We start from the raw sequence: 55,208 nt of genomic DNA, 5'->3' as shown, positions 1-55,208 counted from the left end.
CGGAGGCGGGAGCCCTGGCGACGGTACCGATGCAGGCCCGCAAGGGCAGGGCGAGCTATCTGGGTGAGCGCAGTATCGGACACCAGGATCCGGGGGCGACGTCCTCCGCCCTGCTGATCGCCACGCTGGCCGAGACCGGCGGTACGCGTGGGGGTGAGGCATGAGCGGCGGGAAGCAGGTCGGGATCGTGCTGGTCTCGCACAGCGGCCCGGTGGCCGAGTCCGTCGCCGAGCTGGCCAGGGGCCTCGCCGCCGGTGGATCGACGGCCCCGGTCGCCGCGGCCGGTGGTACGCCGGCGGGTGGGCTCGGGACCAGTGCGGAGCTGATCGCCGAGGCCGCCAGATCGGTGGACAGCGGCGCGGGGGTGGCGTTACTGGTCGATCTGGGCAGCGCGGTGCTCACGGTCAAGACGATGCTGGCCGAGGGCGACGAACTGCCGGACGGCTCGCGGCTGGTGGACGCGCCGTTCCTGGAGGGTGCGGTGGCCGCCGTGGTCACCGCGTCGGCGGGTGGCGACATCGCGGCGGTGGAGGCCGCGGCGTCGGAGGCGTACGGGTACCGCAAGGTGTAGGCAGGCGGAATTCCCGCTGCCCGTGCGGCGGCCCCGCACCCGGTGTCCGGCGGGTGCGGGGCCGTCTCTTGCCTGTCCGGCCGCGATTCCTCCGAGCGGCCCCGGGCCGGTCGCGCCGCGAGCCGCCGGACGGGCTTCGGCCAGTCCGGCAGTACACCTGCCCGGCCCTCATCCCTCCCAGCGGCCCCCGGCCGATCGCGCCGCGAACCGTCGGACACGCCTTCGGCACGCCGTACCGCGAACCGCCGGACCGGCCTCGGCCCGTCAAGCCGCGAACCGCCCGACCGGCTCTCGACCCGTCAGGCCGCCGACGCGGTCCCGGCCGCCTCGATCCTGATCCGGGCCCTCTGCGTCGTGCCGTTGACCGTCACTGCGAGGGTGATCGTGCCCGGCCGAAGCGCGGTGAGGGTGCCGGTCGACGGATCGAGGACCGCCGTGTGGCGGTGGCGGGCGCCGTCCCGGTCGCCGATGTGGACGTTCGGTGATCCGGTCCAGTCGGCGGCCAGCGGGAAGCCGACCGGAACGCTGCGGGCGCCCTGGGTGACCGTCGCGGTGACCCGCGTACGACTGCCGGTGCCCAGTACCGGGGGCGCCTCGATCTCCAGGGCGTCGACATGCGCACGGGTCTGCACGGAGACCCAGTCGGGCCCGCCCCGCCACGGCCGCTGCCGCGCGGCGGCCTGTTCACCGGAGGTGATGTGGTCGGCGCCGACCAGCGACCAGCCGGTGAAGCCGCCCTCGTCCGCCGGTCCGGCCGGCGCCTTGCCGGAGTTGCCGTTGATCAGGTAGGGAACCCCGTCGACGTGCGAGGCGTGGAAGACCCCGACATGGCTGCCGATGAACGCCGCGCCCTTGCCCGTCGTACGGCGGAAGTCGGCGAGCCACTGTTCGACGAGGGCCGCCTCCTTGCGGTCGCCGAGCTGGCTGCCCTTCTGAACGGTCGGGTCGCGCGGCGGCACGTGCTCGATCAGCATGACCGATTCGACGGTCCGGTCCTTCGCCGCCGCGTCCAGCTGGGCGCGGAGCTGCGCGATCTGGGCGAAGCCCCCGCCACGCAGGCTGAGGCTGGAGGTGTCGAGCGTGACGAAGCGGGTGCCCTTGTGGTCGAACGTCCGCTGGGCGGGCCCGAACTCGGTGACGAAGTTGTCGATCTTTCCGCCCATCACCTCGTGGTTGCCCGGTACGTAGTACCAGGGCAGCGAGTCGCCGAGCTCCTCGGTGAGGATCCGGTGGGCGAAGGCCAGGTCGGCGGGCGAGCCCTCGTCGACGAGATCGCCGTTGATCACGAGGAAGTCCGGGTGGGCCGCCTTGATCTCGCGCAGGGTGCGCCGTGCCTGGGTGACGATGTCGCTGTCCGGGTCCCGGGCGACGAACTGGGCATCGGACATCACCGCGAACTGCCAGTCCCTGCGCCCGGTCACGGCGGCCGGATCGATCAACGGGTCGGCGGGGGACGCCTGTTCGGGAAGGTCGACGGTGGGCGGCACCTGGGCGGTGAGTTCGTCGATGACGATCTCACCGGTGTACTGCTTGGCGGCCGCGGTCTCCGCGAGGTAGAAGCGGGACACGGAGAGCGGCATGGCGGCTCCCGGCGGGACGGCGAAGGTGATCTGCCGCCAGCCGGTCCAGGTGACGTACGGTCCGCGCAGCAGTTGGTCGGAGCCCGCGGCGTCCTTGAGGTGCAGGGTCGGCCAGGCGCCCCTGCCGTCGCCCTTGATCCACAGCTTGAACGACTGGGGCTGGCCGGACACGGTGACCGGCTGGGGCGGGGCCGCGTAGGCGGCGCGGGTCGCGGTGGACTGGGTGAAGTCGTAGGTGAGCCGCAGACCGGTGCCGGTGCGGCCGTCGGGCGTGGCGGCGAGCGACCCGCTCGCCCGGGCCTGGCTGAACTTCCAGGATCCTGCGTCGTCGAAGGAGGAGACGGCCTGCTCGGTCAGGCCGACGCTGACGGCGAGGACGGTGGTGGTGCCCGCGACGGTCGCCCTGATCTGTCCGGCGCCGCCGCCGGTGCGTGAGGAGACGGTGAAGGAGCCCTGGCCGTCGTCGCGGATGTCGAAGAGGGCGCGGTCGTAGTCGAGGGCGACGTCGCGCGGTTCGACGGGGGCGCTGGTGCCGTGGGCGTCGAGTCCCACGATGCCGAACGTGCCGGTGGCCCCGGCGTCGGCGAGGCCCACGCGCCGGGTCGTCGGCTCGATCCGGGCCAGCTTGTCGAGGACGGTCAGGGAGGTGCTGCCGCGGGCCGGGCCGTGTGCGGCGCGTACCTCGGTGGTGCCACTGCTGCGCGCGGTGAAGAGACCGCTGCTGTCGACGGCGCCGATGGAGCCCCGCGCCGTCTGCCAGCGCGGGTTGCCGTCGGCGGGGCCGTACGTCTCGTCGTATCCGGTCGCGGTGAGGCGCCGGGTGAGTCCGGGGAAGACGCGGTCGGGGTGGCCGCCCTTGACGGGGTCGACGCCCGGTGCGGAACCGGCGGGGGTACGGGTCTGGACCCAGAAGCCCTTGAGCCGGCCGCTGCCGTCCGGGGCGGTGAGGGCGAGGCCGTTGGGTACGGTGCGTTCGCTGCCGTCGGAAGGGCTGTTCTCCACTCGGAGCGCGTCACTGCCGGGCTCGCGCGCGACGAGGGTCGACGAGCCGCCGCCGTCCAGGTTGAGTGCGCTGTACGAGCCGGCGCGGCGCATCATCAGCCCGAGTTCGGTGAGGGTGACGCCGCCGCTGTCTGCCTGCCGCCCGTCGACGGTGAGGATCTGCATGGTCCGGCCGTCTCTGGAGAAGCCGACGGCGGTACGGGGCGCGGCGGTGTTGTTGCCCTCCCCGTCGTGGTTCTGTGCGACTCCGTCGACGACGAGGAGTTCGCGGCCACCGACCGCGGTGCGCGGCACGGCTCCGCTGTCGGTGCGTGCCCGGTAGGTCAGGGACACCGGGTCGCCGGGCTTCAGGGCGTCGAGTGCGGCGGCTCCGGTCTCGCGGCCGACCAGGACGGTGGTGTCGTCGGGGACGGCTCCGGTTCCGGGGGCGTGCGAGACGGAGACGACCTTGCCATCCCGTACGACCGCTTCGGCGACGGGGGTCGCGTCGTCCACGGTCAGGGCGCGGTCGGCGGTTCCCCACGCGGAGGTGTACGCGCCGACTCCCCCGGCCGGCACGTTGGCGGCGTTGTACGCGTCGAGCGGCCGCTGCCCGGCGGGCAGGGTGAGCGTCCCCTCGAAGTAGAGGTCGAGTATGCGGCCCGCGCTGCCGGGGCCGATGCCGACAGCCCGGTTGATTCCCGGGGCGGGCGACTGGACGGTGGCTCCGTCCTTGATGCCGATCCCCTCCGGCGCACCGGTCTGGTTGATGTCGAAGAAGTCGGCGTTGATCGCGGCGACGGTGCGGCGGCCGCGGCCCGCGTCATGTCCGGCGGCCAGTTCGGAAACCGTGTGCCGTTCGGAGACCTTGCCGGAGGAGAGGTAGTCGGCGTGTACGCCGCTGCCGGCGAGGTCGACGGAGAGGGAGTCGACCCGCAGCCATGCGGCGGATTCGAGCCGGTCGTACGAGTCGAGGCGGATGCCCGGGGCGATCGGTCGGGAGGTGCGTGCGGTCTCGATGCCGTCGCCGTCCGCGATGGACCGGGGCTCCCCTGCCGGGTTGCTCGCGGGTGGCGGGGCGACCGGTCTCAGGACTTCGGCGGAGGTACGGGGACGGGGGTCGGGGGTCGAATCGGCGAGCGCGGGCGAGATCGCGCCGACCGTCATCGCGGACACCGTCGCGAGCAGTACGAGCGGTCGCGCCACCGCTGCGTACCCTCGCGCCGCCCTCGCGGGCGTTCCGGCCGTCCTGCCGACTGTGCCAAGGGCCACGAATCCTCCTGGAGTACCGATGGTTGCCCGGCCCGGCCCGCGGGCTGAGAGCGCTGTCGGCGGACAGCATGGCCGCGCGCACAGCCACGCACCAGGGGGCATCGGGAACCTCACGGGAAACAGCGCGAGTCGGCTCGATGACGGAAATGATCAACGGGGCAGAGGTGTCGTCCGTGACGGCGTGCGGTACCGGCCCGCAGAATTGAGGGCATGTCATCCCAGAAGCGCGCCACGCGCAGTGCGGGTCTCCTCCTGTTCCGCAGGCTCGCCCGGGGCGCGGACGGCGGCGCCTGCTTCGAAGTGCTCATCGGACACATGGGCGGCCCGTTCTGGGCGGGCCGCGAGAGCGCGGCGTGGTCGATCCCCAAGGGTGAGTACGGTCCCGACGAGGAGCCCGCGGCCGCGGCCCGCCGTGAGTTCGGGGAGGAGTTCGGCCGTCCGGTGCCGGACGGTGAGTGGGTGGCGCTGGGTGAGGCCCGTCAGTCCGGCGGGAAGACCGTGACGGTGTGGGCGATGGAGGCGGATCTCGATGCCGCGACGGCCGTTCCGGGGACGTTCACCATGGAGTGGCCGAGGGGATCCGGGGTGCTGCGGGAGTTTCCCGAGGTCGACCGGTTCGCCTGGTGCACGCCCCTGGAAGCGGCGGAGCGGCTCGTCGCGGGGCAGCGGGTCTTCCTCGACCGGCTGCGGGATCACGTACGGGACGGACGGGTGACGCCCGCTCAGGACGGGCCCTGAGCGGGCTGTTCGCCCTCGCTTCCCCGGCCGCCGGCGGTTGCGGACGGACCGGGGGTCACCCCGCACCGCCGACGGTTGTGGAACGCGCGGTGCCACCCTGCGGCGAAGGCCGCCGGCAGGGTGCTTTCCCCGAGGTGACATGCCTCGGCGGCGCATGGCGGTGCGCTGCGGGGCGGGGCTGCCGGACGGGCGGAAGGACGCGGCGCGCAGGGGTGGCCCTCGGGTCACCCGGTGACGCTCGGCGTCGCGCGGCGGCGTCCATGCCGGGAATCAGCGAAGTAGCAGTACGAACCCATGGGTTCGAGTGCAGCCGCTGTCGCGCGGCGGCTCGTGGGTTTTCCGGCCGTCTCCGCGGCCGGATCAGACGAGGCGCACCGGGAAGGCGCCGAAGCCGCACGCGATGAAGGAATCCAGGGGATCGGCCGGTTCCGACGCGTCGTCCGGGCGCAGACCGGGGAAGCGGGCGAACAGGGCGGGCAGGGCGATCGATGCCTCCAGCCGGGCCAGCGGCGCGCCGATGCAGAAGTGGACGCCGTGGCCGAAGGAGAGGTGCTCCTTGTCGGCACGGAAGAGGTCGAAGACGTCCGCGTCCGCGCCGTGCCGCCGGGGGTCCCGGCCGGCCGCGGCGTAGGTGGCGAGGATGGCGTCGCCGCGTGCGAGGGTGACGCCGTCGGGGAGTTCGATGTCCTCGACGGCGTAGCGCAGCGGCAGGTTGGCGATCGGTGGGGCCCAGCGGAGGGTCTCCTCGACGACCTCGCTCCAGGGGACCGCGCCGTCGCGCACCAGGGCGAGCTGTCCGGGGTGGGTGAGCAGGGCATGGACGGCGTTGCCGATCAGGTTGACGGTGGTCTCGTGGCCCGCGCTGAGGACCAGGAGGAGGGTGCCGACGAGTTCGGTCTCGGTGAGGCTGGAGCCTTCCTCGTCGCGGGCGGCGATCAGCACGCTGGTGAGGTCGTCGGCGGGCTGCTCACGCTTGGCGGCGACCAGACCGGCGAGGAGTTCGTGGGCCTCCTTCAGCGTGGCGAGGGCCTGTACCGCCGTCGCGGTGGTGTCGAAGAACGCGCTGACGATCCGAGCGCTGTCGGTCCGCCGGTCCTCGGGGACGCCGAAGAGTTCGCAGATGACTGCCATCGGCAGCGGGTGGGCGAAGGCGGCTCGCAGGTCGGCCCGGCCGTCGGGAGAGGCGGCCATCCGGTCGAGCAGCGTCGCGGTGATCTCTTCGATCCGGGGCCGGAGTGCGTCCGTCCGCCGTTTCGTGAAGGCGGGCGAGACGAGCTTGCGCAACCGGCGGTGGTCCGTGCCGTACGCGGTGAACATGTTGGTCGCACCCACCCAGGTGTTGATCCAGCTCTCCCTGAACCGGCCGTCCCTCCAGGCCGGCCAGTGCTGGTTCGGGTCCTTGGACACCCGGTCGTCGGCGAGGAGTCGCTTGAGCACCTCGTGCCCGGTGGGCGCCCATGCCCTGATTCCGCCGGGGAGTTCGACCGGGGCGACCGAGCCGTGGGGACGGAGCGATTCCGCCTCGCCGTGGATGTCGCGCCCCGCGGGGTCGATGACGATCGGCTGCTGCTCCATGGAGATCTCCTGTCTGCGCCACGGCACACCCCGAACGGGCCTCGGCAGTACAGGAGTTCATGTTCGGGGTAGCGCGGCGGAGCGCGAAAGGACGCGCAACGGTTCGAAGGAGCTCGAAGGAGTCGGAACGGTCAGTGCTGCGCGCCCTCGCCCTGAGCTGCCTCGATGCTGCTGTGCAGATCGCTCGTCGCGTCGAGCGCGGCGGCCCCGGAGACGACCAGGCAGGCCAGCAGCGCCGCGGCGGCCGCCCTGCCGACGCGGGGCCGTGGCGAGCTCCGGCCCAGCAGTGCGGCGACGCGACGCGGTACGGGGCCGGCCGCCGCGGCGAGCGCCGTCCGGGGGCGGGGCTGCGGGGTGCCTTCCGCGGCGCGCGCGGCGAGGGCGGCGCGGCCGATGGCGCGGGCGGCGATCCGCCGGTCGCCGACGGCGGAGGCGGCCGCCTCGTCGGCGCAGCGCTCCAGGGCGTAGCCCATCGGGGCGCGCAGGGAACGCAGTGCGGGGTGACAGAGTGCCGCCATTTCGGCGGCGGCGATGAAGAGGTGGTGCCGGCCGCTGAGATGGGCGCGTTCGTGTGCCAGCAGGGCGTCGCGTTCGGCGGCGTCGAGGGCGCGCAGCATTCCCGTGGTGACGACGATCCGACCGGGTGTGCCGGGGCGGCCGGGCAGCGCGTACGCGTCGGGGCGGCTGTCGCGCAGGACGGTCAGCTCGTCTGCTGCGTACGCGGGCGGTCGCGCGGACCGGTGCAGCTCCGCCCAGTGGCGGTGGGCGGCGCGGGCCACTGCGGCGGCGCAGCCGGCGAGGAGGGCCAGGGCGGCGGCCGCGAGGGGTACGGCGACGGCGGGAACGGCGTCGGAGAGCGGTCTGACGAGTTCACCGAGTGCGGAGACGGCGGGGAACCGCGTCGCGCCGGGCACCACCAGCAGGGCCAGGGCGAGGAGGCTGCACAGGGCGAGGCCGAGGCCAGTCGAGGCGAGCAGCCGAGCGGCACGCACCGGCGACAGGGCATCCGCCAGGCGGCGGGCCGCGGGTACCGCGACGAAGGGCATCAGCAGCGGAACCCACACGGCGTAGATCATCGGGCTTCTCCGTCGAGCAGGTCCCGGAGCAGTTGCTCGTCCTCGTCCGTGAGCTGTGACACGAAGCGTGCCAGCACTGTGCCGCGGTCCTCTTCCTTCCGCAGTTCGCTGTGCATCCGGCGGGCGGTCAGCCCGGGGGCGTCCTCGGTGGGGGTGTACGCGAATCCGCGGCCGGCCCGGGTGCGGGTGACCGTACCCTTGTCGTGGAGCCGCGACAGGATCGTCGTGACGGTGGTCCGGGCGAGTGCCGTCCCGATCGCCTGCTGCACCTGGCCGGGCGTGAGGGGCCCTTCGGCCGCCCACAGGGCCGCCAGGACGATGGACTCCAGCTCGCCGGACGGGCGCCGGTCCGATGCGGGGCGGAGCGGCGACGGCCGCTCCGGAACGGCTTCGGGTGCCGGCCGGGAGGCCGGTTCGCCGTACGTGCGGGGGTCGGGTTCTCCGCTCGATATCCCCTTCACCTGGGACATGGGAACTCTCCTCCCCCTTCGGGCGTCTACAGTGATGTAGACCGTCTACATCACTGTAGTCAGTCCGGGCGTTCCACGAGGCCGCCCGCTCACCATTATGGGAGACCCTCCACTGTGTCCGTATTCTCACTGGCGGCCGCGCCCCAGGCGGTGAACCTGCTGGACGCCGGTTCGCTGCTGGGGGCGTTCGGTGCGCTCGGCATCGCCGTCGTGCTCTTCGCCGAGACGGGACTGCTCGTCGGCTTCTTCCTGCCCGGCGACTCCCTGCTGTTCACGGCGGGGCTTCTCTGCGTGCCGGGCGCCCACGGGCCGGTCGAGCTGTCGTTGCCCCAGGTGCTGATCGCGGCGGTGGCCGGTGCGCTGCTCGGTGCGCAGGCGGGCTACTGGATCGGCCGCCGCGGCGGCCGGGCCCTGCTCGCCCGCCGCCGCGCCGGACGGCTGCGCGAGGGCGCCGCCCGCGCCGAGGAGCTGCTCGCCCGATACGGTCATGCGCGGGCGATCGTGCTGGCCCGCTTCGTACCCGTCGTACGCACGGTGCTCAACCCGCTGGCCGGAGCGCTCGACGTCCCCGCCGGGCTGTTCACGCTGTGGCAGGTCGTCGGCGGGGCGGTCTGGACCGTGGGGCTGGTCCTCGCCGGTTACACGCTGGGTTCCTCGGTGCCGAACGTCGACCGCTACCTGCTGCCGATCGTCGCCGTGGTGGTCGCGGTCTCCCTCGTCCCGCTCGCCGCCGAGCTGCTCCGCGCCCGCGGCCGACGCACCGCCGAAGGAGACAACAGCTGATGCCTCTCGCCTCCACCGCCACCTCGATCGACGGCGGCCTGTACACCTGGATCACCGAGCTGGCCCAGCGCTCCCCCGCCGCTCTGGACTCCGCCGTCCGCCTCTGGTCCGACTACGGCCTGGCCCTGTTCGCACTGCTGATGCTCGTGTCCTGGTGGCGCTCCCGCTCCGCGGGTCCCGCCCGTACCGCCATGGCGCTCTGCACCCCGCTCGTCGTGGTGGCCGCGTACATCGTCAACGACATGGTGAAATCCGCCTTCCATGAACAGCGGCCGTGCCAGACCCTGCATGTCGTGACGGTGGAGGCGTGTCCCGCGCTCGGCGACTGGTCCTTCCCCAGCAACCATGCCGCCATCGCGGCGGCCGCGGCGATGGCGGTCTGGCTGACCGACCGCAGGCTCGGGGCGATCGCCGTACCCGCCGCTCTGCTGATGGCGGCCTCGCGGGTGTGGATCGGTGTGCACTACCCGCACGATGTGCTGATCGGGCTGGTCGTGGGCGCATTCGTCGCCTGGCCGTTGACGATCGCGGCGCGACGCTGCGTCCCGGTGGTGGTCCGGCTGCGCGAAAGCCCGCTGCGTCCCCTGGTGGCGACACGGTGACCGGCGCCGCTCGGCCGGTGACACGCGCCGGGTCCACGCGCCGCCGTGTCCACCGCCCCGGACACCCCACCGGATGGCCGCAGCGAAGTGTCCCCGGACACGGGGCGGCGATCACCGGCTGAGCGGGGGCACCCGCCCACTGCGGACTCGGCGCCGCAACCGCGGCCGCTCCGCGTCAGGCCCTGCGCCTGTGTGTCAGGCCTTGTGCCCGGGCACGCGGATGACGGCGAGGCCGCCGTCGAGGTCGACGGTGGACCGGTGGGGCGGGGCGCCGTCCTCCTCGTCGTCGCGCAGCAGCAGGGCGCTCCGGCGCTCCTTGAGTTCGCTCTGCTTGCCGGGCGAGAAGGTCGCGTGCAATTGCTCGAACCCCGTCGCCGAGACCTGGCCCTGGCGGGCGCTGTTGCGCCACGGCAGCAGTCCCGCCCGTCCTGCGCGCAGCATCAGTTGATCGAGAAAGGCCACGGCGGTCAGCCCGATCACCAGTCCGGGCAGCGTCATCAGAGCGACGAATTCCATCTGCGCAGTCTTACCGGTGTGCGGTGCGCCGCGCATCGGTCGTGAGGATGACCGTGCGGGCCGTCGCACTGCGCGACGGCCCGCACGTTCCCGACGGGTCAGGTCCCGGACGGTCAGCCGTTGGGAAGGATGACCGCGCGGCCGTTGATCTTGCCGTGGTGCAGCCGCTCGTACGCCAGCGGCGCCTCGTCCAGCGTGTAGGTCTCGACGTGGACCTCGACCGATCCGGCGCGGGCCAGGTCGAGCACCTCGGCGAGCTCGGAGCGCGAACCCCAGTACGGTGAGCTCACCGTCGTGTTGTACGGCAGGGAGCCGAAGCCCACCGGCAGCGCACCGCCGCCGAGGCCGACGATCGTGACATCCGAGTCGACGGCGGCCGCGGCCCCGGCCGTGACGACCGTCGGAGGTGCTCCGACGAAGTCGAGGACGACCTGCGCGCCGACACCGCCGGTCAGCTCCCGGACCTTCGCCGCGGCGTGCTCGTCGGAGAGCACGGTCTCATGGGCGCCGACGGCACGGGCCAGGGCGAGCTTGTCCTCGGCGACGTCCAGGGCGACGACCCGGACGGCCGTCATGGTGCGCAGCAGCTGGATCGCGACATGACCGAGGCCGCCGGCGCCGATGACGACGGCGGTGGCACCGGGCACCAGCTTGGGCAGGGACCGCTTGATCGCGTGGTACGGAGTCAGGCCCGCGTCGGTGAGCGGTACGGCCTGGACCGGGTCGAGGCCGCCGAGCGGTACCAGGTGGCGGGGGTCGTCGACGATCATGTACTCGGCCATGGCGCCGGGCGAGCCCAGTCCGGGCGGGGCGATGCCGAGCTCCTTGGCGCGCAGGCAGTAGTTCTCCTTGCCCTCGGCGCACTTGACGCACGTACCGCAGCCCCAGGGTCCGTAGACAGCGACGGGCTCGCCGATCGGGAGACCGCTCACCCCGTCGCCGAGCGCGGCGACGGTGCCGACGCCCTCGTGGCCGAGGGTGAGCGGAAGCGGGAAGGGTATCTGCTCCGCGGGCCGGCTCATCACGGCGATGTCGGAGTGGCAGACACCGGCGGCGGTGACCTTCAGCAGCACCTGGCCGGGGCCGGGCTCCGGGTCGGGCACGGTGACGACCTCGGGTGCCGCGCCGGCGGTGCGGTACTGAACGGCCTTCATGGGGTTCTCCTCACTCTTTGTTCTTTCACTTCGCCCCCGTTCCCCCCGTCCGCCGCTCAGGAGGCGGAGTAGCCGCCGTCCACCAGGTGGTAGCTGCCGTGGATGAAGGAGGCGCGGTCGGAGAGCAGGAAGGCGGCGAGTTCGGCGACTTCCTCCGCCGTGCCGAGGCGTCCGGCCGGGTGCAGCGAGATCAGGTGGTCGCGGGCCGAGGCGTCCGTGTTGCGCAGCAGCGGCGTGTCGATGAAGCCGGGGCCGACGGCGTTGACCCGGACGTTCTGTGCCGCGTATTCGAGGGCGGCCGTCTTGGTGAGGCCGACGACACCGTGCTTGGCGGCCACGTAGGCGGGCGATCCGGCGAAACCGTTGGTGCCGAGGATCGACGACATGTTGACGACGGCGCCACCGCCCGCCGCGACGATCGCGGGGAGTTCGTAGCGCATCGAGTAGAAGACACCGCTGAGGTTGGTGGCGACGACCCGGTTCCAGTCCTCGACCGCGTACTCACCGGTGGGGCTGCTCGGACCGCCGATGCCCGCGTTGTTGACGGCGAGGTGCAGGGCGCCGAAGGTCTCGACGGTGAAGCGCACGCCCGCTTCGACGGATGCGGGGTCGGTCACGTCCATGGCGACCGCGGCGGCCTTGGCGCCGGCGCTCTCCAGTGCGGCGGCCGCCTTGCGGGCGCCGGCCCCGTCGTAGTCGGCGACGACGACGGACGCGCCGCCTGCGGCCAGCCGGTGGGCCAGGGCCAGTCCGATGCCGGACGCGCCGCCGGTGACGAGGGCGGTCCTGTCGGCGAACTCCTGGTCGGCGGGGATGAGGGGGCTGCTCATGATGGTTCGTTTCCTTCCGTGGTGCTGTGCGGCGCCGGCCCGGCGGGAAGCTGCGCGAGCAGTTCTCCGGAGAGGGCGTCGAAGGCCTGCCCGACCAGTTGGGGCAGGTCGGCCGGTTGTCCGCCGCGTACCCAGGCGGCCTGGGCGGCGAGGAGGGCCCCGGCGCCCGCTGCGACCGTGACGGCGGGGCGGATGTCCAGCCGCGGGTCGACTCCGAGCCGGTCCGCGACGATGACGATCGAGTCCTCCTGCGCGTCCACCCGGATGTGGTGGAAGGCGGCGTAGAGGGTCGGTTCCTGCTCGGCGAGGACCAGCAGGTCGAAGATCCGGGCGCGGCGGTGCCAGGCTTGCGCGCCGGGATCGCCGAGCCAGTCGAGGACGGCGTGCCGGTAGGCGGTGAGCGGGGGCTCGTCGGCGGGGCGTGCGCGCAGGGCGTCGTTGATCCGGCCGCCGTCGCCCCGGATCGAGTCCAGGACGGCGTCTTCCTTGCTGGTGAAGTACCGGCTGAAGGTCCGCCGGTCGACGTCCGCGCGTTCCGCGATCTCCTCGACCGTCACATTCTTCAGGCCCCGGTCGAGTACGAGCTCGAACGCGGCCTGCGCCAGTGTGTCCCGGGTCCTGCGGGCCTTGCGGCTCCGCCGCTCCGGGCTCTTCCGTTCCGGATTCATAACTGCACCGTACACCCAAAAATGTCCCATCGCGACAGAAGTCTCGACGGGACATTGGATCAGCATGGCGAGCGCCCTCCCCTGGCTCTCTACCGGTGGCTGAAGGCCGCTGCGGACCGACGGGCGCCGTGGTCGGCCGGAAGGGGCCGGGAGCGGCTCCCGGCCGGTGCCCGGCGCAGGGCGAGCGCAGCGATGTCATCGCGTCGCACGCCTCCGGAGAATGACTCCAGATCGGCGTGGAGTGCGTCCAGCACCTCGCGCGGCCCCCGCTGCGCCCATCGGCCCAGCCGGGCGTCGAGCGGGTAGAAGGCGCCCGATGCGTCGCGGGCCTCGGTGACTCCGTCGGTGCAGAGCAGGAGCGTGGCACCCGGGGGGAAGTCCAGCCGTTCCGCGACCCGCGCCTCCCCGCTGAGCTCCGCCATGCCCAGCGGAACGGAGGTGCGGTGCAGCGGAACCGCGTGCGCCACGCCGTCGTGCAGCAGCCGGGGCGGCAGATGACCGCAGTTGACGGCTTCCACCCGGTCCTCCCCGTCGAAGCCGAGCACCAGGGCGGTGACGAAGCGTTCGATCTCCCCGGTCTGGGCGGAGAAGATGTTGTGCCGGGCGACCGCGTCCTCCAGCGCGTCGACCACACCGGTCAGGGTGGGCTCGCGAATGGCCGCTTCCCGGAACGCGCCGAGCACGGCGAAGCCCGCCCCGATCGCGGCGAGCCCCTTGCCCTGGACGTCCCCGATGATCACCCGGGTTCCGTAGGGCGACTGGACGACCTCGTAGATGTCACCGCCGACCAGGCGGTCCTCCTCGATCGGCGTATAGATGCCGTGGGTGAGGAGCTGGTCGGTCAGGATCGGCAGCGGACGCAGGATCTGCCGCTGGAGCGCGACCGCGGCGGAGCGCAGCCTGGCTATCTCGGCGGCGTGACGGAGCCGCAGGGCGCAGGAACCGACCCCCAGGAAGCAGGCCAGCACGGTGAAGGCGACGCTGCTGGTGACGTCCCAGAAGGTTCCCCCGGACATCAGCCGTGAGCAGACGACGACGGTCATGACCCAGGAGGCCACGCCCACGGTCTGCCGGATCGTTCCGAAGACCGAGACGAGCGCGGGCACGACCACCATCAGGGGTACGAGGTGCATCTCGTCGCCGGTCCGGATGTCGAGGGCGCCGACCAGGGCGGTCAGCAGCGCCAGCCCGCCGAACAGTGCGCCGTTCCCGACCCGGGGCGCGAAGACGGCCGCCTCCCCCGCGTCCGTGGCCGGGAGTGTCGCTCCTCGCGTCGCCGTCCTGTGCCGGCGCCCGATCGTCACGGCCCGTTCCTCCCGGTGTCTGCCGGCCTCGCGCCGGCGCTCGTTCCCAGTCCATCGGGATCACGGGGGTCGGCGCACGAGGCTTACGGCCTCTTGGAGTTCGCCGAAGGTCCCGCGACGGGAGGCGGCCGGCGACCTTCGGCCCGCAGGTCACGGGCCGAAAGTCCTGTGCCGCGGGTCAGCGCGCGGCTGCCGTACGGACGCCGCCGGGCCCCGGCAGGTGGGTCGGCGGGCGTTCCGGCACGAGGGCCGAGAGGAAGGACGTCCGGCGGCGGAGCACGAATCCCAGCGATTCGTAGAGCCGGACGGCGTTGGTGTTGGCGGCGGCAGCATGCAGGAACGGCGTTTCGCCGCGCTCCCTGATCTCGTGGGCGACGGCGAGGACGAGTCCGGTGCCGAGCCCCTGACCGCGCACGGACTCGTCCGTGCAGACGCCGCTGATCTCGCTCCAGCCGGGCGGGTGCAGACGCTCGCCCGCCATCGCGACGAGCACCCCTTCACGCCGGACGCCGAGGTAGGTGCCGAGCTCGACCGTACGGGGCAGGAACGGACCCGGCCGGGTGCGGGCGACCAGATCGAGCATCTCGGGCACATCGGCGGGTCCGAGCCGTACGGCCTGCGGAAACGGAGCCGCCGCGATCCCGGCGTCGACGAGCTGGACACCTTCGGCGTGGAAGGTGATCTCCCAGCCGTCCGGCGGCGGCTCGCGGAACGCGGTGATGGTGACGGCGCCACCGGGTCCGGCGAGGGCCGCCGCGTCGGCCCAGTCCGCGGCCTCGGGCGCGTCCGGGACCGCGACCCAGGGGGTCACGTCCGCCGGGTAGCGCAGGACGCGACCGAGGCGCTCGGCGAAGTGGGCGTGCGGGCCGGTCAGCGCGGCGCGGACCGGGTTGTCCAGCGGATGCGCGTCACCGGCAGCGCCATGTGGCACGCTCACGCGGTCACCTCGATCACGGTCTTCCCGCGCGCGTGTCCGCTCTCCACGGAGCGCAGTGCCTCTCCCGCCCCGGAGAGCGGGAAGGCGGCGGTCACATGCGTCCGCAGGGCTCCGGCGACGACGAGGTCCGCCACCTCGTCGAGCACCGCCGCGGTGCGGGCGCGGGCGACGGCCGCCCCGCCGAGCTCCACCGCCAGTGGCTTGCCCCCGGCGCTGATCAGCGCCGCCCGGTCCGAGAGCAGCGGGGCCACGCTCCTGAGGGTGTCGCCACCGACCAGGTCGAAGATCGCGTCTATGCCGTCGGGTGCCGCCGCCCGCACCCGGTCGGCCAGGCCGGATCCGGATGCGACGTGCACCGCGCCGAGCGATTCGACGAGGTCCTTCTTGGCCGCGCTCGCGACGCCGACGACTTGGACTCCGGCGTGGCGGGCGAGCTGGACCGCGGCCGTTCCGACACCACCGCCGGCCCCGGTGATCAGCAGGGTCGAGCCGGGCGCGAGACCGAGCTGGTGCACGCCGTCGTACGCGGTCGCCACCGCGACCGGCAGCACGGCCGCGTCGGTGAACGACAGACCGGCCGGCTTGTGTGCGGTCACGGCGACGGGAAGCAGCGTGTACTCGGCGTACCCGCCGGTCACCGGATTGCCGAAGACCTCGTCCCCGACCGCGAAACCCTCGACGCCCGGACCCACGCCCTCGACGACTCCGGCGGCCTCGCTGCCGAAGACGGTGGGGAACGGCTGCGGCTCACTGCCGGGCCTGATGTACCCCGTCCGCAGCTTCCAGTCGACCGGGTTGACCCCTGCCGCCCGGACGGCGACGAGCAGCTCGCCGGGGCCGGGCGCCGGCACGTCCTGTTCGACGAGGGCCTCCACCTCCGGCCCGCCGTTGCGGGTGAACACGTACGCCTTGGGCATGAGCTCCCTCTCTCCTGTTCCATGGCGGCGACCGTTCACGGCACCCGGGTCCGGCCCGGTCACCGCTCGCCACAACAGCGGGAAGGCCCCTCCCCGCGCGCGTATTCCCGGACCGGCGCGGTGTTCATCGGGCCGCAATGATCGACGCGACGACCGACGCCATGTTTCCCGCGGCCTCTGCGCGGTGGTTCAGCGGACTCCGCCCGTGACCGGGTCCACGACCTCGTTCACCAGGAGTTCGAGAAGCCGCCGGTCGTCGCCCGCGGTGCCGCGCTCGGCCGGCGTGTCCGGGTTCACGTCGAGCAGCACATGGGTGGCGCCCAGCTCGCCGAGTTCCGCCAGATCGGCCCGGATCCGGTCGACCGTGCCGTGTCCGGCCGGGCGTTCACTGCCGAGGAGGGCGTCGGTGACACGGATCTGCAGCCGCGGCACGAGCGCGGGGACGGGGCGGTGGACCCGTTCGGCCTCCTCGGTGATCACCGGCAGCCCGGCCCTGATCGCCTCCAGCGGCAGCCGGTACGGGTGCCAGCCCTCGCCGAGCCGGGCGGCGCGGCGCTGAGCGGCGGCCGAGTTGCCACCGACCCAGACCGGCAGACAGGGAGTGGACGCCGGCGCGGGCGCGGTCCGTACGCCTTCGTAGGAGACGTAGTCGCCCCGGAACGTCGCGGGATCCTCGGCCCAGGCGGCCCGGATCGCGGCCAGGTACTCGTCGGTGATGCGCCCGCGCTCGGCGAAGGGCACGCCCAGCGCGTCGTACTCGGCCCCGGACCAGCCGATCCCCGCGCCGAGGATGAACCCGTCGGCGTTCAGGTTGTCGACATTGGCGGCGAGCCGGGCCGTCTGCAGCGGATGGCGGTACGGGATCACGGTGACGGTCGTGCCCAGCGTCAGGCCGGATACCCGCCCCGCGATGTGCGCGGCGAGCACGAACTGGTCGTAGAACGGGGCCGGATACGTCTCGTGCACATCGGGGGTGACCGCGATGTGGTCGGAGATCATCGCGAAGGAGAACCCCAACTCACGTGCGTCTATGGCCTGTTGGAGAAGACCTGCCGGGGTGGTACCGACACCGAAATTGAGTATGTTCACGCCGAATCTCACCAGCGGAGCCTAACAACCCGGACATGCGTGGATCTCGCGGCGGGGAGGCCGGGGAAGTGGCAAGGGCGGGAGACGGGGGCAGTGCGGCAGCTGCCGGCTCCCCTCCGCGCCGGGTCGGCCCGACGGCGACCCGGCGATCAGTCGGCCACGTCGTGGCGGTGGCGGGCGACTTCGATGTCCTGGAGGTACTGGCGGGTCCAGTCGCACAGACCGTTCACCCTGGAGCGCAGCGCCCGCCCGGCCGCCGTGAGCGCGTACTCGACGCGGGGCGGCACAGTGGCGTGGACCGTCCGCTCCACCAGGCCGTCCCGCTCCAGCCCACGCAGGGTCTGGGTCAGCATCTTCTGGCTGATGTCCGGCACTTCGCCGCGGATTTCGGTGAAGCGCAGGGTCCGCTCCGCCAGCACGTCGATCAGTGGAAGCGCCCCTTTGGAAGCGACCCCGGAGAAGATCTCGCGCGCCAGCGCCTGTGCCCTCGCCACCTGCGCGGCGTCCGGCCCGTCGCCGGTCCGCTCTCCGCCCGCCGGGACCGCGGGCACCCGCCGCCTCCGATTCAGTCGTACGCGCCGCCTCCGGTTCCGTCGTACGCGCCGCTTCGGAGTCCGTCGTACGCGCCGCCTCGGGCGGTACGCGGTCGGCCTGCTCGGTCACTTCCAGGTGCCTCTCTCTCCGAAAAGTGCCTTCTTCCGGTCCACCGGCCGCTCTCCTACGGTCCTGGGTAACCGAAAGGGAGCAGTCGCCATTCCGGGCCCCGCTCCCTTCCGCCACAGCTCCCTCCTGCCCGGAGCCCGAGAGAGGCCGACCTCCATGACCATCCTCAAGACGTACGCACGCCTGTGGGCCGACGATCTGGACGCCGCCCTGCCGCTCCTGCGCCATCTCGTGGGCGCAGAACCCGAACTCCGTTTCGCGTTCGAGGACATCGAGCTCGCCGCGATCGGCGACTTCCTCGTCGTGGCCGGCCCCGCGGCGCGGCGGGCGCGGTACGCCCATGCCTCCGCCACGGTCGTGGTGTCCGATCTCGACGCACTCGTCGACAGCCTCGCGGCTCACGGGGCCACGATCACGACCCCGGAGGCGACGAGTGGGACGGGCCGCTTCCTGTACGCGCGGCACGCGGGCGGGGCCGAGGTCGAGTACGTCGAGTGGGCCCCCGAGCTGGTCCGGCGGATCGTCACCGGGTGAGGCCCGTACGGTGATTGGGGAGCGACGTCCCGTACCCGAGGGGGCGGACAGGCATCGGTCCGTGGTCGGTTCACCGTCGATTTCGACTCAACTACCGCTGGATATACGCCGGTCGTCCCCGATACGCCGTCGGCTGTGGCAGTCTGGAAGCGACCGCCCCACCGGGCTCCCCCGTACCGGTGGGGCGGTTCTGCCGTCCGGCCGCACCGGCAGGACGGGGAATCACAGCGATTCCCGGCCATTGATGCCGTGTGATCTGATCAACTTCCGCCTTTCCGCATGGGTTCCGCCTGCGGGGGCAGACGCCTACACCTCACCTACGACCAGGGGAGCGTGACGAGATGACGGCGCACACTGCGCGGACCGCCGGTACGGAGCGAGCGGAGAGTGCAGGGGCGACACCGACGGGTGTGCCGGTCGACACCGGCGACCTGCCATGGATCGAGGACGCGGGGAAGGTCGCTCCGGCGGACGCGCGGGATCTGTCCCGGCTGTTCTTCGACCGGCTCCAGGTCCTGGAGGAGGGAACTCCTGCCCATCAGTACGCGCGCAACACCCTCATTGAGATGAACCTCTCCCTCGTCCGGTTCGCCGCGGGACGGTTCCGGAACCGGGGCGGCGGTGACACGGAGGACATCGTCCAGGTCGGCACCATCGGGCTGATCAAGGCCATCGACCGGTTCGACCTCTCCCGCGAGGTCGAGTTCACCTCCTTCGCGGTCCCTTACATCACCGGTGAGATCAAACGGTTCTTCCGCGACACCAGCTGGGCGGTGCACGTCCCGCGCCGGCTCCAGGAGTTGCGGGTCGACATCGCCCGGACCAAGGAGTCCCTGGCCACGGCGCTCGACCGCGACCCCACCGTGCCGGAGCTCGCCGAACAGCTGGGGATCAGCGAGGGCGAGGTCACGGAGGGCATCGTGGCGGCCAACGGGTACACGGCTGGCTCACTGGACATGCCGGCCGATCCGGCGGGCGCGGGACGGCGCAACTCCCCGGGCCGCACTTTCGCCGACATCCTGGGCGAACCGGACCCCGCCATGGAGGCGGTCGAGAATCTGCACGCGCTCGCGCCGCTGCTGGGCGATCTCGACGACCGGGAGCGTCGCATCATCGACATGCGTTTCGGCCAGGAGATGACCCAGTCGCAGATCGGCGCGGAGCTCGGCATCTCGCAGATGCATGTGTCGCGGCTGATCAGCAGGATCCTGCGGAAGCTCCGCAGCGGGATGTTCGTCGAGGAGTGACCAGCCCTGACGACATCTCCGCCTGAGACCCGGTCTCCGGCCGAAGCTCCGTCCGAGACCGGGTCTCCGGCCGAGATTCCGCCCCGGACCGGGTCTCCGGCCGAGTCGCGGTCTACCCGGCGCCCGTGCGCGTACATTGCGGTCGAATGAAATCGGGGGCCCTCACCGGGCCGCTCGGCGGCCCGTCCCCGCAGCTCCTCGCACGGCTGCTCGGGAGACGCGTCCGCGCAGGTCGGAAGCGGAAGGGAGGGGCCACGGCCGCTCTCGTGACCGGTGGCTGAACCGGTCACGAAACGCCGTGCGGCCGTCCGGAAGAGCGGTTGACGGCCGCCGGGGCCGCTGACACGCTCACGCCATGCCCGCGACTCCGGTTCTCGTCTCGCGGCGCCATGTCGATCTGGGGCGCCTCTCGTCCGCGGCGTGTCGCCGGGACCTTCACCGCGGTCCGCTCCGCTGAGCAGCTGAGCAGCTGAGCCGCACCGACGCCACCGCTCCGACGATCCGCCTCTCCCCGCCGGGGCGGCTCCGGGACGCCCCGGCCCCGGAGCGCGAGGCCGTCCTCCTTCTCCGGTTCTCCGGCCACGAGCACCTGGACCGGAAGAGCCACGAGGCGTTCGGCCGGCCGCTCGGGACCCGGCCCGCCCCCGCCCCCCTTCCGCCGCACCGCACAGAGGTGCGGCGGCCCGGACTCCCCACCCGGAAGCGGCAAACCGCGCTTCCGCCGACGTACCACCGTGCGAGGAAACATCATGAGCCAGCCCGTCGACTCCGTCACCGCAGGCCACACCCCCGAGGACCGCGACCTGCGGGACGCCGGGGCCGCCTGGTCCTTCGAGACCAAGCAGATCCACTCCGGAGCCGTCCCCGACCCGACGACCGGGGCCCGTGCGGTGCCGATCTATCAGACGTCTTCCTACGTCTTCCGTGACACCCGGCACGCCGCCGATGTGTTCTCGCTGGCCGAGCCCGGAAACATCTACACCCGGATCCACAACCCCACCCAGGACGTCCTGGAGCAGCGGATCGCCGCCCTGGAGGGCGGAGTCGCCGCGGTGGCGCTCGCCTCCGGGCAGGCCGCGGAGACTCTCGCGCTCCTGACCCTGGCCGGAGCGGGGGACCACATCGTGTCCGCCGCCTCGCTGTACGGCGGCACGTACAACCTGCTGCGGCACACCCTCCCCCGGTTCGGGGTCGAGGTGTCGTTCGTCGACGACCCCGACGACATCGACGCGTGGACGGCAGCGATCCGTCCGAACACCAAAGCACTGTTCGCGGAGACACTGGGCAATCCGCGCGGCAACGTCCTCGACATCCGGGCGGTCGCCGATGCCGCGCACGCGGCCGGTGTGCCGTTGATCGTCGACAACACCGTGCCCACCCCGTATCTGCTGCGTCCGATCGAGCACGGCGCGGACGTCGTCGTCCACTCGGCGACGAAGTTCCTCGGCGGGCACGGCACCACCATCGGCGGTGTGGTGGTGGACGGCGGTACGTTCGACTTCGGTGCCCACGCCGGGCGGTTCCCGGACTTCAGCTCCCCCGACCCGAGCTACCACGGACTGCGCTACTGGCCGGATCTGGGTCCCGGCGCCTTCGCGGTGAAGCTCCGGGTCCAGCTGCTGCGCGACCTGGGGCCCGCGCTCTCCCCGCACTCCGCGTTCCTGCTGCTGCAGGGAGTGGAGACGCTGAGTCTCCGGGTGGAGCGGCACACGTCCAACGCCCTGGTCCTGGCCGAGTGGCTGGAGCAGCGCGACGAGGTGTCGGCCGTGCACTACGCGGGACTTGAGTCGAGCCGGTGGTACGAGGCGGGGCGCCGCTATCTGCCGCTCGGTACCGGGGCCGTGCTCGCCTTCGAGCTGCGGGACGGGGTGGAGGCGGGGAAGCGGTTCGTGGACGCGGTCGAGCTGTTCAGCCACCTCGCCAACATCGGAGACGTACGGAGCCTGATCATCCATCCGGCGTCCACCACGCACAGCCAGCTGACCGAGGAGCAGCTGACCGCCACCGGAGCCACCGCGGGGCTGGTGCGGCTCTCGGTGGGGCTGGAGAACGTGGACGACCTCAAGGCCGACCTGGAGGCCGGGTTCCGGGCCGCGAAGGCGGCGTCCTGAACCGGACGGCCCCCTCCCCCGCACTCCCCCTCCCGCCGGCCACCGGAGGCCGGCGGGAGGGGGATCCGCCGGGCCGCCTCGCCTGGGCGGCGCTGGACCGGCCGCTGCCGCTGGAGTCCGGCGGCGTGCTGCCGGAGGTGCGGCTGGCGTACGAGACATGGGGGCGGCGGGCACCCGACGGTTCCAACGCGGTTCTGGTGCTGCACGCCCTGACCGGTGACAGCCATGTCGCCGGGCCCGCGGAGCCCGGCCATCCCACGGTCGGCTGGTGGGACGCGCTGGTCGGTCCCGGCCGGGCGCTGGACACCGACCGCTGGTTCGTCGTCGCGCCGAATGTGCTCGGTGGCTGCCGGGGCAGCACCGGCCCGTCGTCGCACCGTCCTGAAGGGCCGCGCTGGGGCGGCGATTTCCCGTACCTGACGGTCCGTGACCAGGTGGCGGCCGAGGCGGTGCTGGCCGACGCGCTGTCCATCGGCCGGTGGGCGGCGGTGATCGGCGGATCGATGGGCGGCATGCGGGCGCTGGAATGGGCGGTGAGCCGGCCGGAGCGCACCGGGTCGCTGCTGGTGCTCGCGGCATCCGCGGCGGCGTCGGCGGAGCAGATCGCCTGGGGCGCCTTGCAGGTATCGGCGATCCGTTCCGATCCGGGGTGGCGGGGCGGCCACTACCACGACGCGCCACCCGGCGGTGGTCCGCACCGGGGCCTCGGGCTGGCCCGCCGGATCGCCCATGTGACGTACCGGAGCGAGCCCGAACTCGCCTCCCGGTTCGGCGGCAGGGAGCAGGCGGGCGAACACCCTTGGCGCGGCGGGCGGTACCAGGTGGAGTCGTATCTCGACCATCACGCGGCCAAGTTGGTGCACCGCTTCGACGCGGGCAGCTACGTGACGCTCACCGAGGCGATGAACAGGCACGATGTCGGGCGCGGGCGCGGTGGCGCGGCGCGGGCCTTGCGCCGCGCGCGGATGCCCGCGCTGATCGCGGGTGTCGACTCCGACCGGCTCTACCCGCCTTCGCAGCAGGCCGAATTGGCTTCGCTGCTGCCGGGCGCGGACCGGCTCAGGACCGTGGAGTCGCCCCATGGGCACGACGGTTTCCTGATCGAGACGGATCAGGTCGGGGAGCTGGTACGGGAATTGCTGGCCGGCGGGCCGGGCGGGGGCCCGGCCCGCTGATCCACCATCGCCGTCCTCCGTCCTCCGTTCCCCGCTCTCCGTCCTCCGTTCCCCGTCCTCCGCCGTGGTAGGGCACGAGGTGCGGCTCGTCCGACGGCCCTGCCGGGCACGGCGGTGCCGGAACGGATCGCCCCGGCATCCGGGCCGGCCGATGGACTCAGTCGCCGTCCTTTTCCGGGGCACGGCCCGCGTAGTAGGTGGCGATCATGTCCTCGCCGCCGTGCCCCGCCGCTTCGGCGCGCGCGAATCGGTCGGCCGAGGCGGCGACCAGGTCCAGCCGCACCCCCGACTTCTCCGCCGCGTCCAGGATGAGACGGGTGTCCTTGAGCGCCGTGGACAGGGCGAAGCTGGGGGTGAGGTCACCCGAGAGGACGGCGGCGGACTTGCCCTGGAGATACGGGGAGTCCAGTGGGCCGCCCTTCATGGCATCGAGGAACGTCTGCGGGTCGATCTCCAGGCCCTCGGCGAGATTGAGACACTCCGCGATGTTGTTGACCATGGTGATCACCCAGGTGTTGACCACGAGCTTCAGCCGCGAGGCCGCTCCGGGGACCTCGGCGACCCAGACCGTGCGCTGCCCGATCGCGTCCAGCACGGGGTCCACCGTCGCCCGGACGGCGGAGGGTCCGGAGACGAAGACCGTCAACGCGCCCTGTTCCGCGGGCTGTCTGGTACCGGAGACCGGAGCGTCGAGATAGACCAGGCCCAGGTCCGCCGCGCGCCGGGCGAGATCGGCGGTGGCCTCGAACCCGACGGTCGAGCTCTGGAGGAGCACCTGGTCGGTGTGCAGCCCCGGCGACGCGGCGGTGAGGGCGGCGGCGACGGAGGGGCCGTCGTTGAGCATGGTGAGGACGACATCGGCACCGCGTACCGCTTCCTCCGCCGTCTCCAGGACCGTGGCGCCGTCGGCGGCCAGCGGGGCCGCCTTGGACCGCGTACGGTTCCAGGCACGGACGTCGAGCCCGGCCCGCAGCAGACTCCGGGCCATTCCGGATCCCATGATCCCGGTTCCGAGGACGGCGACGGTCGGCCGCTTCGAGGTGGCGTCGGCAGCGCTTGAGGACATGAGGAACTCCCTTGGTCGGCCGCGCCCCGGTCGGCTCGCGGCGCGGTGAGTTCTCAGGATTGCCGCAGCGCACCTTCGAGGACGGCAGCGTGCACGGCTCTGGCGAGTCGCGCCCCCCAGCGGGAGCGCGGTCCCGCGAAGGGTTCGCCGGCGCCGGGTTCCGGCGAGGGGGCGGCGATGCAGACGGCGTCGGTGGGGGTTCCCGAGCAGTCGAGACCCGCCTCCAGGAGCGCCTGGACCTTGGCCTCGGTGGCCGTGGCGACCGCGTTGACGAGTGCGGCGTCGGAGAGGGCCGTCGGCAGGACGACGACGATGTTGACGGTGCCGGGCCGCGGCGGTTCCCCGGTGTCCTCCGCCGGAGCGGCGGCCCAGCCGCGTACGCCGAGACCGCAGGTGGCGGTCGCCGTCACTCCCCCGTCGGCGGCGACCGTGTACGCGGTGACATCGGCGGCCGTCATCAGCCCGGCGCCGGGCCCGGTGAGGCGTTCCGCGGCGGCGATCTCCGCGAGGTGGCGGTCGGGATCCAGCCGGGGATAGCCGCCGGGCACCTGGGCGTTCAGGATCCAGGCGCGCGGGCCGATGCCTCCGCCGAGCACGGCGCTGCTGCACACCCGCCATCCCGGTCCGAGCCGCCATACCAGGTGGTGGAGGTCCAGACCGTCCTCGTGCCGGGCCAGGAGTTCACCGCGCTGTTCGGGCAGCCGGACGCGTACGGAACGGATGAGGCACCCCCCGGTGGCGGCAGGACGTCGGAACGGTGATCGGCGGTCGGTCCGGCGATCATATGCGCCGCGGTTCTTCAGCCCGCGGCCGGTGCGGTGCCGGGCCGGAGCCGTACCGGGAGTGTCCCGGTGCTGTTGCCGACGAAGCCCGCGTGCCGGGGCAGCCCGGCCCGCGGGACGGCGAGGTCCAGTTCCGGGAAGCGGGTGAAGAGCTGCTCCAGGGCGATCGTGGCTTCCATCCGGGCGAGCGGCGCACCCAGGCAGTAGTGCGGTCCGTGGCCGAGCGAGAGATGGCGGGCGGCGGTGTCCCGGCCCGGTCGGGTCACGTCGAACCGGTCGGCGTCGGGCCCGTGCGCGGTCTTGTCGCGGCCGGCGGCCGAGTATCCGGCGAGCACGGGCGTGCCCCGCGGTATGACGGTGCCGTCGAGGGTGAGGTCGCGGGTCGGATAGCGGAACGGGAAGTAGCTGACCGGACTGTCCCAGCGCAGCGTCTCCTCCACCGCGTCCGCCCAGCCCGCCCGGCCGGATCTGACCAGGCCGAGCTGGTCGCGGTGGGCGCACAGGGCCCGTACGGCGTTGGTGATGAGGTTCAGTGTGGTCTCGTGCCCCGCGATGATCAGGAGGAGCAGGGTGCCGATGAGTTCCTGCCGGCCGAGCCGGCCGCCGCCCTCGTCGCGGGCGGCGATCAGGGCGCTGGTCAGATCGTCGCCCGGTTGCTCCGCGCGGGCCGCGGCGACCGTTTCGAGCAGGGACACCAGCTCCCGGTTGGCGGCCACGGCCTCCTCGGGGCCGGTATCGGTCGCGACCACCCGGCTGGAGAGGCGGTGCAGCCGGTCCTGGTGCCGGTCCTCGACCCCGAGGAGTTCGCAGATGACGCCCATCGGCAGCGGCAGGGCGAACCGGGCGCGCAGGTCGACGGTGCCGTCGCCCTCGGTGGCGGCCCGTTCGACGCCGTCGAGCAGTCCGGCCGTGACGGTCTCGATCCGCGGCCGCAGCGCTGCCACCCGCCGTGCGGTGAAGGCCGAGGCGACCAGTGAGCGCAGCCGCCGGTGGTCGTCGCCGTCGGCCGTGGTCATGCCCCGCACGGTGGCGAAGGTCCTCAGCGGCCAGCCGTCGGGGATGCGTCCCTCGGCCAGCTCGGTGAAGTGGCGCGCGTCCTTGGCCACGTCGGGGTGGGCGAGGAACTCCTTGAGCGCGTCGTGTCCGAGCACCGCCATCCCGGCGACGCCGCCCGGGAGCACGACGGATGCCACGGCGCCCTGGGCGAGCAGCCCGGCGTTGTCCGCGTGCGGGCAGCCGCCGGCCGGGTCCATGTGGTGCGGGATGCTGGTCAACGGGGCTCTCCTGACGGTCGTCGGGCACCGGTGCCCGACGGGCCTCGGGGCGGCAGCCTGTTCGAGCATGCCGATCCTACGGTCGACGGCGTCGGCGAGAAGGCGTGTTGCCGGAGTTCACAGGGCCTTCCGCACGGTCAGGAGTTCATGCAGATACCGCTTGGTGATGCTTCCTCCGTACTGCTCGTCGATCAGGGTCCGGATGGAGGCGAGCAGACCGTGCCGCGCGGCCGGGGCGAGAGCCCGGTGGCCGGAGTAGGTCATCAGCAGGTCCAGGTACTCCGCCGACGTGTACGTGATCTCGCGCGGGTGGCGGCGCACCTGGACCGGCCCGTCCCACGGGGGGTGTGCGAGTTCCTCGAAGACCGTTTCCGTCGACGTTTCGTTCGGCAGCACGGTGTCCGGAGGGGTGGCGGGGTCCCAGTGCTCGTAGCACCGTTGCACCCGTGCGAAGAACTCGACACTGCCGCCCGCCACATGATGGGTGGTGACGAGCGCCAGTGTCCCGCCGGGACGCAGCGCCTGCGCTGCTCTCGTGAAGCGCTGTGCGGGGTCGATCCAGTGGATGGCGGTCGCGCACACCATCAGGTCGAAGGGGTCCGGCGGAGGCGCCCACTCCTCGAACGGCGACACCTCGACGTGGGCGCGGGGGAAGCCGCGCAGATTGCGTCGCGCCACGGCCGCCAGCGAGGGGCCCAGCTCGACGGCCGTCACCTCACTCCCCAGCGCCGCGAGCGGAACCGTCAACTGCCCGGTCCCCGGTCCCACTTCCAGCACTCTGCTCCGAGCGGTGAGGCCTGCCAGGGCCGCCAGCTCCGTGACCAGGTCCGCCGGATAGCTCGGGCGCATCCGGTCGTAGAGCTCCGCGTCCTCGTCGAATCTGCCGCGCAACGTGTTCATGCCGGATACAACGCCGGGCGGTTCCCGCCGGTTTCCCGGTGCGGCGGGAAACCCGGGAACCGCCCGGCGTTGTATCCGGCCAATGGCACGTCGACATGCTCGCGGCAGAGCCCTCGGTCCGCTGTTCGAGGAGGTGCAGCAGGTCCGTACGCGGCGGAGCCGCCGGTACGGTGCGCGGTCACTGTCCGGAGTCCGCCGGCACGGCCTGTCCGACCGCGGCGGACTCCACCGGGGGCGGCGTCTCCCGTCTCGTGCTCCTCAATGCCATTGAAGAGGCAATTTGTCGATTCTGCGGCGCTGGGCCCTTCGGCCGCCCCGCGCCGGTCCCGGGTCCGGATTCCGGGCCCACCCCTCTCACACCTCACTCGATTGGCCTAACGAAATGGTGGCCTGCCCACCGCCGTGACAGGCGGCCAACGCCGAAGCGCCGCGCATGTGACGGCCGCCCCGCGCGGGTGGGGAGGTTGCAGCGTCCATCCGGGTGAGGCGCGATGGATATCGGACGCGCCTCCCCTGATGGATCCAGCCACAGGACGCGCCCGGGCGAGGAGGAATCGGTCATGGGAGCCGCTGACGGATTCACGGATTCCGGAGAGCTCGACGGCCTGACGGTGTACGACACCGCAGGCGAGAAGATCGGCAGTGTGGGCCGGGTGTATGTCGACGACAACACCGGCCGCCCGGACTGGATCACGGTGAAGACCGGCCTGTTCGGCATGAAGGAGAGTTTCGTTCCACTCGCCGGAGCCCGTCGCGTGGGCTCCGACCTGCACATCACCCACCCGAAGGACCGCGTCAAGGAAGCCCCCAGGGTGGACGCGGACGCGCATCTGTCCGTAGCGGAGGAGGAGGAGCTCTACCGCCACTACGGCCTTGCCAGGAACACCACCGCCCGGCTCGGCGGGCAGTCGGGCACCGGCACCACGGGCGCGGCGGGAGCCGGCCGAACCGGAGCCATGGGTGCGGCCGGCACCGGACGCACCACCGGCACCGGCAGGCCGTCCGCGGCCGGCACCTCCGCCTCCGGTGCGGACACCTCCCGCACCACCACGTCACGCACGACCGGCACAGCCGCCTCCGGTACAGGTCCGGGCAGGCACCGCGACACCGAGGCGACCGGCACGGCCCGGCCCCTCGTCGGCGCGGGGGCGGGTTCCGAGCGTTCCGCCGCGGACCTGGGCGGCAAGGAGGAGTTGATCCGCTCCGAGGAGCAACTGCACATCGGCACCGAGGAGTACGAGAGCGGCAGGGCCCGCCTGCACAAGTACGTCGTCACCGAGAACGTGACCAGGACGGTGCCGGTGACGCACGAAGAGGTACGGGTGATCCGTGAACCGCTGCGGCCCGGCGACAGGGCGGCGGGGCCCGCGGACATCCGTGAGCAGGACGTCGAGATCACCCTGCACGCCGAGCGCGCCACCACGCGCAAGGAGACGGTGCCGGTCGAGCGGGTGCGCATGGAGACCAAGAGGGTGACCGAGCAGAAGGAGGTCTCCGCCGAACTCCGCAAGGAGCAGATCGACTACGCGGACGGCAAGAGCGTCGAAGGCGGCGACCGCGGAGGCAGGGACATCCGGGGCGGAGACACCGGAGGCAAGGGCATGGGCGGAGAGTTCGGCCGGGGCCGCCGTCGCTGACCCCCGCACACAGCGGCAGCCGAGGCGGCCGGCCGCACCGAGAGCACGAATGAGAGGCGGGCCCGTGTCGTGCCAGGGCCCGCTCTCAGGGTCGGCGAGCGGATTGCGGACTCGGTTCCTTCGGACGGGACGCCTTTTCCCAGGACGCTCGAAAGGGGTCCCAGTGGCCGTGGCCCCGCCCGTCCCCCTCACCGCAGCGCGTCGGTTCCGGACTCTCACCGGATTCCGTGACCCCGACATGGAGTTTGACCGGCCCCGGCGAGCCATCACGAGCCTCTGCGCAGCTCACGGGCGGTGTGGCCGGTGGTACGCCGGGCTTGTGCTCCCGTCGCACCACCTGCCAGCTGCCTACGGACGCTGAAGAGCGATCACGGCGTTGTGTCCGCCGAAGCCGAAGGAGTGGCTGACGGCGCGCCGGATAGGCAGCCGCAGCGGTTCTTTGGTGACGCAGTTGATGTCGAACTCGGGCGCCGGGGCGTCCAGGTTCGCGATCGGCGGTACGACTCCGCGCTGGAGCGTCAGGACGGTCAGTCCGGCCTCGATCGCCCCGGCCGCCCCCATGCAGTGCCCCAGCACGCCTTTCGGGGCGGTGACGGGCGGCCGGTGGGGGTAGACCCTGCCGATGAGGGCGGCTTCGGTGGCATCGTTGATCGGTGTCGCCGTGCCGTGCGCGTTGATGTGCTCGACGTCCTCGGCCGCCCAGCCCGCGTCGCGCAGCGCGGCCTCGACCGCTGCCTGCGCGACCGCGCCGGACGGGTGCGGACTGGTGGGGTGGTGGGCGTCGGTGGTGGCGCCGGTGCCCGCGAGCAGCGCCCGCGCTCCGGCGCCCCGGGCGGCGGCGTCGTCCGCCCTTTCCAGCACCATGACGGCGGCGCCCTCGCCCATGACCAGCCCTGCGCGATCTGCCGCGAAGGGCCGGCACCGCCTGGCCGGGTCGCCGTCCGCCCGCGCCGCGGCCCCGGACCGGGCGAAACCGGCCATGGCGGCCGGGTAGACGATCGACTCGGTGGCCCCGGCGATCGCGATGTCGCACTGCCCGGTGACCAGGAGGTCCCGGGCGACGGACAGGGCTGTGGCACCGGACGAGCACGCGGTGCACGGTGCCATGCTGGGACCGGTGGCCCGCAACTGGATCGCGATCTCGGCCGCCGGCATGTTCGGGATGGTGAGCAGGATGCCGGACGGCGAGATGGCATCCGGTCCGAGCCGGTCGAGCAAGACGGCCTGCTCGGTCAGCGAGGCGGAGCCTCCACTGCTGGTGCCGACGACCACCGCGACCCTGCTGCCCTCCCACCGCGCCGGGTCGAGTCCGGCGTCGGCGACCGCCTCCCGGGCGGCGAGGACGGCGAACTTGACGTACCTCCCCATCCGGAAGGAGGTGCGGCCGCCGATCGCGGCGTCCAGATCGATCCCGTCGACCGTGCAGGCGAAATCGATCGCGCACCCTTCGAGTGCCGCGACGGTACGCACCGGCGAGACTCCGGCGCACACGCCTTTCCAGGTGGATTCGGTGTCGTTGCCGACCGGGGTGATCATTCCCAGGCCGGTGACGGCGACGGCGGGCTTGTTCATCGGGCGTTGCTCATCGGTGCCTCGCCGCCCGCCTGCGCCCCGCCGTCGACAGTCGCGTCGATGAACCGCGTGATGTCGGCCAGGGTGGCTCCCTTGGGAAGCCTGTCGAAGTCCCCGTCGCCGCCCACCGCCTCCCTGATGAGGACGGCGAACTCCGCGACAGCGAGGGAGTCCATCTCCAGGCTGTCCATCGTGGAATCCGGCCGGATCTCGGCGGCGGGCACTTTGAAGGTGTGTGTCAGCACCTCGGTGATCTTTGGATGAATCGTACTCATGGGCTTCCTCTCCCTCATTCGGTACGGCTGCCGGGGACGTTGGGCGCATCGTCCCGACGCCGAATCAACTGGGTGACGTGCCTCCAGTTACGCCTTGTGGCGAACCGATTCGGCACCGTTCTTCCGCGGCTGTGCACACCATCGGGCCAGGACGGCCCCGGTACCCCAGAAGGCGAGCAGCACGGCGCGGACGCCGAGGGTCCCGGCCGCCTCCCGTACCCGGCGGGTCCGCGGGGCCGTTCCTGCCCTGGTCACGGCCCTCACCGCTGCCCCGGAGCCATTGCCCCCACGGCGTGCGATTGCCAGGAGGCCGCCGGGTCGTCGTACGCGTCGACGTAATCGGCCCCCGCGATGGGCCAGTCGGCGAGCAGTTCCCGGGGAAGCGCAAAGGAATCGGCGAGGGTGGGCAGTCGAGGGGCCACGACGGCGATGAGCCGATCCACGGCGTCCGGCAGACCGTTGACCTGTTCGACCGTCAGATGTCCTGCCGCCAGCAGGTCACCGCTGTTCCTGGCGATCCAGTCGAGGGCGAACAGCCTGTGCAGTGCGGTCAGTTGTTCACGGGCGGGTCCGTCCGGCAGGCCGGCCACCGCGTCCGTGTACGCCTCGGCCGCCTGCCGGTGGGCGTGGGCCTCGACGCCGCGCAGGGCGGGCCCGGACGCGGTGTTCCACCGTCCCAGCGGATCGCCGTGAGGGGCGCGGCCCATCCGCTCCCTGGCCCGGCCGAACCAGATCGCCTCCAGGGCCGCCAGGAGCCTGCCGAGGAACCGCGTGTCCGTGAGATCACCGGATTCGCCGCCGGAGGGGATTGCGTTCCCGGCCGGTTCGGTGGCGAAGAGCATTTCGGCGGCCGCCTTGGCGTGGATGGCCAGGTTGTCGCCCTCGGCGGTGATGGCGCCCTCGACTCCGGTGATGAGTTCGCTCATGCCGTTGTTCTCCAGGAGTGCCTGGGCACCGCATCGTTCGCGGCATTCGACGATCACGGACCTGGCCTGCCAGGTGATCCACCCCTTGGCCACGGCGACCAGCCGTTCCGCCTCCTCCGGCCCCGCGCCCGAGCCGTCCTCCCGCCGCTCCCAGCGGTCCAGCGCCCTGCGGTGCAGCAGGCTCATCGCGAAGACGGTGGCCATGGCCAGGGCGAGCGGGCCGTGGTGGCTGCGGTGGGCGATCACCGGTACCTGCCGTGAGCCGCGCGGCCCGGAGATGTACCGGTGGCCGCCGTAGCGGACGGCGACGGCGAGCGTCGCGCGCGCACAGCCGACCGCACACGCGCTCATCGAGATCTTGCCGGACGTGACGCGTCCGATCGACGCAAGGAGGCGACGCCTCCGGTTGCCGACGGCGCTGCTGAACCCGCCGTCGTCGCCGATCCGTCCGTGGTCCCCGCCGAGCAGCGCGTCGCGCCCCACGAAGACCCGGTCGAACGAGGTCAGGCAGTGGTCCACCGGGCTCCCCGTGCGTGCGGGAAGCCTGCGGACCCGTACACCGGGCAGGGCCCTTACGGCGTCGGTGAGGGGGACGAGAAAGAGGAAGACTCCGTGATCGGTGCCGTCGACGAGCAGGCGGGCGGCCACGAGTCCCGTCTTGGGCCCGCCCGCCGGACTGGTGTTGGGCATGAATTTCTGGGCGCCCGCGTGCGGGGTGTGCAGCACGAACCCGTCGCGTGCGCGGTCGTAGGCGGCCACGGTCTCGACGGCCGCCGCGTCGTTGCCGTGCGCCACCTCCGTACAGAGGAAGGTGCCGATGCTCCGCAGCCCGAGGAAGTCCGACAGGTCGCGCCGGGTGCCGTCCTCGTGGTCGAGGAGGCTGCCGAGAAAGAGGTTGTAGTGGATGCCCGCCACCGTGGCGAGTGCCGGGTCGACCGGGCCGAGCCATTCGTGCAGGGCCGCGAGGGCGCGGGGATCGGCGGCGAGCCGGGCGCCGCTGTCGAGGCAGTCGTTGAGGACGCGCAGCCGCTCGTACGTGAGGCTCAGGCGCTCCTCGGGGGTGCGGTGCTCCGGGCGGCGGAACGGTTCCGTGCTGATGAGCCGCTGCCAGAAGCCGTGCTCCCGGCGGTAGTTGTCGCCGAGGAGCACAGCGGTGAGGAGGTCCGTGGACGGTTCGGTGGAGGGGCTGTGGGTCGTTGCGGTCATGCGACAAGAACGATCAGTCAACGGCGAGGACACCGGGGGCCGTCCGCCGCGGACCGTCCGGTTCGACACGTTGGAGGGCGAGTACGACGTTGTGCCCGCCGAAGCCGAAGGAGTGGCTGAGTGCCCGCTCGACGTACTGCATGCGGGGCTCCTTGACTACACAGTCGAGGTCGAACCCGTCCGGCAGCGAATCCAGGTTCGCGATCGGCGGGACGAGCCCCTGCTCCAGGGTCAGTACCGTGGCCACCGCTTCGATCGCCCCGCCTGCGGCGAGGGTGTGACCGAGCACGCCCTTCGGCGCCGTCACCGACGGCCGGTGGGGGAACAGTTCCGAGATGAGCGCGGTCTCCATCGCGTCGTTCAGCGGGGTCGAGGTGCCGTGCGCGTTGATGTGATCGATCTGACGGGCCGCCCAGCCCGCATCGCGCAGTGCCGCCTCCACGGCCCTGCGCGCCCCGGCTCCGTCCGGGGCCGGGGCCGTGGGGTGGTGGGCGTCGGTACCGGAACCCGTACCGGCCAGCAGGGCGCGGGGCCGACCGCCGCGGGCGTACGCGTCGGGCGTCCGCTCCAGCACCAGCACGGCGGCGCCCTCGCCGATCACGAATCCGTCCCGGTCGGCGGCGAACGGCCGCGATGCCCCCACCGGATCGCCGGTCCGCCGGGAGAGCGCTCCCATGCCCGCGAAGGCACTCACCACCAGCGGAGTCACCACGGACTCCGCGCCGCCCGCCACCACCACATCGCACTGACCGCTCATCAGCAGGTCGCGGGCGACGGCGATCGCGGTGGCACCGGACGCGCACGCCGTGGCCGGTGCCAGGCTCGGGCCGTGCGCCCGCAGCGCGATGGCCACCTCCCCGGCGGCCGCGTTGGGCATCATCATCGGGACCAGGAGCGGCGACACCGCCTCCGGTCCCCCGTCGTCCAGCCTGCGCAGATTGTCGACGAGCACGGACACCCCGCCCACGCCGACCCCCAGCACCACGCCCACCCGGTCGCCGTTCCACCGCTCCGGTGACAGCCCGGCGTCCGCCACCGCCTGCCGGGCGGCGACCAGCGCCATCTTCACGAACCGTGCCATCCGCCACACCGCGCGTCCGCCGACGGCCTCGTCCAGGTCGACACCGTCCACCGGACAGGCGAAGTCGACCGGCAGTCCGGCCAGTTCGTCGCATCGCCGGGCCACGGACACGCCGGCGCACAGTCCCGCCCAGAACGCGTGCTCGTCCGCGCCCGCGGGAGTCACCAGCCCCACTCCCGTCACCGCGACACCCATCTCGGCCCGCCCCATGTTCCGCCCCCTCCTCCGTAATCGATCACGCCTACCGGTTGTCGAACGGCAGTAGCCCCGCCGAGGATGCGCCCACTGGGCTGAACGGGTGACCGATGGGCCGAGTGGACTGATCCGTATGGCACGTCCGGTATGCGCTTTCACCCGTCCGCAGCAGCCCACCGCGCTGTGCGCAGCGGTGGGGCATCCCCTGGGGAAATGGAAGCGGAAGGTAACCGGCCGGAGTCCCCGGAGGCGCGTGCGGAACTGGAGGCGCTGCGCGCCAGGGTGGCGGCACTGGAGGAAGGTGACCCGGACCGCCACCGGCCGCGGGCCCGTTCGCTGCTCGCCGTGCTGCTCGTCCTCGTCGCGGCCGTCCTCACGCCGCTGAGCATCGTGTCCACCTGGGCGAGGAACGAGATCGGCGACACCGACAACTACGTCGCGATGATGGCTCCCCTCGCGTCCGACGCCGATGTGCAGGCCGCGGTGACCGACCGTGTCACCGGCGCCGTCGTGAAGCACCTCGATCTGAAGGCTCTGCTGGCCGATGTCGCCCCCGCGGACCGTCCGGTGGTCGACAAGGCACTCGCGCGACTGAGCGGCCCCCTCACCACGGGAGTCTCGGACTTCGTCCATCAGACGGTGGAGAGGTTCGTCGCCAGCGACGCCTTCGCGACGATCTGGACCGACCTCAACCGGACCGCCCAGTCCGCGGCGCTGAAGGCTCTGACCGGGAGCGGTGGCGGTGCGGTGAAGCTCACCGGCAACGCCGTCACCATCGACCTGGCGCCCGTGATCGACCGGGTGAAACACCGCCTGGTCGACGAGGGGCTGACGATCGCCGCGAAGATCCCCGCGATCCACACCGACTTCACCGTGCTGACCTCCGACTCGGTCGGCCGGGCGAAGAAGGGGTTCCGGGCCCTCCAGATCATCGGCTTCTGGCTGCCACCGGTCACTCTGGTCCTGGCCGCGGGCGGGGTGCTTCTCGCGGTGCGCCGCCGCCGCGCACTGGTGACGACGGCGCTCGCGGTCGCGGCGGGTGCCGCGGTGCTCGGGCTGGCCGTGTGGCTGGGCCGCGCGTTCTATCTCGACAGCCTCCCGCCCGAGGTGTCGCAGCCGGCGGCCGGTTCCGTCTTCGACGCCCTGGCCGGCCCGGTACGCACGCTGGTCCGGCTGGTGATCACGCTCGGCATCGTGGTGGCCCTCGCCACGTGGCTCACGGGTGACGGCCGCGCCGCCACCCGCGTCAAGGCCATGTGGAGCGGTGGCATCGGTGCCGTACGGGACGCGGCCGGTGTCACCGGTGGCCCGGCCGGCAGGTGGGTGCACCGGGCCAGGCCCTGGCTGAACTGGACGGTGGTCGTGGTGGCCGCGGCGGTCCTGGTCGCGTGGGACCGGCCGACGGGCCTGGTCACCGTGTGCGTCGCGCTGTGCGCGCTGTTCGCCCTCGCCGTCGTCGAATTCCTCGACGACGACAGCGGACCGCGTGCGGCAGTGCCCGGATGACGGACGGGCAGGGAGCCTTTCCCTCCGTTCCCCGACGTCGTGGTCCGGCCCCTGCCGATCCCTCGGCGGGAGAACCCGGAGGGTCGGCGCAGGGCCCGCACGGGGTGCGCCGTGGGCCGGCCCCGGCCTGCCGGCACCCGCACCTCTGCGGCCCGCCGCTCACCTCCTGGTGGCGTTCCGCCCGCGCCCACCCCCACGAGCCCTCGACCGAAGCATGGCCGGCCGGTATCGGGAGGACGCGCCGCCGTCCTCGCCGTCCCGGCCGGCCGAATCCGCACCGTCGTGTTCAGGCCCTGAGGGCCGCTTTCAGCTCCGCCTCGTCCGGCGGGTTGGCGCCGGCCCGTGCGACGGTCACGGCGGCGCAGGCCGCGGCGTGGCGCAGGACATCGGTCACGGTGGCCCGGTCCAGCGAGCGCAGCCGTTCGCGGCCGTCCGGCCCGAGCAGTCCGTGGGCGGCGAGGGCGTGCAGCGTGCCCGACATGAAGGCGTCGCCCGCCCCCACCGTGTCGACCACGTGGGTGGGCAGTGCGCCGACCGTCACCTGCCCGCCGGGAAGGACTGCCAGGGCGCCGTCGCCTCCCCTGGTGACGAGGACGACGGCCGGGCCGGTGGCGAGCCATCGCTCGGCGGCCTCCACCGGATCCAGGTCCGGGTAGAGCCATTCCAGGTCCTCGTCGCTGGCCTTGACCACATCGCTGAGCGCGACGCAGCGCTCGGCCTTCCGTACGGCCGCGTCGTGGTCCCCCATCAGTTCGGGTCGCACATTGGGGTCGTAGCTGACGGTCGCGGACGTCCGCAGCGATTCGACGGCGGCGAGGACGGTGGCCGCGCCGGGTTCCATCACCGTCGCGATGGAACCGGTGTGGACGTGCTGGGGCGGCCGGTCCAGGGTCACCGGGGCGAGCGTCCAGGTGATCTCGAAGGTGTACGAGGCCCGGCCGCCGCTGTCCAGGGTCACGGCGGCGGACGGGGTGGGCGCCGCGGCACCGTCCGTGCGGACCTCGACCCCGGCACCGGCCAGATGCTCCCTGAGCAGCCGTCCGTTGTCGTCCGGGCCGAGCTGGGTGAGCAGGGTGGCGCCGTGCCCGAGTCTGGCCAGGCCGTACGCCACATTGGCCGGGCTTCCTCCCGGGTGGACCCGGTCGGCCGCACCCGGCAGCCGGACGATGTCGGCAACGCATTCGCCGATGACCAGCGGGTCGAGTCTGTCGAGCATGAGGGTGGGGTCTCCTGGAGTGCGGTGGCGAAGATGTCCGGGCAGGCGGTGCGGCCGCCGGACACATTGAGCCCGATCCTGCCGCGTGCGTGCCGGGTGCCGGTCACGTCGATGACCGACTGGTCGTCGTCGGCGGCGAAGTGGAAGCGGGGCCCGTGCGGCGTCGGCGGGCCGATGCCGGATCGTGGGGGCTGTACGGCATGGAGACGCCGTGTTCGTCCCACAACCTGCACATCAGGTTGAGGATGCCGACGCGTACGGAGACATCGGGCATCGAGGTGGGTGCGTCGGCGGGGACGAGGCGGGGTCGACGGCGAGCGCCGTTGGGCCGGTGGCCGGGCTCCTCGGTCGAGGCCCGGATGCGGACCCGGGTCTCGTCGGGGGTACCGGCGACGGCGCGCTCGTCGAAGGCGAAGGAGACGATGGTGCGCGAGATCCCGTGAGGGCGGGCGGCATCGCTCGCCGTCACATGTCGCGCCTTGTTCGTGGCCATTTCCTCCACCCCTGTGTGCCGCGACGGCGGGCCCTGTTCTGGCTGCGCGCTTCAGCAAGGCGCGTCCGTACGATAATGCGGGCGGGTTGCGAGGGGTTGACGGGCGGTGTGGACGGCCGAGTCCCCCGGCCCTGCGGGAAGGACCGGGGGACTCGGGTCGGCAGGCGGGTCAGGAGGCGTCCTTGCGCCCCTCCTCCCCGTACCGGCGCTCGAACTTGGCGACCTGCCCCTCGGAGTCGACCACGCGGGCCTTCCCGGTGAAGAACGGGTGGCTCTCCGCGGAGATCTCCACGTCGATGACGGGGTAGCTGTTGCCGTCGTCCCAGTCGATCGTCTGCTCGCTGGACGCGGTGGACCGGGTCAGAAAGGCGTAGCCCGCCGAACGGTCGCGGAAGACCACGGGACGGTAGGGCGGGTGCTTGTCCTGCTGCATGCCTGCTCCTGGGGACGTGCGGGGTCGGCTCGGGGCACTCCTGGCCAGCCTTGCGAACCGGGGCGCCCGGCGCGATCGCTGGCGTCCGTACGGGGCACGGCCACGCGCGGCGGGGCGTCCGCGCCCCGGGCCGCGTACGTCACTGCCGGTGGGCGGCGGCCTCCAGCGCGTCGGCCACGAGTGTGAGAAAGCGTGCGTGGGCCTGCGGGCTGCAGACCGGCTCCGGGTTCCAGGGCAGCACCCGGGCGGCGCGGGCGATCGCCGACCACTCCTCGTTCGTCCGGAGTTCGCCGAGAGGGGTGGCGTTGGCCCGGATGTCGGCGAGCACGACGGCGGGCCGCAGGGCCGCGGCGTCCGCCCAGCCGACCGTCGACCAGTTCGCGCCGGGTCCCTGGGCCGGTTCCACGAGGTCGACGCCGAGCTCGGCCAGCACCCGCAGCTCGGGCCACATGCGGGGGCGGGCGAGGTGTGTCCGGTCCTGTCCGGCCGGGGAGAGGGCGACCACCCGGGGCCGGTCCGGTCCGGCGGCGAACGTGCGCAGCCGGTCCCGGGCGGCGTCCAGGTCCTGGGTCGCCGTCGTGGGATCGTCGGCGCCGAGCGACCGGGCGAGCTGGGCGAACCGTTCGCCGATCTCCCCGAGGGTGCGGGCCTGGCCGACGTCGATGACGACGACGGGGACGTGCTCCTCCAGGTGTTTGGCGGTCTCCGGGGCGAGCCCGTAGACATGGCCACCGCCGTAGCTGACGGCCACGACGAGGTCCGGCCCACCGCTCAGCAGGGTGTCCACGTCCAGGGCGCTGCCCGCGCCGAGGTAGCGGACCTCGGTCAACGGCAGCGATCCGGTCTTCGCCGTGTCCGGCTCGGCGTGGTCGTCGTGATCGGAGCCGAATATCGCGCTCGGACGTATCCCGCGGTCCCACAGGGTCGCTCCGGCCTGGACATAGGCCAGTACCCGTTCCGGGCGCCTCGCAGCGGTCGACAACTGTCCACGATCGTCCGAGAACTGCCACATGGTCTGCTCCCTCACGTCACACGCCCCTCGCCGCCGGCCGCTGCGCCCTTTTTTCCGGGTCGTACATCAGTACCTGCCCAGCGAACCCCCGGGGCACCCCCGGTGCGGCCCGTCCGGCGCAGATGACGCGAAGACGCCCGCGCATGGCCGGGGCCGACGCGTCCGGCACGGATGCCGTTCCGCTCGGCAGCCTCGCCGCCGGTGCGTGCGGCGGCGCATGTGATGCTGATTTCATGACTGATCGACTCGATGTCGTCGTCGGCCGACCGGGCCGGGACCCCGCCGGCTGGGACGGCCCGGCCCGGTTGCTGACGGCCTACCATCTGGGGACCCAGGCCGAGAAGGGCGAGGCCGTCGCCGACGCGGCCGCCCTGCCCGCCCGGTACCGGGCGGAGGTCTCGGACCCGCGGGCGGCGTTCCACGACGATGTTGTGCTGCTGGCACGGAGCGGCTCCATCGCCGTGGGCTGTGTCGTGATCACCGCCGCCGTCGAGGGGCGCTCGGAGATCAAGCGGCTGTGGACCGATCCGGAGTTCCGGGGGCACGGTGTCGCCTCCCGCCTGATGGGCGCCGCGCTGACGCACGCCGAGCAGGGCGGCGCGTGCACGGTCCGGCTCTCCGTGTGGAAGTGGCGCACGGGGGCCATCGCCCTGTACGAGCGGCTCGGCTTCGCGGTCGCCGAACCGTGGGACGCGCGGGACGAGTTGGTGTGCATGGAGCGCACCGTGCGAGTGGGCGCCGGGTGTCGTCCGGCCGATGGCGACGGACGCTACAGGTCCGCTTCGGTGGTGCGCCCCAGGTAGGTGACGGGACCGGGGTCCGGCACCCGGATCTCTCCGAAGCCGAGGCGGTCGTAGAAGGCCCTGGCCGGAGTGTTGGCCGTGAGCATGGACAGATGCACGGCCTCGACTCCTTTGGCCCGCAGCGCCGCCAGGAACGTACGCATCAGCACTCTGCCGTACCCCTTCCGCTGCCAAGCGGGCAGCAGATCGATGTGCAAATGCGCGGGATGGGCCGCCAGTTCGGGGAGGATCATCCGCCCCGGATCGTGCAGGAGGGCGGTCATCTCCTCGCTGGGGGTACGCGGCGGGCCGTCGGGCGCCGGGAAGCGCTTCTCGACCGTCGGCAGCCATTCCTCGCGGAACGCCTCGACGAACCGCGCCGTGTTCGCGGTGCCGAGGATGTAGCCGACCGCTCGGCCCGTGCCGTCGTCGATCACGAAGGCCAGATCGGGTTCGAGATACGCGTACGGCGCGGCGAAGATCGACGGCATCAGCTCCTGGTCCGGGTAGAGATGCCGGGAGTCGCCACCGTTGTCGGCCGTCCGGACGCAGATGTCCGCGAGGGCCGCACGGTCGTCGGGGTGGTAGGGCCGTGGGCCGGCAAGCTGGGTCATCGCCTCATCCTGCCGAACCTGGGAGCGCTCCCACAAGCCTCGGGACGCAAAACCCCCGAGGCTGTATCCCCTGCCGCATGCCCGCCGATGCCGATCTTCCCGAGCGGGTCCGCTCCGTGCTCGCCGTCGTGCGTCCCCCCGTCAACCGGGGAGGTGCGCGGCGAGTTCGGGCGATCGGCCGGTGCGCACCGGCCGATCGGGACCTCTCGCGGAGCCGCCGCCGGTCGCTGCCGGAAGGCTGAAGGGGGAGTTGTCAGTCGGTGTCGACACCGAGTCCGGTCAGGAACGCCGCGGCTGCCGGGGTCGGGCGGAAGCGGCTCCAGACCAGCCGCTCCGTGCGGGCGGGCGCATCGCGCACGGACAGCACATGTACGCCGGTCAGTTCCGCCGCGAAGGCGGCCGGCAGCAGGGCGATGCCGAGCCCGCTGCGGACCAGCCGGACGATGAAGTCGGTCCCGCTGACCTCGAACGCCACCTCACGGGTGAGTCCCATCGCCGCGAACGCCTCCTCCGACTGCGCTCGGGCGGCGGTGCCGTCCGGGTGGTCGACGAACATTTCCTCCGCCAGCCGTTCCAGACCCACTTCGGCCGTCCCGGCCAAGGGGTGGGCCGGGGCGACGACGGCGACCAGTTCGCCCGTGGCGAGTTCGTGATCGCTCACACCCTTCGGCCGGTAGCTCGGCAGCACACCCAGGAACGCCACGTCGAGCGTGCCGTCCCGTACTTCCTGGACCAGGTCCTTGCTCGCACCGTCCCGCAGCACGATGTGCACCCTCGGGTAGCGGAGGTGGAACGCCCGCAGCGCGGCCGGGATGTCCACCGAGGCGACGGTCGGGATGGCTCCGACCGCGAGGCGTCCACGGACCTCCCCCGCCGTGGCGGCCACCTCGGCACGGGCCCGCTCCGCCGCGTCCAGCGCCTGTCTGGCCTCCGGCAGGAACGCCTCGCCCGCTGCGGTGAGCCGCACCTGACGGCTTGTGCGGTCGAAGAGCCGGGCGCCCAGCTCCTTCTCCAGCCGGGCAATCTGATGACTCAACGCGGACTGGACGACCAGGCACCTCTTCGCGGCGCGGGTGAAGTTGCCCAGTTCCGCCACCGCGACGACATACCGCATCTGCTGTAGTTCCATCCATCCATCGTGAACCACGATCGATGGAATGAAAAACATGTGTTGGACTCATGGATGGTGGGTCCCCGAGGCTGAGGGACATGGCACATTCCACCTGCGGGGCCCGCAACCGGGCCGTCCCGCGCACGCTCCCCCGATCGCCCGAGCTCGGTCGCGGCCTGATCCCGCTGATGGCCCTCGCTGCCGGGCTCTCGGCCGCCGGCAACTACTTCGCGCAGCCGCTGCTCGACGTCATCGAAGTGAATCTCCACATCGGTGTCACCGCGGCGGGGCTGATCGTGACCGCCGCCCAGGCCGGGTACGCGCTGGGCCTGATCCTGCTCGTCCCCCTCGGGGACGTCATGGACCGTCGGCGGCTCGCCGTGAGCCTGTTCGCGCTGACCGCGTTCTTCCTCCTGCTGACGGCCGCGGCGCCCACCGGCCCCCTGCTGATCGCGGGGACCCTGCTCACCGCGCTGACCTCCGTCGGGGCGCAGGTCGTGGTGCCGTTCGCGGCGACCCTGGCGGCTCCGGCGGAACGCGGCAGAGTCGTCGGTGTCGTCATGTCCGGCGTCCTGCTCGGCGGGCTGTTCGGACGGCTGGCCGCCGGTGCGCTGTCCGAGCTGGGCGGCTGGCGGACCGCGTACTGGGTGAACGCGCTGCTCATGGCCGTCATGGCAATACTTCTGCACCACCGGCTCCCCCGGCTGCCCCGGCCGCGCGACGCGGCCCCGATGCCGTACACCGGACTCCTGCGCTCCACACTGGCGCTGCTGCGGCAGGAGCCCCTGCTGCGGTGGCGGGCGGCCATCGGTGCGTTCTCCATGGCCTCGTACAGCGTGCAACTGACCGCGCTGACGTTTCTGCTGACCCGGCCCCCGTTCGGCTGGAACGCGGCCGTCATCGGACTCTTCGGGCTGGTGGGCGTCATCGGCGTGGTGGGCATGAACATCGCGGCGCGGCTGAGCGACCGCGGCCGGGTGCAGGCGGTGTCGGGAACGGCGGCCTCGCTCCTCATGCTCTCCTGGATTCCGCTGCTGGCCGGCGAGTCCTCGCTGCTCTGGCTGGCGATCGGGGTGATCTCGCTGAACATCGCCCAGCAGGCGGGACTCAACAGCGCTCAGAACGTGATCTACACGCTCCGCCCCGAGGCCCGCAATCGGATCAACTCCGGCTTCATGACGCTGTTCTTCATGGGCGGTGCGGCCGGGGCCGCGCTGGCTTCGGTGGTCTGGTCGCGGGCGGGCTGGAGCGGAATCTGCCTCCTGGGGGGCTCACTGGCCGCCGGAAGCCTCGTGCTGTGGGTCCTGGAACGCGTCCGGATGGCCTCCGCCGCACGTCCCGGGACCGCCGCCGTCACTCGTTGACAGCGGTCAGCAGCACCACGGCGTCCTCCAGGGCCAGCAGACCGTGCCGCTCCTGCGGGATCGGGTGGAGCATCCCGGCGCTGAGCTCCGCGTCGCCCGAGGCCGCCGTGAGGCGCACCCTGCCTCGGAGCACCTGGAGGGAGGCCGCGGCCGGTGCGTTGTGCTCGTCGAGGGCGAAGCCCGAGGCGAGGGCGATGACGGTCTGGCGCAGGGGTTCCTGATGCAGCAGGCGGTGGGCGCTGCGGCCGTGCGCGGAGGCGCGGGCCACGGCCAGATGCTCGTCGGCGAGGGCATTCAGATCGTCCATATGCCCACTGTGCCGCAGCCCTCGTGCCCCCGCGATCCTGCCGGGCCCCGGCAGGCGGACGGCCGGGCCGCCCCCAGGGGCTCCCCCGCGGTCAGTTCCGCAGCCAGGCAGCCGTGTCCTGCGGAAGCCTCCCCTCCTCGTCGAGCGGGCCGCTGAGGAGGAGGACGTCCGTGTGCGCGGGCAGTTCGACGGGTTCCGCGCCCAGATTGGCGACGCACACCGGTCCGCCGGTCCGGGCGAAGGCGAGCACCCCGGGCGCCGAGGGCAGCCAGGTCAGCTGCCGCGCACCGGCACCCGCCGCGGCCCGGAAGCCCGGCTCGGTCCGGCGCAGGCGCAGGGCCGCGCGGTAGAGGCCGAGCATCGACCGCGGATCGGCGCTCTGCCGGTCGGCGGCGTACGCGGGCCAGCCGCCGGGCTGCGGAAGCCATGGCTCCGCGGTGGAGCCGAAGCCGGCGTGGGGAGCCCGCGCGGACCACGGCAGCGGCACCCGGCAGCCGTCGCGCCCCGGGTCGGTGCCGCCCGAGCGGAAGTGCATGGGGTCCTGGATCCGGTCGCGCGGGATGTCCGCCTCCGGAAGTCCCAGCTCCTCGCCCTGGTAGAGATAGGCCGCACCCGGCAGAGCCAGCGACAGCAGGGCCGCGGCGCGGGCCCGCCGGGTGCCGAGTGCCGGGTCCGCGGGTGTGCCGAAGGTCTTCGCCCGGAAGTCGAACCCGGTGTCCTCGCGTCCGTACCTGGTGACGGTACGGGTCACGTCGTGGTTGCACAGGACCCAGGTGGCGGGCGCGCCGACCGAGGCGTGCTCGGCGAGGGTGTCGTCGATCGCGGTGCGCAGCGGTCCGGCGTCCCAGGGGCAGGTCAGGAAGTTGAAGTTGAAGGCGGTGTGCAGTTCGTCGGGGCGCAGGTAGCGGGCGAATCGCTCGCTGTCCGGGAGCCAGACCTCGCCGACGAAGACCGCCGCGTACGCGTCGGCGACGGCCCGCCAGGAGCGGTAGATGTCGTGGAGTTCGTCGCGGTCGGTGTACGGGTGGGGGTCACGGCCCCGGACGAAGTCGGGCAGTGCGGGGTCCTTGACGAGCAGGGCCGCCGAGTCGATCCGCACTCCGGACACGCCCCGGTCGAGCCAGAAGCGGAGCACGTCCTCGTGCTCCTGGCGGACCGCCGGATGGGCCCAGTTGAGGTCGGGCTGCTGAGGGGTGAACAGGTGTAGGTACCACTCGCCGTCCTCCACCCGGGTCCACGGCACTCCGCCGAACTCGGACACCCAGTCGTTGGGCGGTACCTCGCCGTCCGCTCCTCGTCCGGCGCGGAAGTGGAAGAGGTCCCGCTCGGGGCTGCCCGGTCCGGCGGCGAGGGCCGCGCGGAACCACGCGTGCCGGTCGGAGACATGGTTGGGAACGATGTCGACGATCGTACGGAGGCCCAGTTCCCGGGCCTCCGCGATCAGTTGCTCGGCATCGGCGAGGCTGCCGAAGGCGGGGTCGACGGTGCGGTAGTCGGCCACGTCGTATCCGCCGTCGGCGAGCGGCGACAGGTACCAGGGGGTGAACCAGATCGCGTCCACGCCCAGGTCGGCGAGGTAGGGCAGCCTGGCCCGTACTCCCGCGAGATCGCCGGTTCCGTCACCGTCGCCGTCGGCGAAGCTGCGTACGTAGATCTGGTAGATGACGGCGTCGCGCCACCAGTTCGCGGTGTCTTCGGGCGGAAGGCCGGCTGCCACGTCGAATCCTTTCGGGCAGGAGCGCGGAGGGTTTCGGCCGGCACGGAGCCGGGGCTCGGCACACTCAACCACCGCGAACAGCGGAGAGCAATAACATGCGTGATCTTCGCAAATACTTGACAGCCAGACGCATGAACCCCGCAAAGACGGCAGAGGTACGCCGGCGGGCAGCGGGCGTGCGGCTGCGGCCCCGCACTTCCCGCGCGGCCGGCCGGCCGCGACGGCGGAGGCCGGCGATCCACGAACACCCGTCCTCCGCCTGTGAATCCGCCGGCCCCCGAGCCTGATCAGCCGGACAGCTCACCGGGGTGGCGCGGGGGTACCGGCGCGCTCGTCCCGGACGGCGGACAGGGCGGGCCGGCCGCGGTCCACCGGTATCTCACATCCGGTTCCTTCTCTTCGTTGCGGCTGCCGTCGTCGAACCCGACCGCGGTGAATCCGTACCGCTCGTAGAAGGCCCTGGCGCCGGCGTTGCGCTGGAAGACGTACAGGGTGAGCTCGTCGGGGGCGGCCTCGCGCACCTTGGCCAGGAGCAGTGAGCCGATGCCCCGACGCCGTACGTCGGGTCGCAGATACAGGTGTTCCAGCTCGGTTCCGTCGAGGGAGGCGAATCCCAGCACCTCCCCGGTCCCGGTCTCGGCGATCCACACCGTTGTTCCGGGCAGGACGACATGGGTGATCCAGGCGAGCGTGTCCTCGTCGCTGTGCACCTTCGGCAGGTACGGCATGGCCGCGGCGCGGGAGTCGAGGAAGAGCCGGGTGAGCGGCCCCGCGTCCTCGGCGGCGGCCTCGCGCAGCAGGACGCGGCCGGCCGGTGCGGAATCGTTCGGTGCCATCGTGTGTCTCCCTGTTCGTTCAGAACCCGCCATGTGTTTGCGGTCGGCGGTGCACCGCTCGTCGTCGTGGACGAACATATGCCGGGCCGCGCGGCGTCTCCACAGGTTTCGCGCCGGGCCTCCGGGACGGCCGTTCCCGGCCGGGCCGGCGCGGCGGGGCGGTCGCGGCGGGGCGGTCGCGGACCGGTGCGGGCCACCCGCGAAAATGGCGCGGGGGAAGAGCACAGCGACCGACCGATACGGAGGAGTGGCAGATGCCGCACGAACGAGCTGGACAACCGGCCCGGCCGGAGGATCTCACCGATGTGGCCCGGCTGGTGACCGCGTATTACACGCTGCACCCGGATCCGGCCGTCCCCGGTCAGCGGGTCGCGTTCGGCACCTCCGGCCATCGCGGGTCGTCCACGGCCACCGCGTTCAACGAGGACCACATCGCGGCCACCAGCCAGGCCATCAGCGAGTACCGGGCGCGGCAGGGCACGGACGGGCCGCTCTTCCTCGGCGCCGACACCCACGCCCTGTCGGAACCGGCGCGGATCACCGCCGTCGAGGTGTTCGCCGCCAATGACGTGACCGTGCTCATCGATCCGGCCGACGGCTACACCCCGACCCCGGCGGTGTCGCATGCCGTCCTCACCCGCAACCGGGGACGGACCTCGCAGCTCGCCGACGGTGTGGTGGTCACCCCGTCCCACAACCCGCCCGGCGACGGAGGGTTCAAGTACAACCCGCCGAACGGTGGCCCGGCCGGGTCCGAGGCCACCGGCTGGATCCAGGAACGGGCCAACGAGATCATCGCGGCCGGCATGAAGGAAGTACGCCGGCTGCCCTACGCCCGCGCACGGGCGGCGTCGACCACCGGGACGTACGACTTCCTCGGCAGCTACGTCACGGATCTGCCGTCCGTGCTCGACCTGGACGCGATCCGCTCGGCGGGGGTACGGATCGGCGCCGATCCGCTGGGCGGCGCCTCGGTCGCGTACTGGGGGCGGATCGCGGAACAGCACCGGCTCGATCTGACCGTGGTCAACCCCCTGACCGACCCCACCTGGCGGTTCATGACGCTGGACTGGGACGGGAAGATCCGGATGGACTGCTCCTCGCCGTACGCCATGGCCTCACTGATCGGGCAGCGCGACCGCTATCAGATCGCGACCGGGAACGACGCCGACGCCGACCGGCACGGCATCGTGACACCCGACGCCGGTCTGATGAACCCGAACCACTACCTCGCCGTAGCCATCGACTACCTGTACTCCCACCGCGAGCGGTGGCCGGCCGTCGCGGGCATCGGCAAGACGCTGGTCTCCTCGGGAATGATCGACCGGGTCGCCGCCGGTCTCGGCCGTGAACTGGTCGAGGTGCCGGTCGGCTTCAAGTGGTTCGTCGACGGACTGGCCGACGGGTCGCTCGGATTCGGCGGCGAGGAGTCGGCCGGGGCCTCGTTCCTGCGCCGCGACGGATCGGTGTGGACGACCGACAAGGACGGCATCATCCTGGCCTTGCTCGCCTCGGAGATCCTCGCGGTGACGGGCAGTTCCCCGTCGGAGCGCTACACCGCGCTCACCGCCCGGTTCGGCGAGCCGGCGTACGCCCGGATCGACGCGCCCGCCGACCGCGCGCAGAAGGCGGTTCTCGCACGGCTCTCCCCCGAGCAGGTCACGGCCGACACCCTGGCCGGCGAACCGGTCACGGCCGTGCTGACGGAGGCGCCCGGCAACGGCGCACCGATCGGCGGCATCAAGGTGACGACGGAGAACGCCTGGTTCGCCGCCCGCCCCTCGGGCACCGAGGACGTCTACAAGATCTACGCCGAGTCGTTCCTGGGCAGCGATCACCTCGGCCGGGTCCAGGAGGAGGCCAGGGCCGTGGTCTCCGCGGCCCTGGACGCCTGAGTCCGGCCGGGGCCGCCCGGCACCCGTCCGATGCCCGCGTACGCCGGAGCCGCCCGGAGCCTGTCCGACGACAGGTGCCGGGCGGCTTCCGGCCGTTCGGCGGGGTCAGCGCACGACGTCCACGAAGACCGGGTTGGTGTAGAACCAGGTGTCGAGCCACGGGTTGCCCTTGCCGGGCTCGTGCGGCAACGGGCCGTGCGGGTCGATCGACGCGCCGAGGAATCCCTTTCCGTGCCGCTTGCCGTCGCTGCCGCGCAGGCGCAGGTAGAACGGCTCGTCAGCACGCCCGACCGGGATGCGCAGGGTGTACGTGCCGCGGCGGCCCGAGACGTCGGCGGTGTGCGCGAGCCGGGTGTCCGGAGCGCGCCAGTCGTCGCGGTCGGCGGCCGGGCCGCGGACCGCGCCGCGGATGACGTCGACGTGCTCCAGACGCGGCAGCACGCCGTACGGATTGCGGCGCGAGGCGGCGGTCACCGTGACGGTGAGGGTGAGCTTCTCGCCGCGCCGGGCGCGGAGCCGGCCGCCGAGTGTGGCGCTGTTGCCGTGCTCGCCGCGGACCTTGACGTCGATGCCGTCGATGAGATGTCCGTGGTCGACCCAGACCCGGCCGGCCCGCAGCCCCTCCATCACGTTCCGGTAGCCGTAGCGGGTGACGCCGACATGGGTACGGCTGAACTGGCCCGGCCAGAAGTCGCCGCCGGGCTGCGGCTCGGTGGTGTTGTACGGGTCGGGAAGGTGGCCCGTGTTGTCGAAGTCCCGGCCGGGCGGCCAGGCGCCGTTGACCCAGGTGTCCTGGGCGACGCGGTGGACGTCGGAGTTGGACGTGATCGTGAAGAGCTTGCCCTCCGCCAGCATCGCGTCCCACAGGCCGCCGACGGTCGCGGTCGCCCAGTCGAAGCCTCCGTAGGTGACATATGCCTCGCGCGGGTAGCCGGGCCAGGAGTCGGCGGAGGGTGAATTCGTGTACTCGCCGCGGATGTTGGTGTCCGGGTGCCAGCCCGGGATCGCCCCGGCCTGGGCGCCCGGGGCGCCCTCCATGCCGATCATGATCTCGGGGGCCGCGTCGCGCCAGCCGCGCATCTCGTGCGGGGAGTCGATGCCGAGCCGCATGGGGTGGTTGGCGAGGACGAGGACGTCGTCGACGTACCGGGTGCGGCGCTGTTCGGCCAGCCACTTCAGGGCCTTCAGCGCGTGGGCCTCGTTCCGCGGGGTGTCGGGGTGCGTCGGGGCACCGGCGGTGTAGCCGAGCAGTTTGCCGTCGAAGGCCTCCTCGAATCGGGTGAGGAGGTCGACCTCATGCCGTCCGGGCGGCGAGAAGACGGTGCAGTGCTCGGCGCCGGGGATGTACCACTCCAGGCCCTGGAAGATCAGCATGCGCTTGTTGTCGGCGCGGGCCTTGAGGATCTCCCGGTGCTCCTGCGCGGCGCCGAACTCCGCGTGGCCGATGTTGCTGTGCTCGGTGAAGACCATCCAGTCGAGACCGAACTTCTGCCCCGCCGAGGCAAGTTGGGAGAAGGTGTACTTGGCGTCATGGCTGTAGACGGAGTGGTTGTGGTGATCACCGACCAGGTAGACCAGGTCGGGGGCCTTTCCGTGACCATGCCCTTGGCCGTGCCCGTGGGGCCGGCCTCCCCTGCTGTCGGCCAGCGCGGGCAGTGGCAGCGACGCGGCGGCGAAGGCCGCGCCGAACAGACCGGCACGACGCATCAGCCCTCGGCGGCTGAGGCCCTGGGGGTCGAGCGACTCCGCGGGCACCTGGGGGTCGGCCCATTCGGGCACGGGGTGGGACATGACGCGACGTTCTCCTTCGTGCGGGGCGGCAACGGTCCGGGGCCCGGATCGCATGGGCCGCCGCCAAGAGGATTTCTTGATTCCGGAACCGCCGGGTGAACCCGTGCTGAAAAGCGGGGGACGCATCCGTGTCGCGCCGGTGGGAACGACCGCAGAACGACCGCGGGCCGGTCGCGGACGGTCGCCCGGAGGCCGAGCGGTTCGACCTGCCGGGCACACAGCGCTGCGATCGGCCCGAAGAGCCCCTCCGAAGAGCCCTTCCGACCTGCTCGGGAGACCGGTCGCGGGCCCGGTGCCGAAGAACGAGACCGGTCGCGGCGCCGGGGCGATGGCCCACCGGACCCCCGGGAGGGGGCCGCCGATCGGCACGGGCCGTCGTTCCTCCGCGTTCCGTGCGGCGGATCACCCGTCTGCCACGGCCCGGTGGCGGAGCGCGCGGGGTGCCTCGACGCTTGTCCCTACCCGCCGATCCACAAGGCGGGCGGAGCCTGATGGGGGTGAACCCGTGGCAGACGCCGGTGCACCGGACCCCGCCTCACGGGCGGTCGGCGGCATGGGGGCGGCGGTCCTCGGCACCTTGTTCTCCCAGTCGGCGGTGGGCCTGCACGTTCTGGACACACACCTGCGGGTGGTGCAGGCGAACACCCTTTCCGGCGTCGTCCCCGACGAGCACCTCGTGGGGCGCTACTTCACCGATGCGTACCACGTCGAAAGACCCGACGAGGCGGAGCACTTGCTGCGCAAGGTGCTGGACACCGGCGTGGCCGTGCACGAGCGGGTGATCCGCGGCCGGCCCGTCGACTCCTCCGGCCCCAGTCGCCGCCTCATGGTGTCCGTCCACCGTCTGAACGATACGGACGGCCGCGCCCTCGGGCTGCTGGCCACCGTCGTGGACGTCAACGAGCGGGAGAAGGCGCGCGTCCGGACGGCCTGCCTCACCGCGGTGCGCACCCGGGTGGGCAGGTCACTCGACGTGGCGGCGACCTGCGAGGGGCTCGTCGAGGCCGCCGTTCCGGCATTCGCCGACTTCGCCGTGGTCGAGGTGGTGGACGACATCCTGCGGGGTTCGGATCCGCCGCCCGGACCCCTGGGGCCCGATGTCCCACTGCGCCGCGCGGCCGTCCGCGGTCTCGGCACGGACGGCTACCGGAGCGGCCTCGTCGGAGAGATGCGCCGGCTGTCCGACCGTACGCCGTACTCCCTGGCCGCATCGGACCTCCGGCCCCGCCTCGTCCGGATCGATGCCCGGACGCCATGGCTCGACGCGGACCCCGACAGCGCCCGGCTGATCGAAACGACCCGGGCCACCTCCTTGATCGTGGCCCCGCTGAAGCTGCACGGCGCCGTCCTGGGTCTGGTGAGTCTCTACCGGTGCCGGGGTACGGAACCCTACGAGGAGAACGATCTCCCCCTCGTTCTGACGGCGGCCGCCCATGTCGCCCTGAGCATCGACAACGCACGGCGCTACGAGCGCGACCACGTGATCGCGTCGACGGTGCAGCGCCGGCTCCTTCCCCAGGCCGACGGCGGCGGCATCGCCGTGGAGACGGCACATGCCCTGCTGCCCGGACGCAACAGCGGCTGCTGGTTCGACACCATCGGCCTCTCGGGCGCGCGCACCGCCCTGATGGTCGGCAGTATCGAGGCGCCCGGCCTCCAGGCGGCCATCACCATGGGGCAGTTGCGGACCGTCATCCACGCGCTGGCCGGTCTCGATCTGGAGCCGGACGAAGTGCTGGCCAGGCTGACCGACACCGCCGGGCGGCTGGCCGTCGAGCGGGCCGCGCTGCCGCCCGGCGACTGGCTGCACAGACAGTCACCCACGGCGACCTGCATGTACGCCGTCTACGACCCGTTCTCCCGTACCTGCACCTTGGCGCGGGCCGGGCATCCGTCGCCCGTCCTCGTCTCACCCGACGGCACCACGACCACCCTCGATGTCCCCGAAGGGCCCTCGCTCTTCTCCAGCGACAGTTCACCGTTCGCCACCGCCGCCTACGAACTCGACGAAGGCAGCGTCCTGGCGTTCTTCACCGGATCCCTCCTGACCGGAGACGGGTCCGCGCATCGGGTGCGGGAGGTGCTCGCGCGGCCCGGCCGGAATCTGCAGGACCTGTGCGACGACATGGTCTACAACCTGCCGGCCGAGACCCACCCGGAGGGCGCCGCGCTCCTCCTCGCCCGTACCGGCGTCGTTCCCGCCGACCGGGTCGCGACCTGGGAACTGGCCCACGACCGGACCAGCCCCGCCATCGCCCGCACGCTCGTGCGCGACCGGCTCGACGGCTGGGGCGTCGAGGAGGAGACGATCGACGCGACCGAACTCATCGTGAGCGAACTGATCACCAACGCCGTCCGCTACGGCACCCCTCCCCTGCACCTGCGGCTGATCCTGGATCGCACACTCACCTGCGAAGTACACGACAGCAGCCGGGTGTCGCCCCATCTGCGCCATGCGCGCACCGTCGACGAGGGCGGCCGGGGGCTGTTCATCGTCTCCCGGCTCGCCACGCACTGGGGCACCCGGTACAGCGGCAACGGCAAGGCCCTGTGGACCGAACAGGAGCTCCCGCTCCCGGCAGCGGACCCGGCCGTGGCCGGGCGGTCCTGACCACGCTGTACGGCACCCGCCCCGCACGACCGCCTCTCCCACGGCCGCCGTGTGCACGCTGGTGACGGCCGCGACCGCGGCGGGCCCGTTGCACGGCGAGAACAACAGTGGTTCAGTGGCAGAGGAAGATATGAATCGAGGTTCAGATCATCATGGCCTACCGATCCACCGCCCGCACGGAGGCGACCCGGCGCGCTCACCGCGAGCGGCTGCTGGACGCCGCACGGCAACTGCTGGCCGAGGGCGGGTACGCGGCGGCCGGCATCTCGGCGATCGCCGACCGCGCCGGCGTCGCCACCGGCAGCGTCTACAACCACTTCGCTTCCAAGCAGGAGTTGCTCGCGGCGGTCTTCCGCCATGTCGCGGGCCATGAGCTCAGCACGGTGCAGGAGGCGGTGCGGGCGCGCGGCGGGGCCACCGAGCAGTTGCGCGCCCTGGTCGAGGTCTTCGCGTACCGCGCGCTGCGCAACCCGCGTACGGCCTGGGCGCTGCTGGCCGAACCGGTCGATCCGCTCGTCGAGCAGGAGCGGCTGACCTACCGGCGCGGCTACCACGCCCTCGCCGAGTCGGTCATCGCCGACGGTATCGCCGCGGGGGAACTCCCCACGCAGATTGCCCAGTTGTCGGCCGCCGCCGTGATCGGGGCGGTCGGCGAGGCTCTGCTCGGCCCGCTGTCGCCGGTCGGTGAGCGGACCGAACCGGGACCGGTCGTGGCGGGCATCACCGCGCTGTGCCTGAGAGCGGTCGGAGCCGACGGCACCTGATCACAGCCCCCCGCACGGCCACGCCCGCTCCCCGCCCCGCCCGCATCCCGACGCCCCGCCCATCGACCCAGGACAGGAAACCCGCGATGACCATCACCCCGCACCGGACCGGCCCGCGGCCCGGCGCCCCCGCACCGCGTCCCACCCATGAGGTCACCAACCAGGCCCCGCCGAGGAAGGATCTCGACGAGTACGGCACCAATCTGCCGCTCACGGAGGCCGTCCGGACCTTCGGTGCGGCCTGGCACGAGCCGGAGCTGCACGAGATCGGCGCCCTGGTCGGCTCCGAGCGGTTCCAGACCGGCGCGGAGCTCGCCCACACCTTCCCGCCCGTCCTGCGCACCCATGACCGCTACGGCAACCGCGTCGACGAGATCGACTTCCACCCCGCCTACCACGAGGTCATCGGCGCGGCGGTGAGTCACGGCACGCACACCGCGGGCTGGGCCGACCCGAAGCCCGGAGCGGCCGTGGCACGGGCGTCGTCGTTCATGCTGTTCGCCCAGATCGAGCCCGGCCATGCCTGCCCGATGTCCATGTCGCATGCCGTGGTCCCGGTCCTGCAGCGTGATCCGGACGTGGGACGGGACTGGCTGCCGGGTCTGCTCAGCCGGTCGTACGACCCCCGGCTGATCGCCCCGGGCCGCAAGTCCGGGCTGACGTTCGGCATGGGGATGACGGAGAAGCAGGGCGGCTCCGACGTCCGCGCCAACACCACCCGGGCCGTCCCGCTTGCCTCGGACCCCGAGGGCCGGGCCCATCTGCTGACCGGCCACAAGTGGTTCTTCTCGGCCCCGCAGTCGGACGCCTTCCTGGTCCTGGCCCAGGCCGAGGCCGGGCTCACCTGCTTCCTCGTGCCGCGCGTACTGGCCGACGGCACCCGCAACACGGTCCGCATCCAGCGCCTGAAGAACAAGCTCGGCAACAAGTCGAACGCCTCCTCCGAGGTGGAGTTCGACGGCACCTGGGCGGTACGGGTCGGCGAGCCCGGCCGCGGCGTCCCCACCATCATCGAGATGGTCAACCACACCCGGCTCGACTGCGTGCTCGGCACCACCGCGGGCATGCGCCAGTCGGTGTCCGAGGCGATCTGGCACGCCCGGCACCGCAGCGCGTTCGGTGCCCGGCTGGTCGACCAGCCGGCCATGACGGCGGTCCTCGCCGATCTGGCGCTGGAGACGGAGGCCGCGACCTGGACCGCACTGCGCCTGGCCCACGCGTACGAGGCCGACAGCGGCGAGTCCGAGGCGATGTTCCGGCGGCTGGCGACGGCCGTGGCCAAGTACTGGATCTGCAAGCGCGGTCCGCACCACGCCTACGAGGCACTGGAGTGCCTGGGCGGCAACGGCTACACCGAGGACTGGCCGCTGGCCCGGCGCTACCGCGAGCAGCCGGTGATGGCGGTGTGGGAGGGCTCCGGCAACGTCATCGCCCTCGATGTGCTGCGGGGCATCGCCAGGACCCCGCAGTCGCTGGACGCCTTCTGGGCGGAGCTGGAGACCACCGCCGGCGCGAGTCCCGTACTGGACGCGCACATCCGCCGGGTGCGCCAGGATCTGGCCGCGGATCTGCGCGACCCGCTCGCCGCGCAGACCCGCGCGCGGGCGACGGTCGAGGGCATGGCGCTGGCTCTGCAGTCCTCACTGATGCTGCGTCATGCCCCCGCGGCGGCGGCCGAGGCGTTCGTCGCCGCCCGGCTCGGCGAGGACCGCGGCCATCAGTACGGCATCCTGCCGCGCGGCACCGATGCGGCGGCGATCGTGGAGCGGCACTCCGGCCTGGCCGGCTGAGACGGTCCCCGTCGGCGCTCCCCGGGTGTGCGGTGCGGACGGGCCGGGGCGGGCAGCGGCCGGAGAGAGACCCTGCCCGCCCGCCGTCGCGCTGCGCATCCGGGGCCATGGGCGTTAGGTTGGCCCCCATGGAGTCGAGACCCCGGACACTGTGGCTGCGCACCGAGCCCCTCCACGCGGTGATCTACTTCGACGAGGAGTGCCGGGGCCTCGGCAGGTCCGTCGGTCTCAAGGGCTTCTGGATGGGTTACTTCGCCACCCGCACGGCCCCCATGGGACCGGTCCGCCCCGAGGCCGCGACCGCTGTCCTGGCCGTTTTCGCTCCGGGCATGGTGGCCCGGGCGCTGCCCGCCGCGTGGCGGATCGTCGCCCCCGAAACGCTCATCGAGCTCCGCGCGCGGCTCGCCGCGCGGGCACTGCGCAGGCTGGTCCCCGGCATCGACACGCTCGCCGGACAGCTCGCCCCGCCGCTCGCGGCGATGGTGGAGGACGCCTCCGCCCTCGCACGTCCGCTGTTCGCCGCGAACCGCCCGCTGTGCGACCGCGCCGACCCGGTGGAACGCCTGTGGCAACTCACCACCGCGCTACGGGAGTTCCGGGGCGACGCACATGCCGCCGCACTCGCCGACCACGGTCTGGACGCCCCCGAGGCGCTCGTTCTCGCCGCCGCCACCGGCCGTGTTCCGCGCGAGGGCATCCAGCTCGACCGGGGTGTGAGCGACACGCAGTGGCTGGACGCCGAGGAACGGCTGCGCTCCCGCGGGATGATCGACGCGGAGTCGGCTGCCACGGCACGCGGTCGTGAGGAACGGGACCTGGTCGAGGACACCACGGACCGGCTGGCCGCCCGGCTGCTGCGCCCCCTCGCCGACAGCACGGCGGACGCCCTGCTCGCCGCCCTGGAGGTGCCGGCCCGGCAGGTGCTGGCGGCAAAGCTGCTGCCGTTCCCGAACCCGATCGGCCTGCCCCGGTCCGGCTGAAGGCGTCCCGCAATCCCTGGTGGATGAGCGCGGGGCGTCGGATGCGGTGCGTCGCAAGGCGGAGGGACGTCCGCATACGTGGGTGTACTCGGACGTTCCGACAACGCGGCGAGGTTCCGCAGCTGCCGTCGTGTGCCCGCCGGGGATGACGGGGCGGCCCTCAGGGCCTGTCCACGGGACGTCGGGAGACCCAGCCGAGCAGGACCACCGAGCACACCGCGGCGAAGGCGCACCAGGTCGAGATGAACTCCAGCCGCCAGAGCGCCGCGCAGACGGCGG

The 55,208-nt window shown here is 72.6% G+C and carries 51 protein-coding genes and 1 riboswitch (2 of these 52 cut by a window edge); of the genes, 19 read left to right on the top strand and 32 right to left on the bottom strand.

The window, feature by feature from the left end:
- Together dhaL and ACIOMQ_RS18310 are read left to right on the top strand one after the other, a co-directional pair.
- Positions 1-164, top strand: partial view of a dihydroxyacetone kinase subunit DhaL gene (gene dhaL, locus ACIOMQ_RS18315; protein WP_362198623.1) — the 3' portion only. Its footprint begins 451 nt before the window's first position; 164 of the gene's 615 nt are visible here — the last part of the coding sequence; the start codon falls outside the window, past its left edge; the stop codon is at positions 162-164.
- Positions 161-571, top strand: coding sequence for a PTS fructose transporter subunit IIA (locus tag ACIOMQ_RS18310; protein WP_362198620.1), 411 nt, complete (start codon positions 161-163; stop codon positions 569-571). The genes dhaL and ACIOMQ_RS18310 overlap by 4 nt, the downstream gene beginning before the upstream one ends.
- A gap of 299 nt (positions 572-870) precedes the next feature.
- Here the strand turns inward: ACIOMQ_RS18310 and ACIOMQ_RS18305 are convergent, their stop codons facing one another.
- Positions 871-4,299 (bottom strand): phosphodiester glycosidase family protein, encoded by a 3,429-nt coding sequence (locus ACIOMQ_RS18305; protein ID WP_401940533.1) that lies wholly within the window; start codon positions 4,297-4,299, stop codon positions 871-873.
- A 315-nt stretch (positions 4,300-4,614) separates the two neighbouring features.
- Here ACIOMQ_RS18305 and ACIOMQ_RS18300 point away from each other — a divergent pair, with 315 nt between their 5' ends.
- The gene (locus ACIOMQ_RS18300) at positions 4,615-5,142 is read left to right on the top strand and encodes an NUDIX domain-containing protein (RefSeq protein ID WP_401268600.1); all 528 of its coding nucleotides are present in this window, start codon (positions 4,615-4,617) and stop codon (positions 5,140-5,142) included.
- A gap of 360 nt (positions 5,143-5,502) precedes the next feature.
- Here the strand turns inward: ACIOMQ_RS18300 and ACIOMQ_RS18295 are convergent, their stop codons facing one another.
- The 3 genes from ACIOMQ_RS18295 to ACIOMQ_RS18285 all read right to left on the bottom strand — a co-directional run bounded on the left by ACIOMQ_RS18295 (position 5,503) and on the right by ACIOMQ_RS18285 (position 8,122).
- Entirely contained in the window at positions 5,503-6,717 is a 1,215-nt protein-coding gene (locus ACIOMQ_RS18295) for a cytochrome P450 (RefSeq protein ID WP_401268602.1), read from the bottom strand.
- A 131-nt stretch (positions 6,718-6,848) separates the two neighbouring features.
- On the bottom strand, positions 6,849-7,793 hold the full coding sequence (locus tag ACIOMQ_RS18290; protein WP_362198611.1) for a M56 family metallopeptidase: 945 nt from the start codon (positions 7,791-7,793) through the stop codon (positions 6,849-6,851).
- Positions 7,790-8,122, bottom strand: a complete 333-nt coding sequence (locus tag ACIOMQ_RS18285) for a BlaI/MecI/CopY family transcriptional regulator (protein ID WP_362199009.1) — start codon at positions 8,120-8,122, stop codon at positions 7,790-7,792. Before ACIOMQ_RS18285 ends, ACIOMQ_RS18290 begins: the two co-directional genes overlap by 4 nt.
- A gap of 255 nt (positions 8,123-8,377) precedes the next feature.
- Here ACIOMQ_RS18285 and ACIOMQ_RS18280 point away from each other — a divergent pair, with 255 nt between their 5' ends.
- On the top strand, positions 8,378-9,046 hold the full coding sequence (locus tag ACIOMQ_RS18280; RefSeq protein ID WP_401268605.1) for a DedA family protein: 669 nt from the start codon (positions 8,378-8,380) through the stop codon (positions 9,044-9,046).
- Positions 9,046-9,648 (top strand): phosphatase PAP2 family protein, encoded by a 603-nt coding sequence (locus ACIOMQ_RS18275; protein ID WP_362198605.1) that lies wholly within the window; start codon positions 9,046-9,048, stop codon positions 9,646-9,648. The genes ACIOMQ_RS18280 and ACIOMQ_RS18275 overlap by 1 nt, the downstream gene beginning before the upstream one ends.
- 195 nt (positions 9,649-9,843) lie before the next feature.
- Here the strand turns inward: ACIOMQ_RS18275 and ACIOMQ_RS18270 are convergent, their stop codons facing one another.
- The 9 genes from ACIOMQ_RS18270 to ACIOMQ_RS18230 form a co-directional block, all read right to left on the bottom strand.
- Positions 9,844-10,164: a DUF6191 domain-containing protein gene (locus ACIOMQ_RS18270; RefSeq protein ID WP_362198602.1), complete on the bottom strand. Its 321-nt coding sequence runs from the start codon at positions 10,162-10,164 to the stop codon at positions 9,844-9,846.
- Between the two features lie 113 nt (positions 10,165-10,277).
- Complete coding sequence (locus ACIOMQ_RS18265; RefSeq protein ID WP_362198599.1) at positions 10,278-11,318, bottom strand: NAD(P)-dependent alcohol dehydrogenase; 1,041 nt, start codon at positions 11,316-11,318, stop codon at positions 10,278-10,280.
- Positions 11,319-11,374: 56 nt separating this feature from the next.
- Complete coding sequence (locus ACIOMQ_RS18260) at positions 11,375-12,148, bottom strand: SDR family NAD(P)-dependent oxidoreductase (protein WP_401756522.1); 774 nt, start codon at positions 12,146-12,148, stop codon at positions 11,375-11,377.
- Entirely contained in the window at positions 12,145-12,816 is a 672-nt protein-coding gene (locus ACIOMQ_RS18255) for a TetR family transcriptional regulator (RefSeq protein WP_401268613.1), read from the bottom strand. The genes ACIOMQ_RS18260 and ACIOMQ_RS18255 overlap by 4 nt, the downstream gene beginning before the upstream one ends.
- Positions 12,817-12,905: 89 nt before the next feature.
- Positions 12,906-14,120, bottom strand: a complete 1,215-nt coding sequence (locus tag ACIOMQ_RS18250; protein ID WP_401268616.1) for a PP2C family protein-serine/threonine phosphatase — start codon at positions 14,118-14,120, stop codon at positions 12,906-12,908.
- 178 nt (positions 14,121-14,298) lie between these two features.
- A complete protein-coding gene (locus ACIOMQ_RS18245) occupies positions 14,299-15,057 on the bottom strand; it encodes a GNAT family N-acetyltransferase (RefSeq protein WP_362198587.1) in 759 nt (252 codons plus the stop codon).
- Positions 15,054-15,974 (bottom strand): NADP-dependent oxidoreductase, encoded by a 921-nt coding sequence (locus ACIOMQ_RS18240; protein WP_402189486.1) that lies wholly within the window; start codon positions 15,972-15,974, stop codon positions 15,054-15,056. The genes ACIOMQ_RS18245 and ACIOMQ_RS18240 overlap by 4 nt, the downstream gene beginning before the upstream one ends.
- Positions 15,975-16,163: 189 nt before the next feature.
- Positions 16,164-17,063: a TIGR03619 family F420-dependent LLM class oxidoreductase gene (locus ACIOMQ_RS18235; RefSeq protein ID WP_402189483.1), complete on the bottom strand. Its 900-nt coding sequence runs from the start codon at positions 17,061-17,063 to the stop codon at positions 16,164-16,166.
- Positions 17,064-17,212: 149 nt separating this feature from the next.
- Complete coding sequence (locus ACIOMQ_RS18230) at positions 17,213-17,614, bottom strand: winged helix-turn-helix transcriptional regulator (RefSeq protein WP_401756525.1); 402 nt, start codon at positions 17,612-17,614, stop codon at positions 17,213-17,215.
- Positions 17,615-17,882: 268 nt separating this feature from the next.
- On the opposite strand from ACIOMQ_RS18230, the gene ACIOMQ_RS18225 reads away from it, so the two are divergent.
- The 5 genes from ACIOMQ_RS18225 to ACIOMQ_RS18205 all read left to right on the top strand — a co-directional run bounded on the left by ACIOMQ_RS18225 (position 17,883) and on the right by ACIOMQ_RS18205 (position 22,793).
- Positions 17,883-18,260: a VOC family protein gene (locus ACIOMQ_RS18225; RefSeq protein ID WP_401268624.1), complete on the top strand. Its 378-nt coding sequence runs from the start codon at positions 17,883-17,885 to the stop codon at positions 18,258-18,260.
- 341 nt (positions 18,261-18,601) lie between these two features.
- The gene (locus ACIOMQ_RS18220) at positions 18,602-19,507 is read left to right on the top strand and encodes an RNA polymerase sigma factor SigF (protein WP_401756527.1); all 906 of its coding nucleotides are present in this window, start codon (positions 18,602-18,604) and stop codon (positions 19,505-19,507) included.
- Positions 19,508-19,862: 355 nt separating this feature from the next.
- Positions 19,863-19,964 (top strand): putative leader peptide, encoded by a 102-nt coding sequence (locus ACIOMQ_RS18215; protein WP_401268626.1) that lies wholly within the window; start codon positions 19,863-19,865, stop codon positions 19,962-19,964.
- 292 nt (positions 19,965-20,256) lie between these two features.
- The gene (locus ACIOMQ_RS18210; protein ID WP_362198569.1) at positions 20,257-21,618 is read left to right on the top strand and encodes a bifunctional o-acetylhomoserine/o-acetylserine sulfhydrylase; all 1,362 of its coding nucleotides are present in this window, start codon (positions 20,257-20,259) and stop codon (positions 21,616-21,618) included.
- The gene (locus ACIOMQ_RS18205) at positions 21,615-22,793 is read left to right on the top strand and encodes a homoserine O-acetyltransferase (RefSeq protein ID WP_402189593.1); all 1,179 of its coding nucleotides are present in this window, start codon (positions 21,615-21,617) and stop codon (positions 22,791-22,793) included. Before ACIOMQ_RS18210 ends, ACIOMQ_RS18205 begins: the two co-directional genes overlap by 4 nt.
- Before the next feature lie 157 nt (positions 22,794-22,950).
- On the opposite strand, the gene ACIOMQ_RS18200 is transcribed toward ACIOMQ_RS18205, so the two are convergent.
- From ACIOMQ_RS18200 to ACIOMQ_RS18185, 4 genes are all read right to left on the bottom strand, one after another.
- Complete coding sequence (locus ACIOMQ_RS18200) at positions 22,951-23,859, bottom strand: NAD(P)-dependent oxidoreductase (protein WP_362198566.1); 909 nt, start codon at positions 23,857-23,859, stop codon at positions 22,951-22,953.
- 53 nt (positions 23,860-23,912) lie between these two features.
- The gene (locus ACIOMQ_RS18195) at positions 23,913-24,581 is read right to left on the bottom strand and encodes an adenosylcobinamide amidohydrolase (RefSeq protein ID WP_401268908.1); all 669 of its coding nucleotides are present in this window, start codon (positions 24,579-24,581) and stop codon (positions 23,913-23,915) included.
- A gap of 77 nt (positions 24,582-24,658) precedes the next feature.
- Positions 24,659-25,894, bottom strand: coding sequence for a cytochrome P450 (locus ACIOMQ_RS18190; protein ID WP_402189591.1), 1,236 nt, complete (start codon positions 25,892-25,894; stop codon positions 24,659-24,661).
- 138 nt (positions 25,895-26,032) lie between these two features.
- A complete protein-coding gene (locus ACIOMQ_RS18185) occupies positions 26,033-26,815 on the bottom strand; it encodes a class I SAM-dependent methyltransferase (RefSeq protein WP_401940342.1) in 783 nt (260 codons plus the stop codon).
- A 560-nt stretch (positions 26,816-27,375) separates the two neighbouring features.
- Here ACIOMQ_RS18185 and ACIOMQ_RS18180 point away from each other — a divergent pair.
- The gene (locus ACIOMQ_RS18180; RefSeq protein ID WP_402189479.1) at positions 27,376-28,452 is read left to right on the top strand and encodes a PRC and DUF2382 domain-containing protein; all 1,077 of its coding nucleotides are present in this window, start codon (positions 27,376-27,378) and stop codon (positions 28,450-28,452) included.
- A gap of 101 nt (positions 28,453-28,553) precedes the next feature.
- A riboswitch (cobalamin riboswitch) is annotated at positions 28,554-28,679 on the bottom strand.
- Positions 28,680-28,800: 121 nt separating this feature from the next.
- Here ACIOMQ_RS18180 and ACIOMQ_RS18175 read toward each other — a convergent pair.
- From ACIOMQ_RS18175 to ACIOMQ_RS18160, 4 genes are all read right to left on the bottom strand, one after another.
- Positions 28,801-30,024 carry a beta-ketoacyl-[acyl-carrier-protein] synthase family protein gene (locus ACIOMQ_RS18175; RefSeq protein WP_362198557.1) on the bottom strand — a complete coding sequence of 408 codons (1,224 nt, stop codon included), beginning with the start codon at positions 30,022-30,024 and terminating at the stop codon, positions 28,801-28,803.
- Complete coding sequence (locus ACIOMQ_RS18170; RefSeq protein ID WP_362198554.1) at positions 30,021-30,299, bottom strand: acyl carrier protein; 279 nt, start codon at positions 30,297-30,299, stop codon at positions 30,021-30,023. Before ACIOMQ_RS18170 ends, ACIOMQ_RS18175 begins: the two co-directional genes overlap by 4 nt.
- A gap of 260 nt (positions 30,300-30,559) precedes the next feature.
- Positions 30,560-32,431 carry an acyl-CoA dehydrogenase gene (locus ACIOMQ_RS18165; protein ID WP_402189477.1) on the bottom strand — a complete coding sequence of 624 codons (1,872 nt, stop codon included), beginning with the start codon at positions 32,429-32,431 and terminating at the stop codon, positions 30,560-30,562.
- Positions 32,432-32,444: 13 nt separating this feature from the next.
- Entirely contained in the window at positions 32,445-33,722 is a 1,278-nt protein-coding gene (locus tag ACIOMQ_RS18160; RefSeq protein ID WP_362198551.1) for a beta-ketoacyl-[acyl-carrier-protein] synthase family protein, read from the bottom strand.
- 198 nt (positions 33,723-33,920) lie between these two features.
- On the opposite strand from ACIOMQ_RS18160, the gene ACIOMQ_RS18155 reads away from it, so the two are divergent.
- Positions 33,921-35,213 carry a hypothetical protein gene (locus ACIOMQ_RS18155; RefSeq protein WP_362198548.1) on the top strand — a complete coding sequence of 431 codons (1,293 nt, stop codon included), beginning with the start codon at positions 33,921-33,923 and terminating at the stop codon, positions 35,211-35,213.
- Positions 35,214-35,499: 286 nt separating this feature from the next.
- Here ACIOMQ_RS18155 and ACIOMQ_RS18150 read toward each other — a convergent pair whose 3' ends face one another.
- From ACIOMQ_RS18150 to ACIOMQ_RS18135, 4 genes are all read right to left on the bottom strand, one after another.
- Positions 35,500-36,429 (bottom strand): carbohydrate kinase, encoded by a 930-nt coding sequence (locus ACIOMQ_RS18150; RefSeq protein WP_402127879.1) that lies wholly within the window; start codon positions 36,427-36,429, stop codon positions 35,500-35,502.
- A 103-nt stretch (positions 36,430-36,532) separates the two neighbouring features.
- A complete protein-coding gene (locus ACIOMQ_RS18145) occupies positions 36,533-36,922 on the bottom strand; it encodes a hypothetical protein (protein WP_402189475.1) in 390 nt (129 codons plus the stop codon).
- A gap of 169 nt (positions 36,923-37,091) precedes the next feature.
- Positions 37,092-37,355, bottom strand: coding sequence for a type B 50S ribosomal protein L31 (locus ACIOMQ_RS18140; RefSeq protein ID WP_266744486.1), 264 nt, complete (start codon positions 37,353-37,355; stop codon positions 37,092-37,094).
- Between the two features lie 139 nt (positions 37,356-37,494).
- Complete coding sequence (locus ACIOMQ_RS18135) at positions 37,495-38,382, bottom strand: ABC transporter substrate-binding protein (protein WP_401940351.1); 888 nt, start codon at positions 38,380-38,382, stop codon at positions 37,495-37,497.
- Between the two features lie 218 nt (positions 38,383-38,600).
- Between ACIOMQ_RS18135 and ACIOMQ_RS18130 the strand changes: the two genes are divergently transcribed.
- Complete coding sequence (locus ACIOMQ_RS18130) at positions 38,601-39,170, top strand: GNAT family N-acetyltransferase (RefSeq protein WP_401756538.1); 570 nt, start codon at positions 38,601-38,603, stop codon at positions 39,168-39,170.
- On the opposite strand, the gene ACIOMQ_RS18125 is transcribed toward ACIOMQ_RS18130, so the two are convergent.
- Positions 39,137-39,763, bottom strand: coding sequence for a GNAT family N-acetyltransferase (locus tag ACIOMQ_RS18125; RefSeq protein ID WP_401268643.1), 627 nt, complete (start codon positions 39,761-39,763; stop codon positions 39,137-39,139). The two genes, ACIOMQ_RS18130 and ACIOMQ_RS18125, sit on opposite strands and share 34 nt — an antisense overlap.
- A 253-nt stretch (positions 39,764-40,016) precedes the next feature.
- The gene (locus ACIOMQ_RS18120) at positions 40,017-40,892 is read right to left on the bottom strand and encodes a LysR family transcriptional regulator (protein ID WP_362198531.1); all 876 of its coding nucleotides are present in this window, start codon (positions 40,890-40,892) and stop codon (positions 40,017-40,019) included.
- An 80-nt stretch (positions 40,893-40,972) separates the two neighbouring features.
- Here ACIOMQ_RS18120 and ACIOMQ_RS18115 point away from each other — a divergent pair, with 80 nt between their 5' ends.
- Positions 40,973-42,238 (top strand): MFS transporter, encoded by a 1,266-nt coding sequence (locus ACIOMQ_RS18115; RefSeq protein WP_362198528.1) that lies wholly within the window; start codon positions 40,973-40,975, stop codon positions 42,236-42,238.
- On the opposite strand, the gene ACIOMQ_RS18110 is transcribed toward ACIOMQ_RS18115, so the two are convergent.
- The 3 genes from ACIOMQ_RS18110 to ACIOMQ_RS18100 all read right to left on the bottom strand — a co-directional run bounded on the left by ACIOMQ_RS18110 (position 42,228) and on the right by ACIOMQ_RS18100 (position 45,098).
- Positions 42,228-42,545, bottom strand: coding sequence for a cupin (locus ACIOMQ_RS18110; protein WP_362198525.1), 318 nt, complete (start codon positions 42,543-42,545; stop codon positions 42,228-42,230). The two genes, ACIOMQ_RS18115 and ACIOMQ_RS18110, sit on opposite strands and share 11 nt — an antisense overlap.
- Before the next feature lie 91 nt (positions 42,546-42,636).
- A complete protein-coding gene (locus tag ACIOMQ_RS18105) occupies positions 42,637-44,262 on the bottom strand; it encodes an alpha-amylase family glycosyl hydrolase (RefSeq protein WP_401756540.1) in 1,626 nt (541 codons plus the stop codon).
- Positions 44,263-44,549: 287 nt separating this feature from the next.
- The gene (locus ACIOMQ_RS18100; protein WP_362198519.1) at positions 44,550-45,098 is read right to left on the bottom strand and encodes a GNAT family N-acetyltransferase; all 549 of its coding nucleotides are present in this window, start codon (positions 45,096-45,098) and stop codon (positions 44,550-44,552) included.
- Positions 45,099-45,352: 254 nt separating this feature from the next.
- Between ACIOMQ_RS18100 and pgm the strand changes: the two genes are divergently transcribed.
- On the top strand, positions 45,353-46,993 hold the full coding sequence (gene pgm, locus ACIOMQ_RS18095) for a phosphoglucomutase (alpha-D-glucose-1,6-bisphosphate-dependent) (protein ID WP_401756542.1): 1,641 nt from the start codon (positions 45,353-45,355) through the stop codon (positions 46,991-46,993).
- A 105-nt stretch (positions 46,994-47,098) separates the two neighbouring features.
- On the opposite strand, the gene ACIOMQ_RS18090 is transcribed toward pgm, so the two are convergent.
- Positions 47,099-48,784 (bottom strand): PHP domain-containing protein, encoded by a 1,686-nt coding sequence (locus ACIOMQ_RS18090; protein ID WP_362198512.1) that lies wholly within the window; start codon positions 48,782-48,784, stop codon positions 47,099-47,101.
- A 505-nt stretch (positions 48,785-49,289) separates the two neighbouring features.
- Here ACIOMQ_RS18090 and ACIOMQ_RS18085 point away from each other — a divergent pair.
- The 4 genes from ACIOMQ_RS18085 to ACIOMQ_RS18070 all read left to right on the top strand — a co-directional run bounded on the left by ACIOMQ_RS18085 (position 49,290) and on the right by ACIOMQ_RS18070 (position 54,929).
- Positions 49,290-51,395, top strand: coding sequence for a SpoIIE family protein phosphatase (locus ACIOMQ_RS18085; RefSeq protein ID WP_402189471.1), 2,106 nt, complete (start codon positions 49,290-49,292; stop codon positions 51,393-51,395).
- A gap of 152 nt (positions 51,396-51,547) precedes the next feature.
- Positions 51,548-52,159 (top strand): TetR/AcrR family transcriptional regulator, encoded by a 612-nt coding sequence (locus ACIOMQ_RS18080; RefSeq protein WP_362198510.1) that lies wholly within the window; start codon positions 51,548-51,550, stop codon positions 52,157-52,159.
- An 86-nt stretch (positions 52,160-52,245) separates the two neighbouring features.
- Positions 52,246-53,949 (top strand): acyl-CoA dehydrogenase family protein, encoded by a 1,704-nt coding sequence (locus ACIOMQ_RS18075; protein ID WP_401268657.1) that lies wholly within the window; start codon positions 52,246-52,248, stop codon positions 53,947-53,949.
- Between the two features lie 128 nt (positions 53,950-54,077).
- Positions 54,078-54,929, top strand: coding sequence for an SCO6745 family protein (locus tag ACIOMQ_RS18070; RefSeq protein WP_362198504.1), 852 nt, complete (start codon positions 54,078-54,080; stop codon positions 54,927-54,929).
- Positions 54,930-55,089: 160 nt separating this feature from the next.
- On the opposite strand, the gene ACIOMQ_RS18065 is transcribed toward ACIOMQ_RS18070, so the two are convergent.
- Positions 55,090-55,208, bottom strand: the final stretch of a protein-coding gene (locus ACIOMQ_RS18065) for a DUF6629 family protein (protein WP_401756544.1). The gene runs 502 nt beyond the window's last position; 119 of the gene's 621 nt are visible here — the last part of the coding sequence; its start codon lies beyond the right edge, outside the window; it ends in the stop codon at positions 55,090-55,092.

The sequence above is a fragment of the Streptomyces sp. NPDC087845 genome (assembly GCF_044742755.1).
In the GTDB taxonomy this organism is placed as follows: Bacteria; Actinomycetota; Actinomycetes; order Streptomycetales; family Streptomycetaceae; genus Streptomyces.
The sequence above is the reverse complement of the archived record's forward strand: the minus strand, read 5'-3'. Positions and strand labels throughout refer to the sequence as shown.

What these genes read in the sequence shown, in the direction of transcription:
- ACIOMQ_RS18165 (WP_402189477.1), bottom strand. Translation starts at nt 32,431, where the DNA reads ATGACCGCAACGACCCACAGCCCCTCCACCGAACCGTCCACGGACCTC.
- ACIOMQ_RS18220 (WP_401756527.1), top strand. Translation starts at nt 18,602, where the DNA reads ATGACGGCGCACACTGCGCGGACCGCCGGTACGGAGCGAGCGGAGAGT.
- ACIOMQ_RS18240 (WP_402189486.1), bottom strand. Translation starts at nt 15,974, where the DNA reads ATGCCCAAGGCGTACGTGTTCACCCGCAACGGCGGGCCGGAGGTGGAG.
- ACIOMQ_RS18210 (WP_362198569.1), top strand. Translation starts at nt 20,257, where the DNA reads ATGAGCCAGCCCGTCGACTCCGTCACCGCAGGCCACACCCCCGAGGAC.
- ACIOMQ_RS18150 (WP_402127879.1), bottom strand. Translation starts at nt 36,429, where the DNA reads ATGCTCGACAGACTCGACCCGCTGGTCATCGGCGAATGCGTTGCCGAC.
- ACIOMQ_RS18310 (WP_362198620.1), top strand. Translation starts at nt 161, where the DNA reads ATGAGCGGCGGGAAGCAGGTCGGGATCGTGCTGGTCTCGCACAGCGGC.
- ACIOMQ_RS18200 (WP_362198566.1), bottom strand. Translation starts at nt 23,859, where the DNA reads ATGTCCTCAAGCGCTGCCGACGCCACCTCGAAGCGGCCGACCGTCGCC.
- ACIOMQ_RS18265 (WP_362198599.1), bottom strand. Translation starts at nt 11,318, where the DNA reads ATGAAGGCCGTTCAGTACCGCACCGCCGGCGCGGCACCCGAGGTCGTC.
- ACIOMQ_RS18075 (WP_401268657.1), top strand. Translation starts at nt 52,246, where the DNA reads ATGACCATCACCCCGCACCGGACCGGCCCGCGGCCCGGCGCCCCCGCA.
- ACIOMQ_RS18145 (WP_402189475.1), bottom strand. Translation starts at nt 36,922, where the DNA reads ATGGCCACGAACAAGGCGCGACATGTGACGGCGAGCGATGCCGCCCGC.
- ACIOMQ_RS18275 (WP_362198605.1), top strand. Translation starts at nt 9,046, where the DNA reads ATGCCTCTCGCCTCCACCGCCACCTCGATCGACGGCGGCCTGTACACC.
- ACIOMQ_RS18295 (WP_401268602.1), bottom strand. Translation starts at nt 6,717, where the DNA reads ATGGAGCAGCAGCCGATCGTCATCGACCCCGCGGGGCGCGACATCCAC.
- ACIOMQ_RS18290 (WP_362198611.1), bottom strand. Translation starts at nt 7,793, where the DNA reads ATGATCTACGCCGTGTGGGTTCCGCTGCTGATGCCCTTCGTCGCGGTA.
- ACIOMQ_RS18110 (WP_362198525.1), bottom strand. Translation starts at nt 42,545, where the DNA reads ATGGACGATCTGAATGCCCTCGCCGACGAGCATCTGGCCGTGGCCCGC.
- ACIOMQ_RS18215 (WP_401268626.1), top strand. Translation starts at nt 19,863, where the DNA reads ATGCCCGCGACTCCGGTTCTCGTCTCGCGGCGCCATGTCGATCTGGGG.
- ACIOMQ_RS18160 (WP_362198551.1), bottom strand. Translation starts at nt 33,722, where the DNA reads ATGGGGCGGGCCGAGATGGGTGTCGCGGTGACGGGAGTGGGGCTGGTG.
- ACIOMQ_RS18125 (WP_401268643.1), bottom strand. Translation starts at nt 39,763, where the DNA reads ATGACCCAGCTTGCCGGCCCACGGCCCTACCACCCCGACGACCGTGCG.
- ACIOMQ_RS18080 (WP_362198510.1), top strand. Translation starts at nt 51,548, where the DNA reads ATGGCCTACCGATCCACCGCCCGCACGGAGGCGACCCGGCGCGCTCAC.
- ACIOMQ_RS18185 (WP_401940342.1), bottom strand. Translation starts at nt 26,815, where the DNA reads ATGAACACGTTGCGCGGCAGATTCGACGAGGACGCGGAGCTCTACGAC.
- ACIOMQ_RS18300 (WP_401268600.1), top strand. Translation starts at nt 4,615, where the DNA reads ATGTCATCCCAGAAGCGCGCCACGCGCAGTGCGGGTCTCCTCCTGTTC.
- ACIOMQ_RS18255 (WP_401268613.1), bottom strand. Translation starts at nt 12,816, where the DNA reads ATGAATCCGGAACGGAAGAGCCCGGAGCGGCGGAGCCGCAAGGCCCGC.
- ACIOMQ_RS18130 (WP_401756538.1), top strand. Translation starts at nt 38,601, where the DNA reads ATGACTGATCGACTCGATGTCGTCGTCGGCCGACCGGGCCGGGACCCC.
- ACIOMQ_RS18155 (WP_362198548.1), top strand. Translation starts at nt 33,921, where the DNA reads ATGGAAGCGGAAGGTAACCGGCCGGAGTCCCCGGAGGCGCGTGCGGAA.
- ACIOMQ_RS18070 (WP_362198504.1), top strand. Translation starts at nt 54,078, where the DNA reads ATGGAGTCGAGACCCCGGACACTGTGGCTGCGCACCGAGCCCCTCCAC.
- ACIOMQ_RS18115 (WP_362198528.1), top strand. Translation starts at nt 40,973, where the DNA reads ATGGCACATTCCACCTGCGGGGCCCGCAACCGGGCCGTCCCGCGCACG.
- ACIOMQ_RS18180 (WP_402189479.1), top strand. Translation starts at nt 27,376, where the DNA reads ATGGGAGCCGCTGACGGATTCACGGATTCCGGAGAGCTCGACGGCCTG.
- ACIOMQ_RS18170 (WP_362198554.1), bottom strand. Translation starts at nt 30,299, where the DNA reads ATGAGTACGATTCATCCAAAGATCACCGAGGTGCTGACACACACCTTC.
- ACIOMQ_RS18270 (WP_362198602.1), bottom strand. Translation starts at nt 10,164, where the DNA reads ATGGAATTCGTCGCTCTGATGACGCTGCCCGGACTGGTGATCGGGCTG.
- ACIOMQ_RS18175 (WP_362198557.1), bottom strand. Translation starts at nt 30,024, where the DNA reads ATGAACAAGCCCGCCGTCGCCGTCACCGGCCTGGGAATGATCACCCCG.
- ACIOMQ_RS18225 (WP_401268624.1), top strand. Translation starts at nt 17,883, where the DNA reads ATGACCATCCTCAAGACGTACGCACGCCTGTGGGCCGACGATCTGGAC.
- ACIOMQ_RS18100 (WP_362198519.1), bottom strand. Translation starts at nt 45,098, where the DNA reads ATGGCACCGAACGATTCCGCACCGGCCGGCCGCGTCCTGCTGCGCGAG.
- ACIOMQ_RS18260 (WP_401756522.1), bottom strand. Translation starts at nt 12,148, where the DNA reads ATGAGCAGCCCCCTCATCCCCGCCGACCAGGAGTTCGCCGACAGGACC.
- pgm (WP_401756542.1), top strand. Translation starts at nt 45,353, where the DNA reads ATGCCGCACGAACGAGCTGGACAACCGGCCCGGCCGGAGGATCTCACC.
- ACIOMQ_RS18190 (WP_402189591.1), bottom strand. Translation starts at nt 25,894, where the DNA reads ATGGACCCGGCCGGCGGCTGCCCGCACGCGGACAACGCCGGGCTGCTC.
- ACIOMQ_RS18090 (WP_362198512.1), bottom strand. Translation starts at nt 48,784, where the DNA reads ATGTCCCACCCCGTGCCCGAATGGGCCGACCCCCAGGTGCCCGCGGAG.
- ACIOMQ_RS18120 (WP_362198531.1), bottom strand. Translation starts at nt 40,892, where the DNA reads ATGGAACTACAGCAGATGCGGTATGTCGTCGCGGTGGCGGAACTGGGC.
- ACIOMQ_RS18305 (WP_401940533.1), bottom strand. Translation starts at nt 4,299, where the DNA reads ATGACGGTCGGCGCGATCTCGCCCGCGCTCGCCGATTCGACCCCCGAC.
- ACIOMQ_RS18140 (WP_266744486.1), bottom strand. Translation starts at nt 37,355, where the DNA reads ATGCAGCAGGACAAGCACCCGCCCTACCGTCCCGTGGTCTTCCGCGAC.